Below are 48,987 nucleotides of genomic sequence, written 5' to 3'. Positions count from 1 at the left end.
CCACCTGTTGCACCTGAATACAACGGCGTAGACCGTAATGCATTTTTGTTCGGTTTTACTCCCCAAGCCGAAATTTGGAATGGTCGCTTGGCAGCCATTGGATTTCTTGCCTATTTACTTTGGGATTTAGCTGGTTATAGCGTCCTGCGCGACGTTTTACATTTGATTGGCTATTAGAAATTAAACACTTAAAAAGCTACTAGATTTTGGAGAAAAAAAATGGCAATTAAAGAAACTCGTTCTTCTACTGATTTACCACCTGTTGCACCTGAATACAACGGCGTAGACCGTAATGCATTTTTGTTCGGTTTTACTCCCCAAGCCGAAATTTGGAATGGTCGCTTGGCAGCTATTGGATTTCTTGCCTATTTACTTTGGGATTTAGCTGGTTACAGCGTCTTGCGTGATGTATTGCACCTAATTGGCTACTAGTAGGTAGTCTGCCAATACAGTTCGGTTAAGCATCCCCTCGCCTACGGCGACCCCCTTTTTAAGGGGGTAAATAGGAGGAAAAGCCCTCCTTAAAAAAGGGAGGTTGGTGGGATCTGCGAGAGCCAAATATACTAACCGAACTGTATTGGGTACTCTGCTACAAGCATTATGACAGGTTAAAATAGTTTGTAGTAAGCACTTAAGTGCTTGCTACGACCCGATCAAAAATTTGAACAACTTGCTCTTTTACTGATTTACCAACTATTGCACCAGAATACAGTTTAATTGGTTGTATAGTAGTAAAAAAAGCCACCTAAAACTAGGTGGCTTTTCTATGATAAAAATTACTGAAATTTCCAACAGCGATTATTCATCAATACAACTGGGAATACCCAAAACAGCACAGGGAAAATTAAAACCTAAAGCTTCAATCATCGGATGATTGACAGAGTTGCAACCTAGAAATAAAATATCAGCAGCTTCTGATTTAACAACTTTGTTAAGTTCTGTGGCAATGGAGCCAAACCGCAGGTGAGATTTGAAGGAACCTTGCCATTCTTCAGCCAGACTTCGGGCTTGCCAAAGAATTATATCTGCTTGTTGTAGGGGAGTTATCACTGTCTGTAATTTGGGTTGAGTTAATACCTGGGTGACAGACTTTGATACTTCACTGACTTGACATTCCAATGAAGGCTGTTGTTGGGGAAAGCTTAAAATATTTGGATACTGACTGCTTTGATTATCTTCTACCACATAAACGGCTTGAACTGTAACTTCCGCATTAGTGGCTAAACGCGTTTGATGGGCAATCCAAAAAGCAATATCTAATGCCGTATGACTGTTAGGAGATGCGTCATAAGCAACAATTAGATTAACTGCTTTTGCTTTTTGAGGTTTTTTATAAAAAGGTTTGTTTGGTTCTGGCAGCAGTACCATTTGTTCAATTAAGTCATCTCGGCCTGTGGCACTTTGCAGACGTGCTAACATTGGCTTGATTTGCACAGCTTTACTTCTCCTAATGAAATGAATTAGCAATGAGAAGCAGGGCGACCAATTTAAGATTTTGGACTTGGGCTACGCTCAGTCGAACGATTTTGGATTTTAGATTGAGTGACGATAACCAAAATCTCAAATCTTAAATCAGTCAAGGAAACCCCAATAATAACTGTATTACAGCCAAAGTCTTGGGGGTTCCTTCCATTGCCTACGGAGTTAGCTGACGGGCTAAGACTGGAAGGTGTCTCTCTCTTAGGAGTGCTGAGTGGTGAGTGGTGAGTTAAAACTTTTTACTCTTAAATTGCAGCTCTCTGCAAGATTAGCCCCAAACATTGGTTCCTCCGTTCCAAATCCAGCTTTCATGAATTTGAATTAGGCTACCCACTAAAAAAATGATAATCTAATTTACTCGTCTTGAGCAAAATATCGATCAAGGAAATTTAAGGCATGGTTGCGGAGTTCAAAATACTCTTTTGAGTTTTGCATGGCGGCGCGATCGCGTGGACGCTCAAAAGGAACTTCTAAAATCTCCCCGATACTAGCAGCTGGGCCATTGGTCATCAAGACGATGCGATCGGACATATAAATTGCTTCGTCTACATCATGGGTAATCATCATCACTGCTTGACGATTATTTTCCCAAATATCCAATACCTGCTGCTCTAATTTGCCACGAGTTAGTGCATCTAATGCCCCAAAAGGCTCATCCATCAGCAACATTTTGGGACGAATTGCTAAGGCTCTGGCAATACCTACTCGTTGTTTCATACCTCCAGAAATTTCATTGGGATATTTGTCAGCCGCCGCCGTCAAGTTTACCATTGCCAAGTGTTGATTTACAATGCTAATTTTTTCAGCCCTCTTAGCATTGTTTAACACTTCGTCCACGGCTAAACGGATATTTTCTCGCACTGTTAACCAGGGTAACAGCGAATAGTTCTGAAATACCATCATCCTTTCTGCTCCCGGCTGACGAATTTCTTGCCCATCTAGCCTGACTGAGCCGGAAGTTGCTTTTTCTAAACCAGCTACTATTTTTATTAGAGTTGATTTCCCACAACCTGAGTGACCAATTACAGAAATATATTCATCTTCACCAATCGTAAGATTAACCCCATCTAAAACCACAAAGTTATCTTTATCAGGTGTCGGATAAGACTTGACTAAATTTTCAATTTCTAAAAATCCAGGGCGGGGCATAACTTCGGTCTGGGTATTAATAGGTAATGAGGTATATTCCATCATCAAATGCTCTGCAAATAGTTTAGTCAATCAAAATTTAAACTTGGGATTTAAGACATGAAAAAGCGAGTGGGAGCGTTAGCCCTGATGGCAAAACTATTCAGATAACCCACAGGATCACTGGGGTCGAAGCCTTTCTTATCTATAAATACTTCTGGTGGTTCGACCTTATAATCATCCTTGGGACATTCGATGCCCATTTCTGATGCTATCTCCCGATATAAATCTGTTCTCCAACCAAGTTCTGCAAGTTTATCGGCATTTTTGGGGAATTTATGAATTTGTCCCCACCGCGCTGCTTGTGTCATCAACCAGATACTTCTCGATCTCCATAAAAATGTTGAGTGTTCTCCTGGCTGTTTGGGAAGGTTGTCAGGAATATCGAAGAAAATCGTGGTGTCAGCGGCTTTGATGGTGCGGTCTTTGCCGTCAAAGCCGCCATAGTTATAGTTACCGAGAATTCCGGGACTTGTAAATTTTGCAATTGGAGCATTTTTCTTTTTGGGTCTAGCACCTGTAAAGGAACGTTCTGTAAGCAGTTCGGCTACTTCTTGACGATTTTCTACTTTGCTGCAATACTGGCAAGCTTCAATCATCGCTTTCACGAGGGAACGATAGGTTTTGGGATATTTGTCAATGAAAGATTCCATCACTCCCAATAAACGATCTGGGTGTCCTAGCCAGACTTCTTTGCCTTGTGCGAAGGTAAAGCCGATGTTTTCGTTACCTGTTATTGCTCGTGTATTCCAGGGTTCTGCAACCATATAAGCTTGCATAGCACCAATTCGCACGTTTGTTACCATTTGGGGAGGCGGAACGATGATGATCCGAAACTCTTTAAGTGGATCGACACCAGCGGCAGCAGATATGTAGCGAACAAAGTATTCGTAAATAGCGGAACTTAATACTACCGCCCAAACTTTGCCTTCTGGCGGCTGCTTATCAAAGTAGCCTCGGAAATCGCGCCCAAAGGCTTCTAAAGCGCCATCACCATATTGTTCTTGATACTCGTACCACGGGCGCAGCCCAAAATCCCACATGGCTTTGTTCATCGTCATGGCGTTACCGTGGCGATGAATGGTCATGGCTGCACACAAGGGGGCATGGCGTGCGCCTTCGGCACCAATTCTGGCGTTGGTAACTGCACCGGATACTACGGGTGAAGCATCCAAACGACCAAATATCAAACCGTCGCGGGAGGTAGCCCAACTGGCTTCACGGTTAAGTGTGACGTTCAAACCATATTTGCGGAAGAAGCCTTTTTTCCAGGCGATCGCAAATGGCGCACAATCATTAACGGGAACGTAACCAATGGTAAGGTCGGATTTTTCTAGGTCTTGGGATCTAACTACTGGTTGTACAGCTAAGGCTTCTTCAGTTAGTCCTTTGGCGGATCTATCTCCTGAAATCGCACAGGAAGATAACGCTATTCCGGTTGTGGTTGCTCCGATTCCTTTGATAAAGTCTCGTCGAGTCCAGTTATGATCACCCATTCTTGTAGCTCCATTGGTGATTAATTGCTCATTCTCCAGGCGCAGAGTTAATGAGTATATGGTGTCTTGGCAAGAAAAAGTTTAATCAATTAGAAGCTGTAGGACGGCGAGTTACTAATTCTTGGATTTTGCCCACGGCATAATCTAAAATTAACCCAGTTAAGCCAATTATGAACACAGCTAAAAAGACTGAACTTAGGTTTAAGCGACTCCATTCATCCCAGACAAAAAAGCCGATACCAATACCGCCTGTGAGCATTTCCACAGCGACAATTACTAGCCAAGCTATCCCTAAACTAATTCGTAAACCTGTAAAAATATACGGCAAGCTTGCAGGCCAAATTATTTTTGTAATTCGTCGCCAACGTGGCATTTCCAATACTTTTGCTACATCTAAATAATCTTGGGGAACGCTAGAAACTCCTAAGGCGGTATTAATAATTGTTGGCCATAAGGAAGTAATAAAGATGACGAAAATGGCGGAGGGATCTGCTAAGTTGAAAATTGCTAAGGCTATGGGTAGCCAAGCTAGAGGCGATACTGGTTTAAAAATTTGAATGATCGGATTAAGCGCTAGCATTGCCTGTCTGGACATGCCAATTACAAACCCTAGAGGAATCGCTACTACCGCACCTAATAAAAAGCCCAGTAATACTCGACGCAGACTTGCTATCAATAACCAACCAATTCCTAAGTTGCCTGGGCCTCTTTGGTAGAAGGGATTTAAGATGTAGTCTAGATTAGCGATTAACGCTTCTGGTGGGGTAGGCATCAATTCATGGTTGGCAAGTGCAATAATCCACCACAACACAATTATTCCCAAGAAACCCAATATAGGTAGAATAAAGACATCTTTGAGGATGACAGGTTTCGCTTTTTTCCAAGTTGCTTTTCCAGCGATCGCGGCGATCGCTGCTAAATTTAGTTGAAATATCATCTACGACCTCAACAGATTTAAGTGCAGGTACAAAAAAATCGAGCAGTACCAGCCTTGGACACCGATGAGATCGGAACATTATAAAAATGCCGTCTCTTCAGTCTCCTCTCAATGCCTACGAAGTTAGCTGACGGGCTAGGGCTGAGAGATGCCCTTCTAAAAAAAGTTATGATTTTTGAGTTGAATATTTACTAAAGTAACTTCTAACTCCTAACTTTCTCTGAGATACGCCCCACAATTTGGTTCCTCCGCTCCAACATCACGCCCTGCGAGCTGTTAGATTAGGCTGACTTACTCTAAGTAAATACTTAAGTTCTGTACATTCTAACATTGATATAAACAATATAACATAGATGGTACTTCAGTGAAAGTATCTGTCTGCTGATAGTTGTTGTTTCTTTTGTTATTTCAGTCGCCTGGCTAACCTAACTTTTCGCTAATCCAGAAAATTGATAATTTTAATTATCTTGTGAATCAAATCCTTACACAGTGGACTAGATAATTTTGTTAAGTCAAGTCACAAGGCTGTTAATTGCTAGACTTATACTGGTAAAATCAAGATATATATTATACTTCTTGATTTTTATGTGTGAGTATTAATGCCCATAAACAACCAAATCCTGTTAAATCTATTTATTTTGGTAGATGAAAAATATTACTAATTGTGGTAAAGCGCCACTATAGTCGCTAAACTATTTGGATATGGAAGTTTACTCATCTATCTTCTAGCTGAATTTAACATAATGGATTTTAGTCAAGTACTGGCTGAAAAAACGGATACCATCCTTGATAAATGGATTTTAGCGGTTCGTAGGGATAGACGGATTGAAAGTGCCGATGACTTATCTTATACAGCGGTAAAAGATCACATTCCTGATGTTTTGAAAGCTATGGTGACAGTGCTTTCAAAATCTCAAGAGAATGATATTCAATCAATGGTAACTGCCAGTTTTCAACATGGAGCGATTCGAGCCGAACAAGGTTTTGATCCAGCAGAAATTGCCAGAGAATATCATCTGTTGCGAACAGTAATATTTGATGCTCTACAACCAGATTTATTACAGGGAATCCCCTCAGAGATAATTCGTTCCATGCGTTTGATTGACGCTATTATAGACGAAGCGATCGCTCGATGTTTCAAGAGTTATGTTGAGGAACGCTTACGAGAATTACAACAGTTGCAAGCATCACTAACGCTTCATAATGAGGAACTCACGCGGCTAATTAGCGCTAATCAAGAGTATCTTTCCCAACTAGCCCACGAATTGAAACATCCTCTAACTTCCATTATTGGTTATTCGGATCTGTTTTTACGCCAACAACGACGAAAGACTGAGATTAAAGACAACTTTTCCAATTTAGAGCATATTGAGCGGGTACTACGTAATGGTAAACAGTTACTCCATCTAATCAATGATGTACTAGAACTTTCGCGCTATGAGGCTGGGCAGATAAAACTCCAATCAGCACCTACCGATGTGCGTGAATTAATTGATAATGTGTGTGAAATGTTGGAACCTTTAGCTACGGGAAAAAATTTACAAATCGTAGTCGATTGCGATCGCATACCTGAAAAATTAATCACAGATTCTTTTCAATTACAACAAATTGTTACAAATCTTATTAGTAATGCGATTCGTTATACAGAGTTGGGGACTATTATTATCATGTGTCAGGTGTTGGAGAACCAGAGATGGGCGATCGCAGTTTCTGACACTGGAGTTGGCATTACATCCGAAAACCAAGCCCAGATATTTGAACCTTACTTTCGTGTGAGTTATAGCGATCGTCCTTATCTTCCTGATAGTACCGGATTGGGGTTAGCGATCGTCTCGCGTTTAGTAAAACTATTGCAAGGTCAAATTAACCTAGCCTCACAGGTAGGCGTTGGTTCTACTTTTACTGTAATTTTTCCTTTAGAAGTGGGATTTTAAAAGCGACTGGAAGTCGCGGCTACACAAAGCTTAGTCCACCTTTCCTGCAGAACGCTACGCGAACGTGGACTAATACAAAATCAAGGGTTTTAAACCCACGCAGGTGAATTTTGTCTGTATAGCCGCGATTTCCAATCGCCGGGGCTTTACAAACATCCTCTTAGGGATGATGTCTACCATCCCCATTTTCTATCTTTCTATTTCATCTACTGCTTTGGGAACCCCCGCAGTTAACACCTCATGTCCCCCAGGTGTAACTAACACATCATCCTCAATCCGAATACCAATGCCAATCCATCGAGGATCAGTCTCTGGCTGGTCTTCTGCTAGTTTGGTATTTGGCACAATATATAGTCCTGGTTCCACTGTCAAAATTTGACCTGGTTGTAAAATCTGTGGTTTGTCTTCACCATGCTGGTAAACACCGACATCATGGACATCTAAACCTAACCAATGACTGGTGCGATGCATATAATATGGTTTATATTTCTCTTCTTCAATTAACTTATCAATTTCACCTTTGAGAATGCCAAGTTCGACTAAACCTTCTGTGAGAACGCGCACTGCTGTATCATGAACTAATTTGAAGGGATTACCTGGTTGTATTTGAGCGATCGCTTGTTTTTGTGCCTCCAAAACAATCTCATACAGCGTCTTTTGTTCTGGCGTAAATTTACCCCCCACAGGAAATGTCCGGGTAATATCGGAGTTGTAATAACCGTAAGCACAACCGGCATCAATTAACAGTAATTCTCCATCCTGCATTTGACGATTATTTTCAATGTAGTGCAGTACGCAAGCATTTACACCAGAAGCCACAATCGAAGGATAAGCAGGCCCTAAGCCACCCCGGACTCGAAAGATGCGTTCCATCTCCGCTTGTATTTCGTACTCATAACGTCCCGGTGCGGCGATTTCTTGGGCATAATTGTGTGCTTCAGTTGCGATCGCAGCTGCTTGACGCATCAATTCCAACTCAGCTTCGCTTTTAATTAATCTCATGCTGTTGAGGACAGGGCCAGTATCTTCAATAGCGATCGGCCCAGTACCGCGCTTCGGATAAGTCCGCAGTAAACTTTGGTAATGTCTCAGGATTTGGTCGTTAAAATTGCGATCGCGTCCTAAGTGATAATAAATCCGCCTGGCTTTTTCTAAATATTGCGGCAACTTTTCATCTAACTCGCTAATCGGGTACGCTTCATCAGCACCATAAATTTCCTTGGCTGCATCTACCCCACAAAGATAACCAGTCCATACTTCCTTTTCGCGATCCTTCGGTTGCACAAACAGCACAAACCGATGTTCTGAATGATGCGGCGCTAACACTGCTACTGCTCGTGGTTCATTAAAACCAGTTAAGTAAAAAAAATCACTATCTTGCCGATAAACATACTCGACATCATTGTGCATCACTGCCATTGGCGCACTGCGAAAAATGGCTGTACCATCACCAATTTTTGCCATTAACTGCTCGCGACGCTGCCGATATTCTGCTTGCATAGTTGATGTACTTCTAAAAGTATTGTGTTATTTGACACTTTTGGCAACTAGCAGATGCACAGATTATGCCTCTTAATAGTTGCTAATCTAAGTTATTCTAACCAATATTTGTTTCCACTCAAGTTAGAAATTATTGGAGAAAAATCAATTATCTCGAAAGACTCAGATCCCCGACTTCTTAAAGAAGTCGGGGATCTTGTTGTGATCGAATAATTTAGGATATTCCTGAAATAAAATAATTTTTAAAGGTTTATCTTATATAAATTCTGGTATTTCATAAATCTAACAACACACAGTATAAAAAATATGTCCACTCAACCCATAATAAAAAAAGCGATCGCTTACATAACCAAGAAAGATGAATTAATGGTATTTACACATACTGATTTTCCTGAAGCTGGTGTGCAAGTACCTGCTGGTACAGTTGAAGAAAGTGAGCAGCCATCTGATGCTGTACTGCGAGAAATTTATGAAGAATCTGGTGTTAAGGGAGTTCGTATTATTGAGTTATTGGGTATTTATCAATACAATATGACTCCCTATCGGAATGAAATTCAAGAACGTTATGTTTATCATCTCGAATTAACTCAGTCTACACCATCTACTTGGCGGCATTGGGAAACACATCCAAGTACCAGCAAAAACCCTATAGCCTTTGATTTTTATTGGGTTAAATTGGATAGCTCAAATTTAGGTCTAGCTGGTGGTCAAGGTTACTTTTTATCTAAGCTTGTTCACAAAATAAAAAATAGTGGATCTTCAGCCAATACTTAAGAAAGTGCCAATAAAATAAAGGCAAGATTATACAAATTTATTAGGAATAATCTAGCGATCGCTTCTATCTTAAGTAAATTGGTATAATTAAATATAAAATAAAATTCTAGTTTTTAGTTAAAGATTTATCGCTCAAAACAAAGATTATCAGGACTATCTAAGTTTAGAAAAAATATATGGCTATTGTGGATATTTTTATCTGACTGATTACCATTTAAAAATACCATTAGATTTTTGATACAACATTTAAATGTCAAAAAACCTAGATACAAATTATTTTTTATCTACAGATAATTATATATAAATTACAAAAAACATTTTGTAATTGCTTGTCTAGAACTTGAAAATTTTAGAATAATAGTTTATAACAAACAGATATTTATCTTCAATTAGTGACATTAATAAATAAAAAATAGTTATAAAGAAATATTGAAACCCAGGTAAATGTTATTTCGTTACAGAAAGAGATTGCTAAAAAAAGTTAAAAAAATATGACAGCCAATAATAAAAATTCACCATGCCTGCAAATTCAAATTCCTCACCCTTAGCTTTGAATACATCTCGATTGGTATCAGATTCTTTTGCAAAATCAGAAATCTTGACAACTTCTCTTAAGAGTTTAAATTATGATTTGGGGTTTGGAAATAAGAGTTCTTCACTAGCACTAGAAAGTGAACCAGTGACTGCACCTGTTAAAACGTCAGCAAATCCCAATCCTAATCCTTACTTAACTAGTGCAGCGATTACTCCTGACTTTAACGGTGATGGTAAAACAGACAAAGTTTGGGTCAATTCTTCAACTGGTGAGATTATCATTCGGTTGATGGATGGAACAAAAGTTGTCGAACAGGGTTCTTTGGGTCAATTTGACCTATCCGCCTATGATTACAAAATTGCTGACTTCAATGCTGATGGCAAAACCGACTTCTTATTACGCAATAAGACAACCGGTGAGAATAGCGTCGTCCTGATGGATGGAACCAAAGTTGGTAGTGCGGCTGCTCTAAGTAGCGTTGATCCAGCCTGGACTCCTCAGATTGGAGATTTCAACGGCGATCGCAAAACCGATATTTTCTGGCATAATGGCACAACTGGCGAGAATGCTATCTGGGAGATGGATGGTAGTACAGTTCTGAATGCAACTGTTCTAGACACTACAAACACAGCACTAACTCCTACCATTGTTGATTTCGACGGCAATGGTAAGAGTGACATCTTCTGGCGCGATCAGACAACAGGCGATAACACAGCTTGGTTTATGGATGGTACGCAAAAGACTGAATTGGCGCTGCAATCACAAGATCCCGCCTGGACTCCTACCCTTGGTGATTTCAACGGCGACTATAAGACTGATATTTTGTGGAGAAACGCTCAAACCGGTGAGAACAAGGTTTGGACGATAAATGGTATCTTAGTCACAGAGGGTGCTTTGGGCACACTTGACTCATCCTGGACTTCCAAAATTGGTGACTTCAACGGTGATGGCAAGACTGATATCTTCTGGCACAATGGAACTACAGGTGCGAACACCGCTTGGTTGATGGATGGCACAACAGTTGCGACTGAAGCTTTCTTACCAGCTAATAACGCGGCCTTGACACCATCCCTTGGCGATTTCAACGGCGATGGCAAAACTGATATCTACTGGCGCGATCAGACAGCAGGTACAGACAACATTTGGACTATAAATGAAACGACAGCAGTTGAGACTCCTATCAGCGACGCAGATAAGCTGACCGGAGAATGGTATACGTTCTAAAATCAGAATTTAGAAAGTGGAGGCAGGAGTCATTATTCTCCCCCTGCTTCCCCTGCTTCTTTCCCAGTCCCCTTTATTCAAAATTTGTAACTCAAAACCTGAATTTCCCCCTTTTCCGGCAATTTACCAGGGCTAATGGAAATACTATCTCCATTGCTACGCTGCACTGTCATACCTTGCATCAAGGTCAGAAAATTATCCAGTGGCGAAAGATCGCACTTAGCAGCATCAGCCGCTTGTGTACGGTAATGAGTCGGAATCACCAACTTAGGATTTAATATTTGAACAGCCTGCTTTGCTTCCTCAGCATTGTAGGCTTTTGCACTGCCTCCCACTGGAATAAATGCCACATCGGGACGCCCCATCAAGATTTTTTGCTCAATGGAAATGGGTGCAGCGGCTCCACCTAAGTGTAAGATATTAATTCCGCCTTGCTTCCAACTCCAAGCAGTATTTGATCCAAACTGCTTACCACCTTTGCGATCGTGGTCTATGGCAACTCCTTGGAATTTAATGCCTTTAAACTCATAAACTCCTGGTTCATAGATGAGTTTTGCATTTCCCGGTAGTACATCCACAGCACCTTCATCTAGTAGTTGGCTGCTAATCAGTACCAAATCTGCTGCAACTTTTGGGGGACGATACCCAGCAGTACAGCCGACCGTCCGAAACGGATTGACGAGAACTTTCGCACCACCACCAGTAAAAAGAAAGCAAGTATGACCCAACCACTTAACTGATAAACCGCTAGATTGTGCGTCAGCTTGAGATTCAGAACCCAAGGTAGTAACCAAAGCTGTTACCAACCCCGCCCCAGCATAGCCCATCAACTGTCGTCGTTTCATTAATTATGCTCTTGACTGTAACTGTTCCAGAAAATTTCGCAATAACTGTTTTCCTGAAGATGTCAGGACACTCTCTGGGTGAAACTGGACGCCCTGAATGTGAGGATAGTTCCGGTGTCGCACTCCCATAATGGTGTTATCATCAACCCAAGCGGTGACTTCTAACACATCGGGGCAAGTTTCACGTTCGATTACCAAACTATGATACCTGGTGGCGGTTAGAGGACTTTTTAATCCCCGGAAAACCCCCACTCCAGTGTGAGACACCTGAGAAGTTTTGCCATGCATCAACTCTGGAGCAGGAATTATTTTACCACCGAACACTTGACCAATGCTTTGATGTCCCAAACAAACACCCAAAATTGGTAACTCTTGTCCTAGTTGTTCAATCAATTCTAAAGAAATGCCGGCATCTTCCGGGCGACCAGGCCCAGGAGAAATAACCACAGCTTCCGGCTTTAATGCCCGAATCTCATCTATGGATATCTTGTCGTTACGGAAAACTTTAATATCATCTGCGACTGGGAATTCTGCTGCCAATTCTCCCAGATACTGCACTAAGTTATATGTAAAACTGTCGTAATTGTCGATAACTATAATCAAAGATTATCACTCCTGGTTTTACCACTCATCAGTTGCAAAAAGCATAGATAAGTATCTCATGCTATTTGTTCGCTAGGTGTAAAAATAACGCTAACGTGGACGCGTAAGTATAAAGCGGCTACTCTGCGGCTACTTCCTAAAGATTAGCAAGTGATCCTTTAGCCAGGATGCTTGGCACGTAGGCGTAGCCCGTTGTAGACATCGCACTACTTAAATTTTGAATATATTTTGCAAAGGGGATTCGGACAGAGTGTGATTCTCTTAATGAGTTACTTAGTGATGCCTGCGGTAAATGCTCGCCTACGCAAATCACCTCTACAAAGCCGATATAATTAACGTTACCAGAGGAGGGAGCAATAGCGTACCTGCTACTAACATCGCTACGAAAGCAGAGACAAGCACTGCACCAGCCGCACAATCTTTAGCAATTTTTGCCAACTCATGGTATGTCTGCTTAACGGTTAAGTCCACAACGGACTCGATCGCTGTATTTAGTAACTCTAATGCCAAAACTAAACCACTAGTTATACCAATTACCGCTATTTCCACCGCTTGCAGATGCAAAAAAACGCTTAAAGCGATCGCTAAAGCACAAACACTTACGTGGATGCGAAAATTACGTTGAGTTTGAAAACTATAGCTGATTCCAGCCCAGGCATATTTAAAACTAACAAATAAATTAGAGGCTACTTTCCAGGAGAATTCCCGTTCGTTAGACACTAGTGTTTGTAACGAGGTAGGCGTTGGTGATGAAGAAATTTTTTGGGACATAGACTTAAAAACACAAGAACAGAGTTGCTACAGTGGGAACATTCGCCGATCTTAATGGCAGAATTAACTTTGAGGCAATCTTTAGGCAATTTTCCACAGAAGTATTATAAAAGTATTACCCAAAATTGACATTAAGAGATACATCAGCTACCGCTATTCCATGTCAATAGCAATACCTATTGCATTCAGCAATCTCACTTGCTGTTTTAACATTCGCTCCAAACTTTTTTCATCAGGATGATCCCAGCCCAACAGATGCAATAAACCGTGAGCAGTTAACCAGGCTAGCTCAGTTGGTAAGCTATGTTCCTGTTGTTGAGCTTGGCGTTGTGCTGTATCTACAGACACAATAATGTCACCTAAGTATAATGGTACAGAGGCAAGCATTTCTTTGCTTTGAGGAAAGTCCACCTCTAAAGCAGCAAAGGCTAAAACGTCTGTCGGCTTATTTTGCTGACGATATTGAGCATTCAGTTCTTGAATTTGTAAGTCATCTGTCAAACGCAGCCCGATTTCATAACTTGGCGCTGGTGGAATCTGAGGCTGAAGAATTTCCAGCCAGTGATTAAACCAGTTTTCCCAAGTTTCAGGAGTAATTCGGGCATTAATTTCGTCAATCTTTACAGATGTTGTCCAGGACAACTCATAAAAATACTCCTCCACATATAGTTCAACTCTCAGGGGCACACAGTCTCCTTATCTGAGGTTTACAATTTATCGTTAGTGAGTGAGGTAAGCAAGACCAACAAGCAGAGCTAAAAGCCCTACAGCAGTCAATGCAAAATGCTTTAGGGAAGTTCCACCCTTCCGCACCATGTTTCGCATGGCGAGTTTGACGTAGCTAGGTTGAGGTTCTGTTGAAGGAGAGTTACTCATAGTTATTTATCTACAGACTCTTTTATAACTGTAACAGTTGGTCTGGGATAGAATTGTGATCGCCCATATATTGCTAAGGCGTTTCTCAGTAAAACGCCTTAGCAATCGGGATGTTATGTAATGAATGCCTCTATGCCGGAGTGTTTTCTACTAGTTTATTTTCTTGACGCAGATAAGCTTGGATGAATGTATCAAGTTCGCCATTCATCACATCACCAATTGCTGTTGTTTCCGTGTTTGTACGCAAATCTTTCACCATTTGATAAGGGTGAAACACATAGTTACGGATTTGGTTTCCCCAAGAAGCTTCCACCATATCGCCACGAATTTCGGCAATTTCTTGGGCACGTTGCTCTTTAGCGATGACCAACAGCTTTGCTTTGAGACGATTTAGGGCTTTTTCTTTATTTTGCAGCTGTGATCGCTCCTCTGTACAGCGCACGGCAAGACCCGTGGGAAGGTGAACAATCCGTACCGCAGTTTCTACTTTGTTGACATTCTGCCCACCTTTACCACCAGAGCGAGTTGTGGTGATTTCCAAATCCTTGTCTGGAATATCCAATTGCACAGAGTTATCAATCTGTGGCATCACTTCTATCCCGGCAAAACTGGTTTGTCGCTTACCGTTAGCATTAAAAGGTGAAATCCGCACTAAGCGATGTGTACCCATTTCTGAACGCAAGTAACCATAAGCATAGCGACCGGTAATTTCTAGGGTTGCCGATTTAATTCCGGCTTCATCACCCTCCGACTCTTCAGCTAAAGTTACCTTATAGCCGTGAGCTTCGCCCCAACGGGTGTACATCCGCATCAGCATAAATGCCCAGTCTTGAGCATCTGTGCCACCAGCACCAGCACTAATCGTCAGTACAGCACCTTCCGCATCATAGGGACCAGAAAGTAACTGTTGTAACTCCCACTGGTCAAGGTCACGATTCATCTTGGTGATGGTAGATTCTGCTTCTTGGAGTAGTGCCTCATCGGTTTCTAACTCCAATAATTCAACAACTGCCTTAGTATCTTCCAGATTGGCGTGCCAGCGATCATATTGCTGAAGATGGGCTTTCAGGTCGTTGAGTTCTTGCAGGGTTTGTTGGGCCTGGGTTTGGTCATTCCAGAATTCTGGCTGTGATGATATTTTTTCGAGGTCTTGAATTTTGGCTGTCAGTGCAGGTACGTCAAAGATAGTCCTGGGTTTTACCCAGGCGGCCAGACAACGTTTCGATTTCGCGTTTGAGTTCTAAGACTTCCATAGTGCTTGCTGAATGATAGATAGAGCGCTTTAGATTGGAAAATCGCTCTTTATTTCTACTTATGTTTATTAATTTTAGCTGTAGTTGAGCAATTTATCTATCTCCGCACTACTTAATATAAGTTACAAAAATTACTTGAAATTATCAAGCGCTTCTTTGTCCACTGAAGTAGTGTAATTTAGCTGTTGCCGGGTTCGGGCAGTAATTTTTGTATTTCAAATGTTTCAAGTTCTTGCTGGAGCTGGGTAAGGTTGGTTTGCGTCTCTGACAACAATTCCTCATCAGCAGATAATTATGGAATTGCATCAGAAATCCGGTTATTTAAAGATGTAGAACATTTTGTCAGCATAAAACTTGCAAAATCGTGAAGCGAAAATTATTTAATGTAATTACTCTCTTGGCAACATCTACAAATCCTATGAAATCTGCAAAAATAGCACTGTTTATCGTTATATCAGTTCTCGTTAGTGGGTTTTTTGCCTGGATAGCTCGAGGTGAGTACGATAAGCACTTCATGATGGATGGATACTTCCACGTAGTGAGCAATGCTAATCAGGATCATGAAGTAATTCTCGGATTTCCTTCCCAGAAACAGATTAACTTTAGCCTGAAAAAAGGTGGCTCATTGGACTTCAAGCTAGATGACACCGGAGAGGGATCTATTACTGTTTCTATTGATGGCAAAGTCAGGGATCAAATCGGATATGTTACATCCATGAATAATATTATGCTTCTTGTGGTTGGCGATGAACAAACAGAATTTTCTCAGATATTCCCATCACTTGTCACCGAACAAGGCATCACAGCGAATGCGGACAAGCCGCGCCGATGAGATTTCTAAAGTTTAGACTAAGCAATGCAAAACGACCCAGCACTCCTGAGTTAATCAGAGACTGGCTGAAAGTACAGGGCGACCGCATAATTTCAACAAAAGGATTTTATTCTCAATAAATTTAAAAATAGTCGCATTAATAGCTTCTTATTGACACTGGATTAGCGTAGGTGTAGCCCGTCGTAGACATCACTTTAAGTTTGGTAAACTAAACCAAACGAGAAATGCTGATTTTTTCGTTGGTTCTTAACGTTGGTTGTGATCAAGAGTAATTTAGATGCGTTTAAAGCGATGAAAAAAACCGTGGTTGCTGAAATTTAACCACGGTTTTTACTTAATGAAACTTTACTTTTGTTAGTGCCTACAGGCAATTAATCGCGGCCATTGATGGCAATTAGCAACCGCAAGATAAAGACAAACAAGTTGATGTAAGTAAGGTACATCGACAAAGCAGCAGGCAGATATTGGTCATCGCTGTAAGTGCGGGGCAAGATGTAGAAATCAACAACAGAAACCCCAACAAACAGAAACACCCCCAAACCAGAAATGGCAATTTCTAACCAATTTGGCGTGTAAATACCAAACATGGCAAAGCCGAATTGGGCTAAACACACAACCACTAAGGCAATGACACCGAGATTGATGGTTTTCGTCAAAGCCATGCCGTCTTGTTCAGAAAGATTTGAACCAATTTGACGGGCAGCAATAAAGGTGACACCACAACCAAGCGCAGCCAACCCAATGCCCTGAATACCAACACCTTGGGATCTCAAGGCGACAAATACCAAGCCACTGAGGGTATATCCAGACAAGAGGCTGTAGGTTGCCAACAGGGGTAATGCAAGACCCTTATTACCTTTTTGAGCAACATTTTGGGCAACAAAGAACAAAATTAACTCCAAAATTACCGCACCAATGAAGGTAGGAAAGAATATTTCGGGGTTAGTACGGATAACTCCCAAACCGCCGTAGGTTCCTAATGCCGTTAGCACTAATCCACCACCGACGTAGGGGAGGGCATTGGCAATCACGTTTGGGCCAACCAGGGCGTGAGATTTAGCCTCACGGATAGCTTCACGAAAATTACTGGTATTGCTCATATTGAAAAACTGTTTTTTAGGAAAACGTTCTGCTTATTCCTATTCTTACCAATCTTTGGGGCTAACAGCCAAGGATTAAATAGGTTTGCCAAATCTGAAGGGGGGGTTTGTTGTTAAAAATTAGAGTCCTCAGTCTCTGAAGATTTTAGAGGATCTTTAGTACTGACAGCATACTCTTTAGCCTTGATTGCAAAGGGAAAAGGCCAGCGATTCCTTAGAGAATGAACAAACTGGGGTAGCTTGTCGCCTGCAATCTATGCAAGATGTCTATTGAATGGAAATGTTTATCAATGCCCAATTAAGTACAAATCTCCATAAAAATGAATCGAAATTCTGTTTTTTGTAGCTTGGGTTTTATTCTTAAATCCAACTGCCAATTTGGATTTTTGACCTTTGTTAATGACAGTGCGTAGTCAGAGATAAAATTGTCCAGTCTCTTTTGCGATTAATTCAGTACTGATCTACTTGCACTCAGTATAACTGATAGGTATTAGGTCAATTATGCATTTTTCGGCATAAATAGCTAGTTTTTGTTGCAAAAGCTCAAGATTATTTACCATTCAACAGTTATATAAAAAGCAAAAATAAACTGTAACAGAGAATTCACAAAATCATGCGTACAAATACTGAACTGTGGAGTTCGACCCCTGATAAGTTCAGTGAAACGACGATGGCTTATTCTGACTTGACTAACGAAAATAATTACAGCTTAGAAGAAAATATACGCAGCTCCATTTGCTCAAAATAGGAGTTACAACAAAGGAATGTATATGGCAACAAGTGAGTCCTCTTTACGAACTGATGGTATAGAATTATTACACTTATACCACCAGAATCCTTCTATTAAACTTCGTAATAAACTTGTACAGTTACATACTGGCTTAGTACGGAAAATGGCTCATAAATTCAGCCATCAATGTAATGAACCTTATGAAGATTTAGAACAAATCGGTTATTTTGGTTTAATTAGGGCAATTGAGCGCTTTGACCCTAGCCAAGGATATGCTTTTAGTTCCTTTGCTGTGCCATATATTCGCGGTGAGATGCTGCACTTTTTGCGCGATCGCAGTACTCTATTAAAAATTCCCCGTCGTTGGCAAGAATTATATAATGAAGGACAAAAGATTCGCAAGGACTTGTCAATCTCTTTAGGTCGCCCGCCCAAGGATGCTGAAATTGCCAGCCAACTTCGGGTATCTGTACAAGAGTGGCAAGAAACCAAGTTAGCTGCTCAAAACCGGATGCCCTTGAGTTTAGATGCAACCGCAGTTAACTATGTTGATTGCCAAATAACCTTGGGTGAGGCACTTCCTTGTCCTCGTTCTCATGTGCTTCTCCAACAAGAAGAAGAACGCCAACAACTCCAAGGCGCAATAAATATGTTGGAAGAAAAGCCCCGCATGGCAGTTGAAATGGTATTTTTGAAGGAACTTTCTCGCAAGGATGCTGCTAAAAACATTGGTACTAGTCCAATGACAGTAACGCGCTATCTCCAAAAGGGAATTCAAGATTTGATTTGTTATTTGCAACCACAGGTAATGCCCACTGGCTCGTAGTCATTAGTCAATGGTCAGTGGTTAGTAGAAAAGCAACTGACAAATGACAAATAACTAATTATCTAGATTTTAAATCAGCGATCGCACCTTTGGTCATAGCGGCAATAGCTTGATCTGTGGCTTTTGGCAAATGATAATATTTACCGCCTGCTGTTTGCGATAATTCTTTAGCAAAGCCAGTAGACACAAATTTACTTTCTGTATCAATTACTAATAGTTGCATTCCCAAAGCACGGATTCTGGCAGCAATTTCTAATAGTTCTCCTTTGATATCTGGTTTTTCTCCTGGTTCTAGCTGTTCACCCAAAGAACGCGCTAAGGGAATATTACCCCGCCCATCGGTGATTGCAACAAGGACAACTTGCCCAATATCTCCACTCATCTGAGCATTTAAGCCGACGCGCACAGCTTGGGTTAAACCATGCGCTAAGGGCGAACCCCCACCACAGGGCAACCTTTCCAAACGGTTACGCGCCAAAGCAATAGAACGTGTTGGAGGCAATAATACTTCTGCCTGTTCTCCTCGGAAGGGAATTAATGCTATTTGGTCGCGGTTTTGATAAGCTTCTGTCAACAGTTGCATCACCGCACCTTTAGCCGATTGCATTCGATTCAAGGCCATTGAGCCAGAAGCATCTACCACAAACACTACCAACGCCCCTGCTTTACGTACCAGGCGTTTCGAGCGAATATCAGCCTGTTCGACAATAACTTTTCTATCTGGGTGTCTTTCTCTTCGTGCTTTTTGATAAGGAGCCGCAGCTCTCAAGGTGGCATCTACTGCAATGCGTCGGGCTTTCCCCTTGGGCAACATTGGCTTAATGTAGCGTCCCCTGTCGTCGGAAAAGATAACACTCCGACTACCAGATTTACCTTGCCGCTTCGCCATTTGAGTAAAGTAAAGCACGTTGTCATCAAGGATTACCCCTTCTGGATCAAAGATAAATTCTTCCGGGATGCTAGGGGGTTCTTGCTCTTGATTTTCTTCCTGTTCTTCTTGTTCTTCCTCTTCTGATTCGTCTGGAGGTTCTTCTTGATTCTCTGGTGGAGGCGGAGGCGGAGGTGGTGCTTGTTGTTCTGGTGGTGGTGTCTGCACAATTGTGGCGCGTGGTACAATCACCAATTCCACAGCACGGCGCAAATCTTCGGCATTCACTGTTGTTCGTCCCTCCAAAGCCGCCGCCGCCTTGGCAACCCTCGTGGCAAATAACTCGGCGCGATGTCCCTGAACTCCGCCGCGAATTGCCTCGTCTACCAGATAAACAATTTGTTCGTGGGTGATGGTTACTTCTTTCAACCATTCCCGCGCCAAGATGATTTGGGTTTTGAGCGAGTCTAAATCTTCGTTGTACTGTTGGAGGAAGTCTTGGGGAGATTTAGAATAAGCGATCGCAACTTCAACTGCTTCTACTCTTTGATCTAAGCCTAGTACACCGTCAGCAGAAAGTGCGATCGCAATTCTATCTAGTAAATGTTCTCGTAAGCCGCCTTCTTCTGGATTGTAGGTGGCAATAAATAAGGATTTGCACGGATGCTGAAAACTAATCCCTTCCCGTTCAATCTGGTTGCGTCCCTCAGATAATACTGTTAGAAGTTGATTTGATATTTGGTCATCTAATAAATTAATTTCGTCTACGTACAGTACACCTCGGTTTGCTGTAGCGAGTAAACCGGGCTGAAAAATGGTATCACCTTGCTTTACCGACTTTTCAACATCTACTGAACCTAATAGTCGGTCTTCTGTAATACCTAGAGGAATTTGCAAAAAAGGTGCAGGGATGATTTCGACAGGCACATCTTGAATGTCTTTGTCTGCGTACTCCGCCAACAGTTGATCGTCCCATTCATCTGGGTAGTTGGGATCACAATTACTGATTGAGCCTTTGACAACTTCAATCGGCGGTAGTAAAGCGTGGATAGCACGAGCCATTACAGATTTTGCTGTACCGCGACGACCTGCGATCGCTACTCCTCCCAAACCAGGATCAACTGCGGCTAACAGTAAGGCTAATTTAATTGCTTCTTGACCGACTACGGCTGTCAAGGGAAAAGCAGTGATTGTGGGATTGATAGTAGGCGCAGGCATTGTTTGCTTTCTTAGCGAGTCTCGGCCTTTAGCATACCAATTTCTGACACATTTAGAATATAAGTGCGATCGCCTGCTGTGGGCGGTTACACCATCACATTTCCCTTGAGAGGAAGATTTATCAGTATTGCCCAGGCTAAATGCTTCACACTAGCTGAATACCACAGGCTTGGAGAATTAGGCTTTTTCCATGAAGATGACCACATTGAATTAATCAACGGGCAAATTATTGAAATGGCATCCAAAGGTACAGCCCATGAAACATTTGTCTCTTGATTTAGCTCGGTGTTTCCGCCAAAGCTGAATTTTTAAACTTTGTTATAGGATTCAGTCATAAGACAAAGGAGTAAGTTTTATGGCTTATAGTGATTTTAAACTTATTGAAGTTATTGATTCTTTTGGGTTAGTTATCTACGAATCATCTGGACTATTCGCAAATGTGCAGGAGCAATAATGTAGTGATTTATTATCTACTATTATTATGGTAAATATTGATTTAGCAGTAGCGATAAATTTGAAAAAATCTCAAAGGAAAATGATAACAAGTCCAATTTTATTAGAAGCTAGATGTAAATTTAATTATGAAATAAGCTTTTTTCTGGTATGGATTTTACTGTTGATAGTCAACGAGGATTAAATGGTTTTCGTGATTTTATTTTGAGTCTTCCTTCGGAGCAGTTACTTATACGTAGTCCAGTGTTTGTCCTAGTAGAAAGCAAAAATGAAAATTTGAGGTCTGTTTAGCACAATGTATTGCTGAAATGGTAGCTGCTCAGTTATTTAATTAAAGAGAGAGAAATCAAATTCAAGCTATATATAGCGCTGTTACTATCGATACAATCTGGCAATTTATCAAGCTTGAAAGTAATGTAGTTTCGATTGATTTGAGTGAATATTATATTAAGGATATTAAGAAAATTTTAGGTATTCTGTATAGTGCGATCGCACAAAGTAAACTGTAAATTATTTATTAACTAAAAAAATGGTGGTTGTGAAAGAATACCACAGATAATTTTTAAAGTTGATGGATAACAGGCAATGTTTTACGATAAGCCGCCATACGTTTATGCTTTTACGAAATCTTCATAAGTAACTATATTGACAAGGCGGCATCAGATATGAAATTATGTACTTAAGACAGCAAAATAACCCCACTCTAAAGCGCAGGTTTTTGGTGTTGTCTCAGCAGCAGAATTCCTAGTTTCCTGCCAAGCTTCGCGTCATCCCTTCCCCTGAGTATTCAGTCCAATGTCAGGTCAACTGATTGACTAGACTTTCAACGGGAAGACAAGATGTTTGGATTAATGTTCAGGGGAAAGGATGATGCGAAACTTGGTAGGAAGCCAGGAGTTCTACGGCTGAGACTTGAACCAAACGAAAGCGACGGTAGAAAGCTTTATTACAGGGTAGTACTTTTTGAGTATAAGTTCCTCGTATAAAGCTCTACTGCTGATTGATGTATGATTTTTTAATGCTGCCGAGCAAAAATCACAATTTTTCAGGTAAAGATATGGCTCGACAAATAAGCTTGCAACAAGATTTAGTTTCAATGTATTGGGACTATCAAAATATCTCAAATACAAAAATAGCTAAGAATTTGTTACTATATGCTAGTTCATTAGGCTTTATTGCTAAACGAAAAGTTTATAGTAATTGGTGTGAAGGAAGTAAAGCTAAATCAGTTCTAGCAACCCTGGATTTTGACTGTATCGATGTATGTCATAAATTCAAAAATGCTGTAGATTTTAAACTTGTTATGGACTGTGGTAGCGACAGTTCAGATATAGTTATCCTTATTTCTGGAGATAGCTACTGTGAAATTTTAATTGATGATTTACGTTGCAATGGTAAAAAAGTGATAGTTTTTGCTCGTCAGAAAAGTGCAAAACTTAGCTTGAATAATCTCGCTGATATGTTCTACTTTTTAGATGATTTGCCTAAGTTAGTTGAAAATAAGACTCAGTTTCAAACCATTTCATCGGATGGAAATATTAATTGCAATAAGGCTATAGAGTACTTGCTTAAAACTATCAATACTGCGTTAGATCAAAAAAAGTGTACAGAATTAGGCTATATTAATAACTTGATGATGCAGTTATTCACTAAGTATCAGGGAGTCTCCTCAATATATGAACCTGATGGCAATAAATTTAAGAGTTTTAGCCAGTTTATTGATGCTGCTGTCAGGGATGGTAAAGTTCAAAAACAAGGTCAGGAATTATTTTTAGTTGAGTTAGACAAACTAGCTGCTTAAAAAACTTTTAAAAACCCAGTTGAGTAAAAGCTGGGTTTTCCCAATACACCGCGTTTGCGGTTTTTTCATGTCTGAACAAAACAACACTTGTAAACTTTCCCAACAGTGAATTTCTGCAACAAAATATAAGATAAAATGCACAAACTTCTAATATTCCATAATGAAAAACTTTTACGCCGTGCGCTTACGCATCGTTCTTATGTCCATGAAAACCCCGGAGAAGGCGAACATAATGAACGCCTAGAATTCCTCGGTGATGCTTTACTAAATTTCTTAAGTGGCGAATATCTCTATGGTCGTCATGCAGAAATGGGAGAAGATGAATTAACCCGGCGGCGTTCGGCGCTGGTAGATGAAAAGCAATTGGCAAAGTTTGCTGAAGAGGTAGGTTTAGACTTTAGGATGCGGTTAGGAAAAGGTGCAATTCGAGATGGAGGCTACCAAAATCCTAATTTACTCAGTAGTACCTTTGAAGCGGTTCTTGGTGCTTACTATTTGGATAATGATTCCAATATTGAAACAGTTCGCGCAATTGTACAACCACTATTTGATTCTGTAGATCCTAAACATATCATTGTATCTCGTTCCAATGTAGACTCAAAAAATCGCTTTCAAGAATGGGTGCAACGCAATGTTACTCCAAATCCCCCCAAATATTTCACAGACCAAATAGGAGGCCCTTCTCATGCACCAGAATTTATAGCCAAAGTATTAGTAGATGAAAAAATTTACGGAGAAGGTAAGGGACGCAATAAAAAAGAGGCTGAAAAAGATGCTGCTGAGGATGCGCTAGCTAAGTTGAAAAAACAAGGTTTGTTGTAGAGTTTATGCGTTTAGAAATTTTGATAATTTTAAAATTAGAAGCTTCTTTACATGGAATAATAAGCAATTCACGAATTGTCTCTGCTTATTATAATTTTTATCAAAAAAATAGAGATGGCATATACCATCCCCATTTTATTTTTTGTTACTTTACTTATTTCCAGATGTGGCCAGAAAAGAGTCAACTATTATAGTTGCGGTACGTACTGTTGCTTCTCAGGTACTTCGGTGTACTCAGCCACAATCTGGCGGAATTCTTCGCCGTCGATGGTTTCCTTTTCGATCAGCAAATCGACTAAGCGATCGGTGACAGTGCGATGGTCACGGATGATCTTCTTAGCATTGTCGTAGCACTGCTCAACAATTTCCCTAACTTGTCCATCAATGCGGGAAGCAATAGATTCAGAATACTCAGATCGGGTTGTCCAGTCACGACCCAAGAATACTTCTCCCTGCTGGCTTTCTAACGACAGTGGTCCTAAGTCGGACATTCCGAACCGAGTCACCATTTGCCGGGCCATTCCCGATAGCTGCTGCAAGTCTCCACCAGCGCCAGTTGTGACTTCCGCAGCACCAAAAATCACTTCCTCAGCGGCGCGACCACCTAAAGCACCAGTAATTCTGGCTTTCAACTGAGAACGGGAAATTAACCCCTGTTCTTCGTTGGGAGTGAACCAGGTCAAACCTTGCGCTTGTCCCCGTGGAATCAGGGTGACTTTCTGCACTGGGTCATGGTCTTTTAACAAAGTCCCAACTAAGGCGTGTCCAATTTCGTGGTAAGCAATCAAGCGCTTGCTCTTGCTATCTACCAAGGGAGTACCTTCCATCCCAGCTACTACCCGATCCACTGCATCATCAATTTCGCGGAGGGTGATGGCTTCTTTACGTCTTCTAGCAGTGAGAATTGCTGCTTCGTTGAGTAAGTTGGCTAAGTCAGCACCAGTAAATCCAGGAGTGCGGCGAGCGATCGCATCTAAAGATACGCTAGGGTCAAGTTTCTTATTCCGCGCATGGACTTGCAAGATTTCCAAACGCCCTTTGATATCGGGTGCATCAACTGTTACTTGGCGGTCAAAGCGACCAGGACGCAACAAGGCTGAGTCTAGTACGTCGGGACGGTTGGTAGCAGCAATAATAATGATGCCTGTATTACCTTCAAACCCGTCCATTTCAGTGAGCAACTGGTTGAGGGTTTGCTCTCTCTCATCGTTACCGCCACCGATACCAGCGCCCCGTTGGCGTCCAACAGCGTCAATTTCATCAATGAAGATGATACAAGGGGCGTTGTCTTTGGCTTTCTTGAACAAATCGCGGACGCGGGATGCACCTACACCAACGAACATTTCCACAAATTCTGAACCGGAAATACTGAAGAAAGGTACGCCTGCTTCGCCTGCGATCGCTTTTGCTAATAAAGTTTTACCAGTTCCAGGAGGCCCAACTAACAGCACTCCCTTGGGAATTCGTGCGCCCACAGCCGTAAATCTTTCTGGCTGCTTCAGGAAGGTGACGACTTCTTGCAGTTCTTCCTTAGCTTCTTCGATGCCGGCTACGTCGTCAAATTTGACACCGGTTTTTGCCTCCATTTGGAAACGCGCTTTGGATTTGCCGAAGTTCATTGCTTGACCTGGACCGCCGGGGAGGTTGCTAGAACGCCGGAACAAAAAGAACAACCCAGTAATCAATAAAACTGGAAAGATGAGATTGCCCAACAATCCCCAAATTGCGCCATCATTCCGCATGGGGTGAGCATCAAAACTAATGGCTTTTTCTTTGAGCTTGCTAATTAACTCAGGAGCGTTAACAGGCAAATCCACACGCCACCTTTGGACACGATTTTCAATGTCCGGATCGCGGGCTTCTATAATTGCTGTCCTACCGCCTTCGTACAGATCCACACTGCTGACGCGATCGCTGTTCAAGTATTCTAGAAAGCGACCGTAAGTCATGCGGGTATTGGCTGCATTCTTACTCATGTCGGCAGGTGCGCCTGCAAACGCCCCTTGCCAGAAGAAAAAGCCAATTACCAAAGCTGGCAACGTCCAGAGTGCTACGACTTTCCAAGAGAATTTCATTTTAATTTGCCTCTAGATGCCTATACAACTTGTTAGCTCTAGTAACCGAATGTTCATCACTCTGTCACTTTAAGCTGTTAAACGGATGTTTATAAATCCATTTTGTTTAATTTGATCTCTTACATGCACTGCCATAAGGCGATTAGAGCATTATGGCGATGCCAACAAGAATCTTAATCAAAGTTAACTTAATTTTAATACAATATCGCACGAGAAAAGGGAGTGCAACTGGATAGCAAAGACAGAGAGAATTTCTCCAGAATGCTCCTTGTATCGTTTAAGCCGCTCTCAATAATGATTCTGGGGAGTGGAAAGTGAGGGAGATGAGGAAGCAGGGGGAGCAGAGGAGAAGTTGTAGTAAGTTTTTCCTCTCTGCAACTCTCCTTCTTGTGCCCCATGCCCAATGCCCAATGCCCTACTTTACTTCTGTAATTTTTAGAGTGTAAGGAAGATATTTGCCTTTTTCGTAGGAACCAACCCAAATTTGGTAACTTCCAGGTAGCCATTCACCAACAAGGCCAGCATTTTTGCCATCAAAATCGTCATTGCACCAAGTACCACCGGGCCCTTTGATAATCATGGTGGTGTCTTCAGGACTTTGCACTTGCAACTTCAGGTAATCAAATTTACTTGTTAACGTTAATGTGTGGTCTGGTGTTTCATCAACAAATCCCGTACAAGGGCCAGTGGCTGTTTCGCTTCTCCCACCTACTTGACTCCCAGATATTGAACCACCACTCATCCCACGAACTGTCAGGGGGTCTGGTGAAAACTGAGGGCTAATGGTGACATCTCCAAATATCGTTGGCGCTTCCTGAGCATCAGTCGCAGCATTAACTGTCGATGTGATGAAGAGCGTAACTATCATGAACGATAATCTCATTCCTCTATTGAGCGCTTTTGTCGGCATTGTAATTACGTTCACTTCTAAGTGTTTTTGAAGACATGAATTTTACACACCAAGTTCCCAACATGAGGAAAATTGACTAACTATTTTAGATGTGAAATTAAGGATAATTCATTAGTAATTGGTCAATGATTTCCTGTTCCCATAGTTGCTTTACCTTATGGATAGGGGCACACGTTTGTGCGCCCCCAAAATCTAAAATATTTCTAAAATCTGGAAATAATCGCTACTTAGCTTCCGTTATAACCCGACTCAAGCGCGGCTTATCTAAACCAATCTGATTTAGTAGTAACCAAGATTGAATCAGGTCGGGGCCATGAACATCTCCAGTTAAAGCTGCTCGGAGCGATCGCATCACTAAGCCTTTTTTGACTTTCTGCTCTTTGACCACTTGTTTAATAATCTCCTGGGCGGTGGCTTCGGACAGTTGTGGCTGATTTTCTAAAGCTGTAACAATCGCTCCCAGAATAGCAGTAGAACCTTCTTGCTTCAGTTGTGTACTGCCTTCATCGCTAAATTCAACTGTATCGCTAAAAAACAGTTTGCTTTGAGGTACTGCATCTAGCAAGCGAGTCAAACTCTGGCTAATTAAAGTTGCTAGCTGTTCTAACCAGGGGCGATCTCTGACGAGAAGCCGCTCCGCGTCTACGCGTCCACCATCAAATTTATAGCCAGCCGCTTCCCAAAAGGGGATGAGTAAATCTGTAAGTTTATCAACTGGCGTCTTGTGGATATACTGACTGTTCAACCAATCCAGCTTGTCCCAGTCAAACTTTGCACCTGCTTTATTGACGCGCTCAAAGGTAAATTCTTTGGCTGCTGTTTCTAAGGTAAATATTTCTTGCGTTGAGTCTGGTGGCGACCAACCCAGCAATGTCATGTAATTTACCAAGCCTTCAGCAGTAAAGCCCATTTGCTTAAACTCAGAAATGGAAGTGACGCCATCTCGCTTAGAAAGCTTGCGCCCTTCCATATTCAAAATCAATGGCGTGTGAGAAAACTCTGGAATTTTTGCACCCATTGCTTCATACAGCAGAATTTGCTTGGCAGTGTTGGCGATGTGGTCTTCTCCCCGGATGACATGGCTGATTTGCATATCGATGTCATCCACTACAACCACAAAGTTGTATAAAGGTTGACCGCTACCCTCTTCTGAGGCGCGGGCGATGACCATATCACCACCTAAATCGCTACCTCGCCAAGACATCTTTCCCCTTACTAGGTCATTCCAGACAATTTCCCGCCCATCTTCGATTTTGAAGCGAATTACAGAAGAACGACCTTCTGCTTCAAAGGCGGCGCGTTGTTCTGGGGTCAGGTTGCGGTGACGGTTGTCATAGCGGGGTGCTTCGCCTCTGGCTTTTTGGGCTTCTCGGAGCGCTTCTAGTTCTTCAGAAGTGGTGTAGCAGCGATAGGCTAATCCTTGGTCTAGCAGTTTTTGTACTGCTTCTTTATAAAGATCCAAGCGTTGGGATTGGAAAAATGGCCCTTCATCCCAGTTAAGTCCTAGCCAGCGCAGTCCTTCAAGAATATTGTCGGTGTATTCGGGACGCGATCGCTCTAAATCTGTATCTTCTATTCGCAGTATAAACTTGCCGTCGTGGTGACGGGCAAATAACCAGTTGAATACAGCCGTTCTAGCTGTACCAATATGTAAATTTCCGGTTGGACTCGGCGCAATACGGACTCTAACAGTCACAGTTAATTCTCTCTTTCGCAAAGCATGATAAATGTAGCTTATATTTAAATCCTGAATCAGCCTGTTTGGGAAATTCAAAATCCAAAATCACCTAAGTTCAGTGATTTGCTACTCATAAATTTATAACGGGACTGACGGGGCTCGAACCCGCAACTTCCGCCGTGACAGGGCGGTGCTCTAACCAATTGAACTACAGTCCCTTGTTTGGCAACTTTGCTATTATCACTATTTTTTTTCTACTTGTCAAGTGTTTTGGAGTTGGGAATTAGGAATTATTCTTGTCCCGTCTCTTTGAGGTGCAAATTATTCGTTAAAGAGACCGTGATAATACAACCTGTGGCTCTGATTCCAGATGCTGCAATATTCGGGATTGAATTTGTTTATACTGCTGTTTCAATAGCTGTTTGCTCAATTGGGGTTGAAAAGCGGGTGGTAGACTATGGCTCTGTTGCACCCAGGTTTTCAACATTTGCCGCTGAGTTGACTCAATGCGACTGCTGAGAACCTTGATACAGGAATGTGGTGCTTCCAGAATAAAGAAAATTAAAGGATATTGTTCATTTTCAGCCAGGAAACTTACCATCCTCAGATTTTGGGGATTTTGCATATCTAAGTAGCACGGTAGCCATTTAGGAGCGAATTGCCGATTATAGAGTACAGTTACCCACAACAACATTGGGTGAGGGGATGTCACAAAGACAAACTGGTTATAACGGGTAGAAACCCCATAGTTTTTGATTTCTTGTTTAGACAACATTAACCATAGAGCTGTTATAGATCCTTGTGGAGTATCTAGAAGCTGGGGAAAAACAATTTCTTGAATTGGTTTATTTTGAGGCCACAGAAGTTGCCGATAGCTTTGTTCTACAGTGATTGGTAATACAAAATTTAAGGGACTGCCAAGGATGGAGTTAGAGGCAAAATTTGTAGGCGTAGTGGGACAACTAGACTGTTCTAGACTGTTTAAAACTTGTAAAATTTCAGTGATATTTTGAGGGCGATCGCTTGCTTTTTTAGCCAGACAAGCCATAATTAAATTATTTAGTTTTTGAGGTATTCTAATAGTAGGTTTAACATCTGCGATCGTTTTTGGTGCTTCAAAGTGATGTGCTTTATACCAAGCACCAAAGTAATCAGTTTCTGGTTGCCAAGGTTTTTTGCCTGTGAGCATCTCAAACATCATTACACCCAGGCTATAAATATCAGAGCGACTATCTAGTTTTTCCCCATCTAGCTGTTCTGGAGAACAGTAGGGTAAAGTGCCATTAAATCCACTACTTGTACTAGCTGTTGATGCATAATTTAAAAATCTAGCAATACCAAAATCGAGAATTTTAACTAACTGACCCAATATCGGATCGGGAATAACTAATATATTGGCAGGCTTGATATCTCGATGAACCAACGGACAAATTTTACCATCAATGTTAATACCTTGATGGGCAGAATGTAAGCCCAAACAAATTTGGCGAGAGAGAGTCAAAAACATGGGTAGAGGTAGCGGAATCAAATCCTTTAAACTCTTGCCACATAGATATTCCATGACGTAGTATGGTTTTTCTTTCTCATTCACACCATAATCATACGCCCGCACTATATGTACACTCTTTTGACTCAAGGCTGCACTCATTAAAGCTTCACGAGCAAAGTCTTGTTGCATCTTGGTATTAACAACAGTTTGAGTCAAAAACTTGATAGCAACTGGTATACCTCCTAACAAAACATCATTTGCTAAAAAAACTTCACCCATGCCACCGCTGCCAATTAATTGCTTGAGTTGATAACGATTGGCAAGCAAGCCCGTACTACTTGGAGATGTAAATAGGCTTTGATTCACTTTATTCACCTCTGATGCTGAATCCATTTCAAGTTAGCAATAAATACATAAAAATATTATTAGGTGATGGTGGCAAGCATTTTGATTTTGATAGCAGACTTTCAACGACGTAATAGCAGTTTCAAAAATATTTCCAAGAATTTAGTCATCCAAGTTTTTAAACCGTCTGTCTCAGATTTTTGATGTGTGGCTAAGTTTCGTAATATATCTAACTTCAGTTTTTCGTACTCTGTTTTTAGAATATTTTTGGCTTGACTAGGCAAAATTAATTCATTTGACTGTTGACTCATATCTAACCAATCTACAAGTTGTTGGCGCTGTTTAGCCGTGAGGTTTAAAGTTGTTACATGAGAGCAGTGAGTTGAATCTTCTAGGGGAAAAAATAGTAGATGATAGTAACCTACTTCTGCTAAACTACGTGCTATCTTTTGACCTTTATTATCTTTTAGATCCAGAAAATAAGGTAGCCACTTAGTTGTAGAAGCTTGAGCATCATATAGTACTGTTACCCACACTAGCATCGGGTATACACTCATTTTACTAATAAATTCAGTACCATGTATTTCATCTAAAAATTTTGCAATCTCTTGTTTGGGCAACATTGCCCAAAAAGTTGGTATAGGTCTTTGAGGAGTCTGTAGTAAATGAGGAAACCCAATTGGCGCAATTGGTTTATTTTTAGGCCAATTTTTCTGCAAACACTCTTTTTCTGATAGTAAAGTTGCGGGTACTAATTGAACTGGAAGCGAAACTTTAATAATGTCAGTGCTATTGCTAGGAATAACATCATTAACTTGAGCATTAACTTTTTCTAAATCTTCTAATATTTGATTAATATTCTGAGGGCGATCGCTTACTTCTTTAGCTAAACAATTCATCAATATTTTTGATAATATTTCTGGGATTTTAACTTGCGGATTTACTTCTTCAACTGTAGGTGGCATTTGAAAGCGATGGGCTTGATACCAAGTACCAAAGGAGTTACTTTTTGTTTGAAATGGATGTTTCCCTGTCAACATCTCAAACATTAGTACTCCCAAACTATAAATATCAGAGCGGACATCCAGCAATTTACGTCCTTCCATGTGTTCTGGAGAACAGTAAGGTAAACTGCCAATAAAAGAATCTGTTAGGGTCATCCCACTTCGCTCTGTTAAAAACTTGGCAATCCCAAAATCTAGTATTTTAACAATTTCACCTTTTTTACTATCTTCAGCAATAAATATATTTTCTGGTTTAATATCTCTGTGAACAATAGGATAAATCTCCCCTTTAAGGCTGATACCTTGGTGGGCACATTGTAAGCCTAAACAAATTTGATTACAAATTTCTAAAAACTTCAATATTGTTAAAGGCTGAATTTTCAAAATTTGTTTGAGATTTTTTCCTTGGAGGTATTCCATTACATAAAATGGAGTTTTATCCTCAGTAACTCCATAACTTAAAATGCGAACAATATGTTTACTTTTACGACCCAATTGAGCGCCAATAAAAATCTCTCTGGCAAAACGTTGGGACATTTGTTGGTTTGACAAACTAAGTGATAAGATTTTGATTGCGATCGGCATACCGCCTTTAGCAGTATCTTCTGCTAGATAAACTCTACCCATCCCCCCTTTACCAATCAAATCTCTGATTAAATAGCGATTGTTTAAAAATTGTCCGATGTAATCGTCTAATTCTGCTTTTTGCCCTACCATACTCTCAATTTTATTTTCTGGCATAAAAATCATTTATAAAAAATGTTATTGGCAAAATACTTTAATAAGTTTAGCTAATTATTAAATTTAAATCTAAGAAATATCCGAATTTTGAGAAAATTAATTATATGCTGTAAATATGCTTAAGCTCTCTATAAAAGCTACTAAACATTGTGTAACATATTTATTAAGGAGTACGGTTGAGAAATTACACGGAAACTATAAATAAGCTAGATAAAGTTACTTAGTAGATTCCGTGAATACACAGGAATAATCAGAAATAACTAAATAGCAGTCAAGCTACGATGTCTATGACAGGCTACCCCTACGCACTTTTACCTCTATACAGTTAAAGGTTAATATTCGGGAATAAACGGCGTAACAATCTAATTAGCGGAGTTTCAATTTTAATTTTAAAGGCTAGTATCTGGGTACGTTGCAGGGAGTTAAAATTATTATCACTGATGAGAATTAATGATTGTTGACCATCAGGTAGTTTTGGGCCAAGAGTTAAGCCTTCGATGTTGTCTAGCAGTACATCTAGCTTTCTCAAATCTAACAGCAGTTTCTTCTTAACTGGTTTAATATTTTTGGAGTCAACTGCTAAAAGGCTATCAATATTATGAATATCATCGGCTCCTTCTAAAGAAACCTGAAACAGGGAAATAGCAAATCCTAAACCAGTAAAAGACCTTTCTAAACTTAAGAAGTGTCCTTGATTATCAAGAGCAAGTAAATCGGGTAATCCACTAATGAATTTGCCAATTAGATTCAAAAATGGTGTAACTGGTTCAGTTTGGTAAAGAAATTCTTTTTCTGGCTGATTGTTGAGCAAGTTGTATTGTAAAATTCGGCAAGGACTACTGATATTAGGTTTAGCTGCGACACCATCTTGAATTAAAGCATTTTCGGTGGCTGTAAATAGATGCTTGTTGTCGGGTGTGATGGCGAGGCTTTCAAAAGCCAAATTGTTGCGGATACCTTTTTGATTAGTTTTAGCTGGTAAAAATTTGCTTGGGATGGGGAGTGTGAAAATTTCTCTCCCAGAAGATAGTGAGAACTCTTTAATAAAAGGATTAATTAATTTTGCATCGCCTTCAGAAGAAATCAATACAATTCCTTTATTAGTTAATACAATACCTTCTGTATCAGTTTCACCCGGCTGAAATATTTGACCATTTTCATTTAATAATCTGGTAACGCTGACTGGAATAATTCCATCTTTTTTTAGTAAACCTTTGCTCAAGTCGATTTTCAAGGTGTAGAAACGAACGGGAGCTTTTTGACCACGATCGTCGGAAATAGCGTAATAAATGTTATTTCTTGAATTATATGTAATTCCAGATAAACCTCCGACTTCAGTTTTTTGAAAGATTAAACCTTTCGGGAGGGTGGCTTCCCCGATAAATTTTATGCTACTGATCTCAACACCATTTGACGGAAAGTTTGTGAATACAAGGCTAATAATTATAATTGGAATCAAAAAGTAAATAATTCGTGGAAATACAAAGATTTTTTTAATTATCTGCATAGTTTTTTATTAAATCAATATTTGTAGAGACAAACACTTATACGTCCCTAAAAATAATATCAATTAAATAAGGAATTTAACAGATACAAGCCTGGAAAACCTGATAAATCATGCTTTTTAACTTTGTGGTAAGCCTGAGCAGATGTTTCCTTTACTTAGACTTTCCAAGACGTATTTTTAATTTGAAAACCTTTAAAAAATAATAAATTATTTAAGCTAATTGTAAATCATATTCATTTTGGAAAAAGTTGACAAGCCAATCTTTGACTTTATGAGTGGCGCGGCAGTCATCTTCGTTGTAGTGTTGGATAATTTCTAGTAAGGTGCGATCGCCTGTTTCTAACCATTGATCGTACCAGTAAATACACTTGGCACCACTGGCTTCTTTATCACGCCACTCAAATCCTATCCAACGAGCGATCGCTTTCAAGGCATAGCTTTCTACGGGCAATGCTACACTTTGGGTTAATTGTTCATACACATCGACAAACCGATTCAGTACAGGACGCACTAAGGAGTGTGGAGTGCCGTAAAGTTTTGCCAATCGTTTGACTGTATCAAACTCGTAGACACAAAAATGATAAATTGGCGCTTCGGGATATTGCCAAACCAAATCCAAAAATTGCTGCCAAACTAATTCTTCGTCTTCTGGTTTGTCTGCTAAAAAGGAATAAAATTGTTCTGTATTAGCTTGTCTATTAACGACCAAAACCCCTAAGAGATAATCTAAATCTAAGTCTGGCTGGGCTTCAATATCAAAATAAAGCTCTATAGGCGCTGTGAATGTAATATCTTTTGTTGGTAGCGGGTAGGGTAAAGTTAACGGTCGTTTTTCTAGTGAAGATTGAGCTTGTACTACCAATTTGGGCGCTACTTCGCTGTCAAAACCAAGTAGATTTTCTAAGCTGCTGGGACTGGTATTAGCGAGAGATTCCAGCGTGTTAATGTCTAAGGCTTGGAGTTGAGTGTAGCGCAGGGGTGTTACACCTGGTAGCAGTGAGAGATGTTTTTCAGATTGAGCGATCGCATAACATTCACTATACCAATGGCAAAAATTACACTTTTGGCGAGAGATAAACACCTCTGGCGGATTCGTTAACTCTAAAACTTGAATAAACTCATCCAAAATCTGCTGCATTCGTGGTGTCCATTTGCACAGATCCACTGCATAATTTGTATTTTTGGTGCGCAAGATGAGCGAAGCTGTTTCAGGTGCAACTCCCTGCACTGTTGCCAACACTTGGGCATGAAATGCAGCGACAACCTGATATTCTTGCTTAGGGCGCTTACCCAGTTCAATACTAGCTGGGACATAGATCCAATCTCCAAAATGGGATTGTCCTGGTTGTTTCACGAGTAAATCTGGACGACTTAGCAGGGTGTCTGCTTCAGAATAATTTGCTAACAGTACTCCTTTATAGATGTATTCAACCCCACGCTGCATCAATTCTAAAGTTGCTTTCTCTCCCTTTTCCCAGTTTCCATAAGAATAATCTGGTTGGTGATAAGTCATCTGTGCTAAAGCACTCAACTGATGAGCGATTTTATCCTGTTGCAGTTTCCGTAGCAACTCATTGGGGGCATCGCGCTGACTTTTGTCACCGTGGATATCTAGAAAAGGTCGGCGTTTACAGCGTTGGTATTGCAGTAGGAGTTCAGCATTAATTAGCATCCTTTTAAGTTAACAAGAATTAGCAGAATCTGGGAGTAACTCTGACAATTAAAATCTGGAAGTGGCAATCGCGTCCACGCTTAATTTGCCGTTTATTTTATACTGTCAACAGCTAGCTATTGGCGTAAACAGCACAAGCATTTGCTTTTGCCCCAAATTACAACTAAAAGAGAGTGATAAAAAACCACAGTTTGTCCATTATTACAAGGTTACATGACAAAACAACATCAGCCGTGTCTTATCTGTAAGTGTGTCACACTCTGAAGAAAGGGTTAGAATCCCTACTTTATCTACGAATTCGAGCATTCAATCATTGTGATTGGGATCGTCTGAATATCAATAGCCTGTAAACAGCAGATATCTCTTGTGAATTATGACTAGTATTTCTGCATCACCAATCAAGCTGCATCACCATCGAGAGCAATTTCCGGCTTTAGGGAATAAGGCTTATTTTAACTATGGGGGACAAGGGCCGATGCCCCAAAGGGCAATGGATGTGATCGCCCAAACTCAAGCTTATGTTCAGCAAATAGGCCCCTTTGGTAATGAGGCGTTTAGCTGGATAGCACCTCAAACTCAAGCTGCTAGAGTTGCGATCGCTTCTGAGTTCCATGCAACATCTGAAACAATTACTCTCACCCAAAATGTCACTGTTGGCTGTAATATCGCCATCTGGGGCATCGAATGGCGTGCTGGCGACCATCTGCTACTCTCAGACTGCGAACACCCAGGCGTAATTGCCACAGCACGAGAAATCTCGCGGAGATTTGCTGTGGAAGTTACCACTTGTCCCCTAAAAGCAACTTTAAATGAGGGCGACCCTGTAACCATCATTGCCCGGCACTTACGCCCCAATACCCGTCTTGTGATCTTGAGTCATGTTTTCTGGAATACTGGTCAAGTTTTACCTCTGGACAAAATTGCCGAAGTATGTAGGAATAATCATTCTGCACTATTAATAGATGCTGCTCAATCTGCTGGTTTATTGCCTTTAAACTTAACTGAATTGGGAGTAGATTTTTATGCTTTCACTGGTCACAAATGGTTATGTGGCCCAGCGGGTGCTGGTGGTTTGTATATTCGACCAGAAGCACGAGAAAGCCTCAAGCCTACGTTTATTGGCTTGAATGGCATTGTTGTAGATAGTCAATCTCAGCCTGTGGATTGGCTTCCAGATGGGCGACGATACGAAGTATCTACATTAGCTTATCCGTTGTATCTTGGGTTAAAGGAAGCGATCGCAATTCATCAGCAATGGGGAACGTCACAGGAACGTTATGAGCAAATTTGTCATAACAGTGAGTACCTCTGGCGACAATTGATAGCGTTATCCGATATTAAATGTTTGCGAACTTCCCCACCAGAAAGCGGTATAGTCTCCTTCAAACTTGCAAATAATCAGCCTCAAGCTCATTTGAAGTTAGTACAATTTTTAGACTCACAAAGGATATTAACTCGGACAATTGCCGATCCTAGCTGTATACGCGCTAGCGTCCATTACTTTACTTTAGAATCGGAAATTGACTTATTGGTTGAAACGATTCAAAGTTTTTGCAAAATTAATTAAAAACTAGGAATTGTAAGTTATAAATGTGAGTGAAAATTATAATTTTCACTCATTAATCTGTCAATTTGAGATTTTTCCGTCAATCTAAAGTCTCAAATCCAAAATTGAATGACTCCTAACTTAAAAATGGAACGCCCAATCTTATACTTAGCAATAACTAACCACGGCTTTGGTCATGCTACCCGCACGGCTTCTGTAGCTGCAACAATTCAAAAGTTATGTCCAGAAGTTCTGCTAATTGTGGTGAGTACTGCCCCACGCTGGTTGCTAGAGTGCTATATAGAAGGCGATTTTATCTATCGTCCTCGTGCATTTGATTTGGGTGTGGTGCAAACAGATAGTTTGACAATGGATAAAGCAGCGACTTTAGAAAAGTTGTTGGATATTAAGAAGCATCAAAATTCGCTGATTGCCTCAGAAGTGAATTTTATCCGCCAAAATCGCGTTAATCTTATTTTGGCAGATATTCCCTTCCTCGCTCCTGGGTTTGCTAAAGCTGCAAATATTCCCTGCTGGATGATAAGTAACTTTGGCTGGGACTTTATCTACCGAGATTGGGGAGGCGAGTTTACCGCAGTTGCAGATTGGATTAGTGATTGGTATTCAAAGTGCGATCGCCTATTTCGTCTCCCTTTCCACGAAGCAATGCCAGCTTTTAACAATATCACAGATGTCGGCTTAACAGGCGGTTCCCCCCGTCACTCTGCTGATGATTTACGTTCTCTTTGGAGAATAACTGCACCAGTCGAAAAAACTATTTTGTTGACCTTTGGTGGCTTGGGTTTACAGCAAATTCCTTATAATAACCTACAACGATTTCCAGATTGGCAATTTATCGTATTCGATCAATCTGCCCCTGATTTACCTAATTTAGTGAAAATTAATGACCACAAATACCGCCCTGTAGATTTTATGCCTATTTGTGGGCGAGTCATCTCTAAACCTGGTTATAGTACTTTTTCGGAAGCCACAATACTAGGATTACCAATTGTCACTATACCGCGTGAAGACTTTGCCGAAGCAACTTTTATAGTAAAAGGTATAACTAATTATAATCAGCATCAAATTATCACCCCATCTGAGTTTTTTCAAGGAACTTGGAATTTTCTGCATGAGTTACCCCAACCGGCAAGGCAATCTCAACCAATTGCTAAGGATGGTAATGAAGCGATCGCTCAAGCTGTTATCAATTATTGCCAGACTAAAAATAGTAGATAATATTCCTCAGAATAGATGAGATTGGCGAATTATTAACAAGACTTACCCCAGGGCAAACGCATCTTATTTACTAATAAAAACTAAAAAAGATTTCAAAATAATATAGATAATCCTAAAAGTTGCTATAATCTATATTTAGATGCGTTCGCCCTGGCTTTAACCCGAATTGCCTACTGCTCGATTCTTAACTTCAATTACCAAAACTACTGCTATATCTACTTTCTACACTTTCACTCTTTTGTTAAGAAAGATATGACTAATGCGTAGCCATTCGTCATTATTTAGATGCGTTTGCCCTGAGCGTTGAACAAACTTCACAAATTGCTGTGTTTGCAGGTTTTGGACAAAACAATTATTTGTTAACGTTTCTGGTAAACATGAAACTTTGACAGGAAAAAGTTTTTGCCAAGTTTTTTATTCCCTTCTATACCAATCTGTTCAAATCCAGACTCTTGCATCAATTGTTTTGTTTTATTGCTATCAAGAATTAAATAATCAGCAGTTGTATCGCTAATTATTTCACCATTGTTTTCCCTGATCACTGTATACTGCCTCTTAATGCCTGTATCTGTTTTTGAAACTTTGACCTGATAGATTATGTCTCCTGGCAATTTGTCTACCTTATCTATATGCATACCTTGAGCACTCAGAACCAATAGACCATTCATTTTGAGATGTTCAGCAACACGCCTTAATGCCATTACATTATTCTCAATACTATTAATATGACTACATAGTAAGTATTCATTGTCAGTATCATTGTCAGTATTTGTATCTAGAAAATACCAAACACCGCTATTTGAATAAGTTAGATCAAAACTCTCTTCCAGTTGCATATCAAGAACATCAGATTCGACTAATTTAATTTTATTTCCTAGTCACTTTTTTGCTAAATCTAACATTTCTTTAGAAATGTCAATTCCTGTAAAGTTACAATTCGGTTTCAGTTTTAAGACTCTTTCTGCTACTAGACCTGTGCCTACTCCTATCTCTAGTATGTTATTGGAGTCTCTAATTATAGGAAACAGAGATTTAACGACCTCATCGTGGTAGTCAGTGCAAATATATTGAAATAATAAATCATAATAGTTTGCTCTGTCGGCGTATATATTCATAGAAACCTCGTCAAAGTCGGCACTTGAAGCGAAGAAATCTTATAGGTAGATATTGAATTATACTGGACTTTAGGCTAAAGTCAATCACATTCAGTACAGTGCTGTCATTAAAGGATAGTAGGCAATTGACGCTGTTTTTGTAGTGCCAGAATGCAATGGCTTACTCGACTACCGGAGGCTATCACCGAAGGCTTAAGCTTCGCTTATCCATCGCTTCAACTAATTATTAACCCTTTTAAATAACTAGTTATTTAAGACTTAATTTCAGATGAGTTTAATTGACATTATGTCAAGCTAATGCAATAATTTTTGATAATTTATTGAGGATATAATAACTAGTTAGATTTTCAGTAACTAGTAACTCTAATAATTACGGTTTACTTTGCTGAAAATCATTAATTTTGATTAGAAAAATTAGTTTTTTACCAATTTAATAAATATAGTTTTGTAACATTTTTAGTAAACATTCTCGAAGGACACGATATTTGGATCAGATCCTAATTTCGATAATGGTTGAGTAGTGTGGCGATCGCAAGAACAATTTGTTTAATATGCTTATAATACCTTAATTTCAGTATTCCACATGACTCACTACCAAAAGTTACTCAGAATTTCTACTGCTGGCAAATCTTTTCAAAACATCACCGCAAAAATTGAAGCTATAGTTGCAGAATCGGGAGTAGAAACTGGCCTTTGTACTTTATTTTTGCGCCACACTTCAGCTAGTTTAGTAATTCAAGAAAATGCTGATCCTGATGTACTTGTCGATTTAGCTAACTTTATGGCAAAACTTGTGCCAGAATCAGGCAAATACATTCATGATGCCGAAGGTTCCGATGATATGCCGGCACACATTCGTACTGTACTTACCCATACTTCTGAACATATACCTATTAATCGTGGTCATTTGGCATTAGGAACTTGGCAGGGAATTTATATTTGGGAACATCGTCAACACAGTCATTCTAGAGAACTAGTTGTCCACATTTCTGCATAGCAAATTTCTTAAATTTAGAAACCGTAGTTAAATTTTATTAGGACTTACGCAAGTGTCCTATTTTTTTGTGTAGCTTGTCCAAAGTCAATAATCAATAATCCCAAAACCTTAACTTTTGGGAGACTATACTAAGTATTTTTACACTCTTGGGATGGGAAAATTCCTTTATTGATAATTAACTAGAGATACACTGAGCATCTCATGTCAGTTTGTAAACTTAAAAGTTAAGTTTATTTATATAAGTTTAATAATTTTTTTATTTTAATATAAAATAACATTTAATGTAACCTGCTTGGGCTACTTCTATTACTATGAAGCAAAAACTAACGCCAACTCATACTTTTCAACTTATTGATGAAATCCTTGCCCAGCAGTCTGTTAATTTATTGTCACTTAATCCCCAAAAAACATTAATTACCAGCTTTGCAGAATTAGAAAATTTGATTGCAGAACAAAACACCGACATTCAAATTATCACAACCATTCAAGCAACTATCAAAAACATAGTCAGTACTCAGTTGCAAAATTTCCCAGAAAACATCTTCTGGGATTTTGATTTTCTGGTAAGTAGTATGCTTCACCAGGCTTTAAATGCTGATGAGGGCGCTATTCCTTTCTTAAAGGTTTTTAGTGAAAAGATGGTTTGTCTAACAGAGATGTTCGGAAATAAAACGGAAATACGCTTCCGTTATGTTCATGATTTTATGTATGGTTTTGAATGGGCAAGATGGGTACAAAAAGAGCCACAAAAACGCGCACATATAGAGCCTTTTAGTCTGTTGTTTTTAGATTATTTGCTCATCAAAGGTAAGGAACTTTTACAACGTATTAAGCATGGTCAGGTCGTATCTTATAAACTGTGTGAGACGGGCTACCGCAACCCCTTCACCTTTTCTCGTGAACCAGAAGATGAATACCGTCTGCTAACTTATCTTGCTGAGGAACAACTTATTCCAGTAGCAGTATGGAACTGGAATGCTAGCCCTGTATGGAACAAACCTTTTCAGGAAATGCGCCAGCAATTAGCATTAAAATTAAATATTCAACCACAGAGACGCTGATTAGCAATTAAAAATTGCTGAAGAAAATAATTATGAAAATTGTTGATTTAATTACTTGGTTTGAAGCATGGGCGAATCCCGCTTGGTGTGAAAGTTGGGATAATTGTGGCTGGCAGATTGAGCCAGCAATTTTGCAGGAAGAAACACGGGTTTTGGTGTGTTTGACACCGACTTTGGCAGTAATGCAAGAAGCGATCGCTGAAAATGCTAATCTAATATTCGCCCATCACCCCTTGATTTTTAATCCTCTCAAATCTTTACGCACTGGTGAAGCGATCGCTGAAATGGTACGGTTAGCCTTTACCCATAATATTGGCATTTACACTGCTCACACAAATTTTGACCAAGTGCAAGATGGGACTGCTGACGTTTTAGCTCAGATTTTAGAACTCAAAGAAGTTACTCCCATTGAACTTACACAAGCAGGATTAGGATATGGTCGTGTTGGTTTGCTAGAGCCATTTCTGACATTACAAGAATTACTTGCAACAATTCAAACCCGACTTGCTTCACCTAACTTGATTTTTTCCTCAACTGCTGATTTACAGCAAACAATTTCACGAGTTGCTGTTTTGGGTGGTTCGGGGGCTAGTTACATTTCAGCCGTCGCCAAAATAGGTGCCCAAGCTTATCTGACTTCTGATTGTAAATTCCATCAGTTTCAAGAAAGCCGCGATGCCTACGGCGGGTTGGGCCTACGCAATCTTATTTTAATCGATGCTGGACATTATGCTACCGAACGTCCGGCTTGCGATCGTTTGGTGCAAAAATTCCAGTCTTTAAACTTAGACTGGGTGCAATTAAGTCAAAAAGATGAAGATTTCCGCCAGTTTTTTGCTTGATTGCTGATGCTTGATTGTATTTTGTGGATGCTTGCCGAAAAAATTGATTGTTGTATTTTAATTTTGTCAAAATATCCGGCTTCTCAACATTGATGCTGAAAATTACTATGCCTTTTTTTCTCTGTATATTAATAGACGGAGTATCGAAAAATCATATTGTGATGTAAATCACTGATTGAGCGTAATACTAATCACACAGTATTAATGTTTCATATCAATTAGTAACAGAGAAAAATGTTCCACACTAGACCTAATAACTTGCTCACTCTGCCCTAATCAAGATGATTCGCACAATTATTGCATCTGCTTTCCAAACTGGATATCTTAGTGTTGAATCTGAAGGTTTACTCCAGCAGGTGCTAGCCACTAAATGCTATCAGTCAGAGGATTTGCCAGACCTTGCAGCCCTATACGATGCAGTTCGCGCTGGAAAAATTAAACGAGAAGCATCCTCGTCGAACGTGCTTATAGAATTTCCCTTACCATATAAATCCTCCTGAGACTTCTGGAGTAGAATTTTCTCATGGTCTTTCCCCTCTACCTCTTCCCTTACGCTATTGCTTTTTTTCAGCCAAAAACCTAAAAAACTCAAATAGTTTTGAGTGTTGTTGTTGAAAAGCATTAAGGTCAGCAAGAGAATGAGTTAAGATCAGATACAAGTGGGTAAAAGTAAAACCAAGTCCCCGGACTTCCCAGTAATGCCAATGATTAAAAGTAGGCAAGTTAAACAACCGCAATCAACGATTGTTTTGGAGTATTCTTTATTACATAATGGTAATAATGACTCACCAACAAATATAAACCTGGTTAGGACAGGTACCGAATTGTTTGACTTCTATAGAAGCAGACATTCCCTAGAATAAGCCGGAGGGAGATTGAGTTCATTGCTAGAGCAAGCATTGATTTATGACTCAACATTATCCTGATATTTTGATAACTAGAAGCAAATCTTGGGATTGGGTTATGAAGCGTACTTGTTCTGAACAGTGAAATTAACCTCTTAAAGGTGTAATGTAATGGGGTAGAACCCAGATTTTGACAGGTTTAACTACGTTGTTTAAAAAGGCAGAAACAGTACATGCTACACCGCAAGATTTATCAACTGTGTTGCGATGGGCGCGAGGTATGTGTTTTCTTGCGGGACCAGCAACGCTGGATTGAACGCGCCCGCATCATAGACATAGAGGGAGATTTAGTGACCCTACGCTATGAAACAGAAGAAGAGGACGAAGTTTGTTCTTGGGAAGAAATGGTTCGCCTCGAGAGCATTGGTGCTGTAACGCAAAAATTGGCTTCAGTACCACGCGGTAATGTAGAACCTCTGATGACTGAAGATTGTCCCGAAGCAGAGCGCATCCACAACCGTTACACTGACTCGAATCCAGAATAATTCAGTGCTGAGTGCTGAGTGCTGAGTAACAAATCCTAACTCAGCATTAAGCATTCAGGACTCAGGATTAGATAAGCCTTCAAAGGCAGGACAGTAACCTTCGAGAGTTACCTTAAAGTTATACAATGGGGAAGCTGGGTTCCAACACCGCTGCCCCCTTTGATGTCGGCAAGTACCACAACAGTCGACATCGGCCCATGTATAGCGATCGCTATTTTGGTTGAGCAGTTCTCGTTGAGACAATCCCCTTAATACTAGTTCTTCCCCTTGCCAACGAGCTTCGATTAAACCAGTATCGGCAAATTGCCGCCAACGCGGATCGGCAGTAATTACATTCGGTAGGGTGATTGTGATTACTGTTCCTAACTCTGTCAGTTCGCCTTCGTAGTTAGTTTCAGGTGCTGCCGGTTGTAAAAATGTATCGCCGATAGGCAGTTCTACTAAGGTATCTGCCGCAGGGGAATGTACATGGTAGCGGTTTTGCAACTCTTCTAAACTAGTCAGGTCTGCCAAGTAGGCAGGGGAACCGTGGACAAAAATGACGTGCTGGGGTCGCAAATTATGAATTAGCTGCGTAGTACCAGGGCCATCACTATGTTGAGCTAAGAGATAAGTTTCAAGAGTGGTGGGCGCTAAATATTCTTTGTTAACTTTTATATCAATTTTTTCTGGTAGAAGAATCAGCCAAGGGCCGGTGTCTAATTGGCAGTGTTCACCTAAATCAGATGTCGAGTCAGTGAGGACAATACAAGGTGACTTACCTACACTGGAACGATGTTCTGGTTGTAAACGACGCACGCGGGGACGTACCCGTTCATCCCAAAACAAGGGTTGATGGCGGGCGAAGTTCTGTACCGATGGGGGGAGATGGGATAGCAGTTCGAGGTATGCATCACATCCAGTGGCGACAGCACCATCTACCCAGATATCTAAATCTCGGCCGGTGAAGTGGTGATGTGATCGCAAGAGCATTAATAATTCTTGACCTAATCCTAAAGCCGGGGTGGGAAGAATGACAGAACAATTGTCAGCGATCGCTCGATTAATTCGCTCGGCTAATTGATTTTCTTGGTTGCGGCGATGGGGATGACGGGATGTGCCATAAGTACCTTCAATGATTAGTACATCCAAGTCTAAACCCCGCAGTTCCTCTAAACGCAAACCTTCTACTAATCGGGAGTTCGATAAGAAAAAGTCCCCTGTATACAGTAGTTTGTAAGTACGCTGCTGGGTGGTATAGGTCAGGAGAATTGCCACTGCCCCTGGTAAATGCCCTGCGGGAAATAGTTCTGCCACCAAACCATCTTGGAATTCCACAGGCGATCGCAATGGTAAGGCATGACAAAATTGGGAAATTTCCTTTGGATCTTCGTCTACCCAATTCAGCGGTAGTAACTTGCTAGTCACCTCACTACCATAAATAGGTAACTTTGGAAAAGCTTTATGCAGCGCCAGTAAGCCTTTGGCGTGATCTGGGTGGGCATGACTAATCAAAACTAAATCTGCTGGTAGGGGCGAACTAGTTTCACGTACCGACTTAGTAAGCCCCTTAGCCAGCGATGAAATATCCTCCAAACCACAGTCCAAGAGGATGCGGTGTGGGCCCATTTTCACCAGTAAACATACGCCCTCATTATCATGCTGGACACTGTAGGGCAAACATTCTAATTCAATACCCGCTTCTGCATCTACGCGAGAGGATGCCGACAGATTATCCCTCATGCTCTCCTCCCCTCAAACCTCATCATCATGGACATATCCCAAAAGCCAAAAGTTACACAAATTTTGGTTTTGTGACTTAGGGGTAAGTTTTATCGTGCGCCCCTACACCCTGAGAATACAGATTTTTGATTGGGGAGGACGCCTGCACCGAACCCGCACTGGTTCGGAAAGATGGGCTAACGAGAAGCCATCAAACTAGTAGCTCAAGCAGTTTGCCCCTGGTTTCTTTTCCCTTTACAAGTTTTGAGCGCTCTTAGCCAACTCACCCTCCGGGAAGTCGATTGAGCGTCCACAGATTTATCTCAATGTGCGGAGCCATTGCCGTGATAGTTATCTGAATCATAGAATCCGTTTTTCGTGCCAAAAAATAAGCACGAAAGCGTAAATATAACTGTTAATCCAGCTAGAATCAGCTTTACATCCATTTGTCTGCTGCCCTTTACTCAAAGACTTTCCTATACTAATTTAGTGCTTCTGCAATCAAACGGAATCACTAGAAAATCTTTACTATGCTTATATGGATTGGGCAATAGGTAAATTTACCGCAATCAGTCAGATTGTAGAACCTTTTGGTCAAGCTGTCTATCCATTTAGATGTAAAGCAATATGACAGCAGGAGCAATCCTCTACAGTCCGTAAAAATCCTCATCTGAAATCTGCTCAATCGAAAAAGGACAAACGGTGGGATACTCACTTTCTTCCGGTATCCGAATCCCAAACTTAGCTAGCTTACCTTCCTTAATCCCTAGCTTTCGAGCATCTGGGTAGGCTTTTTCCACTGCCTTTGTTAGAAAACTTTTTAGAGAAGGAGTATCTGCCAAATTATTCAGAACTCGCTGACGATGTTCCAATATTGAGCTATACCAGCTGACTTTCATGCTATCGGGTACATCATACCCAAGCCGTAATTTGAGTAAATGCGCCAGCAAAATTGTCAGATTGCTTTTGAGCGTATTTTTCTCTGCCTTACCCAAATCAACTAGCTCTTCAATCAAATGCTCAATATCCAAAGCCTCAAATTCATGATTTTTTAACTGTTGAATGGTCTGCTCAATCCATAATTGTAAATCTTGATCGTATAGCGGGTTAGGCATTTCTCAGATTAACTCCTAACTATTCAACATTCCAGCTAGCCCGGAAGTTTATTCGATCATAGCCATGAAAGGGAGATCGCACTTAGAGCCAAGGCGAATGGAATTGCTTGCGGTACACTGCGTAAACGCGATTACACAAATAAAGAAGACGCGATAAATCGCGTCTCTACATGAGGGTTTTGTTGCTCATTTGAACTGTATTGGGATTTAACTTTCTTACTTTGCTCTGAAATTACGAATTACGGATTATCTTGTTCGTAGCAACTGCACAAAGGTATTACTCACCGTGTTGTCTTTAATATCCGCCGCGTATTGAATCAATTCTTCCCGCAGTTTTTTGGCTGCATCTATCTCAAGTAAGGTTGCTAGCAAGAAATAAACGCCACGAAATCGGGGGTCGCCCATTCTATCAACTAATAGTCCTTCGGCGGCATCAGTTTCGCCCAGAAAGTTTTGCACCAAAAAGAAATCCATGATTTTATCGTGGCGGAAACACCATTCTTTCTGGGCTTCGCCTTTTTTATCTTGCCACTGACGGCTGACTACCATTTTGTATTTCTCGTCTGACAAAGATATGGCAACTTGGAAAAATTCGTCTGCGGGTAAAGCTTCTTTATCTTCAAGTCGCATTTGGTAGACGGCGGCTGAAAATTTCTTCAAGGGAAATTCTTGATTCCATTCTTTCAGGTATTCTGCCGCCATTAAATTGTATTGCTGTTCTTGCAGGCGAAACAAGTTTGGATGTTTGCCTTGTGATAACATCAGCGCTACCACAGTTAGATCCATTGGATTGGAAAGAGTTCGGCAAACAGCATCTAACTCTTCTTTGGCTTGTTGTTGGAAGACTTCTGTTAAATAATCGGTGCAGGCTTTGGCGTAATCAGCACCTTGAACTTGGGCATCTTGGGGGAGTCGCGGCTGACGGGATATCAAAAACTCTTGAATTTGTTGTTGTTCAAGGGGCTGCAATTTATATTTCTTGGCTGTTGAGGGGGGTGTCCACTCTAGGGGCTGGGTAGTCATAATAATGTTGCCCCGGAAATAGCTTTCGACAAACTGGCAGATTTTGGCGCGTGTTTCGGCGGTGACTTCGTTGAGTCCGTCGATGCAGATGTCAATTGCACCACTGTAAATTAGGTTTTTTAGGAAGTCGGCATCTTGGGCTTGGCCGTGTAGCTTGTCTTGGATGGCTTCAATTACGCCTTTATGACACTTTTGGGCGGGGAGATAAACGACTATGCGCTGGGAGTTTTTCAACAGATGACGCAGAAACATCGACTTGCCTAAGCCGGAATCTCCTTCTAAGATAATTTGTCCTTGAATACTGGGTAATGCTTTGGTAATTGGCAGGATGTCTCCTGAAGTGGGAACTTTGACTTGAGATTCTGGGAAGTATGATTGGTCATAAAAATTATCTAAGCCGGCATCGGCTAATAGGGAAGGTTTGAATGGTTCAAATAATTTGCGTCGGAAGGGGGGAAACCAGGTGAGGAGAAAGCCGACGTAGCCGACGCCTAAGATTCGGCGTACCCAAGGGTTCCAGAAGAAGATGGCTTGGACTTGGGGAAATTTGGGGTAGGCAAAGATCAGGGCAAGCCAAAAGGCAATGTGAATGATGATAATGTTTCTGGCTTTGAAAAACCACTGCCAATATTCCAGATTATTAATTACTAACTGCACCGCATTCGCATCAGTGGGGTAGACTTTTTTAAGGTTGCTGTAATGGCTTTGCAGTAAATTAATATCTTGCCATTTCCAAAAAACGTTTTTGTTAGCGGCAACTTCGGAAATTTGCTTGGCTAAGTCGCTGCGTAAGCGTTCTAGTCCTTGGCTATTATTCCAAGTTTGCAAAAATAGATTGAGGGTTTTGATGCCTTCATTATGTGTGAGTTTGTCAGGAGTTGCTTGAGGAGAGCCGAGCCATTTCAATAAAGTTTTCACTTCCTCAGTGCCACCGCCCAGGAAATAGGTTAGAAAACGCCAATTTAAGTATTCTGAATTCCCAGGCTCATAAATATTATTTAGAATTACAACAACCTCCTTTAACTCCAGTTTTTTGATATTCGCTAATGCCACTGCCGCACTGCCACGAACATTTGAGTCAACCTTTTCATCCTTGAGGAATTTGAGGATTTCCGGGATGTATTGAGCCGCCGCTTGCCCGAAGTTGCTCAATGCCTCTGCCGCACTGCGACGAACATACTTGTCAACCTTTTCATCCTTGAGGAATTTGAGGATTTCCGGGATGTATTGAGCCGCCGCTTGCCCGAACTTGCTCAATGCCTCTGCCACACCGCCACGAACAGATGAGTTAACCTTTTCATCCTTGAGGATATTGGCGATGTCAGGGATGTATTGAGCCGCCGCTTGCCCGAAGTTGCTCAATGCCACTGCTGCACTGCCACGAACAGATGAGTTAACCTTTTCATCCTTGAGGATATTGGCGATGTCAGGGATGTATTGAGCCGCCGCTTGCCCGAAGTTGCTCAATGCCA

Annotated in this window: 41 protein-coding genes, 1 tRNA gene, 1 pseudogene and 2 riboswitches; of the genes and pseudogenes, 17 read left to right on the top strand and 26 right to left on the bottom strand. The window is 40.7% G+C overall.

The features are described 5' to 3' along the window. A partial coding sequence (locus V7K60_RS12450; protein ID WP_334925893.1) for a high light inducible protein occupies nucleotides 1-177 on the top strand: 177 nt, incomplete at its 5' end. Nucleotides 178-219: 42 nt separating this feature from the next. Continuing rightward, nucleotides 220-432 carry a high light inducible protein gene (locus V7K60_RS12445; RefSeq protein WP_292778499.1) on the top strand — a complete coding sequence of 71 codons (213 nt, stop codon included), beginning with the start codon at nucleotides 220-222 and terminating at the stop codon, nucleotides 430-432. Nucleotides 433-798: 366 nt separating this feature from the next. On the opposite strand, the gene V7K60_RS12440 is transcribed toward V7K60_RS12445, so the two are convergent. The 4 genes from V7K60_RS12440 to ntrB form a co-directional block, all read right to left on the bottom strand. Then, nucleotides 799-1,419, bottom strand: coding sequence for a universal stress protein (locus tag V7K60_RS12440; protein WP_334925892.1), 621 nt, complete (start codon nucleotides 1,417-1,419; stop codon nucleotides 799-801). Between the two features lie 199 nt (nucleotides 1,420-1,618). Then, a riboswitch (cyclic di-AMP (ydaO/yuaA leader) is annotated at nucleotides 1,619-1,817 on the bottom strand. 16 nt (nucleotides 1,818-1,833) lie between these two features. Then, complete coding sequence (locus V7K60_RS12435) at nucleotides 1,834-2,670, bottom strand: ABC transporter ATP-binding protein (protein WP_334925890.1); 837 nt, start codon at nucleotides 2,668-2,670, stop codon at nucleotides 1,834-1,836. A 50-nt stretch (nucleotides 2,671-2,720) separates the two neighbouring features. After that, nucleotides 2,721-4,163 (bottom strand): ABC transporter substrate-binding protein, encoded by a 1,443-nt coding sequence (locus V7K60_RS12430; RefSeq protein WP_334925887.1) that lies wholly within the window; start codon nucleotides 4,161-4,163, stop codon nucleotides 2,721-2,723. An 85-nt stretch (nucleotides 4,164-4,248) separates the two neighbouring features. Continuing rightward, nucleotides 4,249-5,100: a nitrate ABC transporter permease gene (gene ntrB / locus V7K60_RS12425; protein WP_334925885.1), complete on the bottom strand. Its 852-nt coding sequence runs from the start codon at nucleotides 5,098-5,100 to the stop codon at nucleotides 4,249-4,251. 97 nt (nucleotides 5,101-5,197) lie between these two features. Continuing rightward, nucleotides 5,198-5,398, bottom strand: a riboswitch (cyclic di-AMP (ydaO/yuaA leader). Nucleotides 5,399-5,843: 445 nt separating this feature from the next. Between ntrB and V7K60_RS12420 the strand changes: the two genes are divergently transcribed. Beyond that, nucleotides 5,844-7,034, top strand: coding sequence for a sensor histidine kinase (locus tag V7K60_RS12420; RefSeq protein WP_334925883.1), 1,191 nt, complete (start codon nucleotides 5,844-5,846; stop codon nucleotides 7,032-7,034). A gap of 189 nt (nucleotides 7,035-7,223) precedes the next feature. On the opposite strand, the gene V7K60_RS12415 is transcribed toward V7K60_RS12420, so the two are convergent. Further along, entirely contained in the window at nucleotides 7,224-8,534 is a 1,311-nt protein-coding gene (locus V7K60_RS12415) for an aminopeptidase P N-terminal domain-containing protein (RefSeq protein ID WP_334925881.1), read from the bottom strand. A 306-nt stretch (nucleotides 8,535-8,840) separates the two neighbouring features. Between V7K60_RS12415 and V7K60_RS12410 the strand changes: the two genes are divergently transcribed. Both V7K60_RS12410 and V7K60_RS12405 read left to right on the top strand, forming a co-directional pair. Continuing rightward, nucleotides 8,841-9,308 carry an NUDIX hydrolase gene (locus V7K60_RS12410; RefSeq protein ID WP_334925880.1) on the top strand — a complete coding sequence of 156 codons (468 nt, stop codon included), beginning with the start codon at nucleotides 8,841-8,843 and terminating at the stop codon, nucleotides 9,306-9,308. Between the two features lie 517 nt (nucleotides 9,309-9,825). After that, a complete protein-coding gene (locus V7K60_RS12405; protein ID WP_334925878.1) occupies nucleotides 9,826-11,067 on the top strand; it encodes an FG-GAP repeat domain-containing protein in 1,242 nt (413 codons plus the stop codon). 77 nt (nucleotides 11,068-11,144) lie between these two features. Here V7K60_RS12405 and V7K60_RS12400 read toward each other — a convergent pair whose 3' ends face one another. The 6 genes from V7K60_RS12400 to prfB all read right to left on the bottom strand — a co-directional run bounded on the left by V7K60_RS12400 (nucleotide 11,145) and on the right by prfB (nucleotide 15,415). Beyond that, the gene (locus V7K60_RS12400) at nucleotides 11,145-11,912 is read right to left on the bottom strand and encodes an MBL fold metallo-hydrolase (RefSeq protein WP_334925876.1); all 768 of its coding nucleotides are present in this window, start codon (nucleotides 11,910-11,912) and stop codon (nucleotides 11,145-11,147) included. A 3-nt stretch (nucleotides 11,913-11,915) separates the two neighbouring features. Further along, entirely contained in the window at nucleotides 11,916-12,515 is a 600-nt protein-coding gene (locus V7K60_RS12395) for an anthranilate synthase component II (protein WP_334925874.1), read from the bottom strand. A gap of 315 nt (nucleotides 12,516-12,830) precedes the next feature. After that, nucleotides 12,831-13,286: a diacylglycerol kinase family protein gene (locus V7K60_RS12390; RefSeq protein WP_334925872.1), complete on the bottom strand. Its 456-nt coding sequence runs from the start codon at nucleotides 13,284-13,286 to the stop codon at nucleotides 12,831-12,833. 153 nt (nucleotides 13,287-13,439) lie between these two features. Then, a complete protein-coding gene (gene ybeY / locus V7K60_RS12385; protein ID WP_334925889.1) occupies nucleotides 13,440-13,967 on the bottom strand; it encodes an rRNA maturation RNase YbeY in 528 nt (175 codons plus the stop codon). Between the two features lie 39 nt (nucleotides 13,968-14,006). Further along, nucleotides 14,007-14,162: a DUF3285 domain-containing protein gene (locus V7K60_RS12380; protein ID WP_104904774.1), complete on the bottom strand. Its 156-nt coding sequence runs from the start codon at nucleotides 14,160-14,162 to the stop codon at nucleotides 14,007-14,009. Nucleotides 14,163-14,292: 130 nt separating this feature from the next. Then, nucleotides 14,293-15,415, bottom strand: a protein-coding gene (gene prfB / locus V7K60_RS12375) for a peptide chain release factor 2 (protein ID WP_334925871.1) whose coding sequence is annotated in 2 segments (ribosomal slippage) — nucleotides 14,293-15,342 and nucleotides 15,344-15,415 — 1,122 coding nt in all. Because the reading frame shifts where the segments join, the coding sequence is not laid out codon by codon here. A gap of 418 nt (nucleotides 15,416-15,833) precedes the next feature. Here prfB and V7K60_RS12370 point away from each other — a divergent pair. Further along, on the top strand, nucleotides 15,834-16,247 hold the full coding sequence (locus tag V7K60_RS12370; RefSeq protein WP_334925869.1) for a hypothetical protein: 414 nt from the start codon (nucleotides 15,834-15,836) through the stop codon (nucleotides 16,245-16,247). A gap of 371 nt (nucleotides 16,248-16,618) precedes the next feature. On the opposite strand, the gene V7K60_RS12365 is transcribed toward V7K60_RS12370, so the two are convergent. Next, nucleotides 16,619-17,347 carry a Bax inhibitor-1/YccA family protein gene (locus V7K60_RS12365; protein WP_334925867.1) on the bottom strand — a complete coding sequence of 243 codons (729 nt, stop codon included), beginning with the start codon at nucleotides 17,345-17,347 and terminating at the stop codon, nucleotides 16,619-16,621. Between the two features lie 770 nt (nucleotides 17,348-18,117). Here V7K60_RS12365 and V7K60_RS12360 point away from each other — a divergent pair. Beyond that, the gene (locus V7K60_RS12360) at nucleotides 18,118-18,903 is read left to right on the top strand and encodes an RNA polymerase sigma factor SigF (protein WP_229498888.1); all 786 of its coding nucleotides are present in this window, start codon (nucleotides 18,118-18,120) and stop codon (nucleotides 18,901-18,903) included. A gap of 58 nt (nucleotides 18,904-18,961) precedes the next feature. Here V7K60_RS12360 and bchD read toward each other — a convergent pair whose 3' ends face one another. Next, the gene (gene bchD / locus V7K60_RS12355) at nucleotides 18,962-20,989 is read right to left on the bottom strand and encodes a magnesium chelatase ATPase subunit D (protein WP_334925865.1); all 2,028 of its coding nucleotides are present in this window, start codon (nucleotides 20,987-20,989) and stop codon (nucleotides 18,962-18,964) included. Between the two features lie 120 nt (nucleotides 20,990-21,109). Here bchD and V7K60_RS12350 point away from each other — a divergent pair. The 3 genes and pseudogenes from V7K60_RS12350 to rnc all read left to right on the top strand — a co-directional run. Continuing rightward, nucleotides 21,110-21,253 (top strand): annotated as a pseudogene (locus V7K60_RS12350) (Uma2 family endonuclease); the annotation flags it as partial. Between the two features lie 1,246 nt (nucleotides 21,254-22,499). Continuing rightward, the gene (locus V7K60_RS12345; protein ID WP_334925863.1) at nucleotides 22,500-23,243 is read left to right on the top strand and encodes an NYN domain-containing protein; all 744 of its coding nucleotides are present in this window, start codon (nucleotides 22,500-22,502) and stop codon (nucleotides 23,241-23,243) included. 135 nt (nucleotides 23,244-23,378) lie between these two features. Next, complete coding sequence (gene rnc / locus V7K60_RS12340; RefSeq protein WP_334925861.1) at nucleotides 23,379-24,065, top strand: ribonuclease III; 687 nt, start codon at nucleotides 23,379-23,381, stop codon at nucleotides 24,063-24,065. Between the two features lie 188 nt (nucleotides 24,066-24,253). On the opposite strand, the gene ftsH2 is transcribed toward rnc, so the two are convergent. The 8 genes from ftsH2 to V7K60_RS12300 all read right to left on the bottom strand — a co-directional run bounded on the left by ftsH2 (nucleotide 24,254) and on the right by V7K60_RS12300 (nucleotide 35,486). Next, nucleotides 24,254-26,140, bottom strand: coding sequence for an ATP-dependent zinc metalloprotease FtsH2 (ftsH2, locus tag V7K60_RS12335; protein WP_334925859.1), 1,887 nt, complete (start codon nucleotides 26,138-26,140; stop codon nucleotides 24,254-24,256). A gap of 415 nt (nucleotides 26,141-26,555) precedes the next feature. Beyond that, entirely contained in the window at nucleotides 26,556-27,050 is a 495-nt protein-coding gene (locus V7K60_RS12330; RefSeq protein ID WP_334925858.1) for a hypothetical protein, read from the bottom strand. A gap of 223 nt (nucleotides 27,051-27,273) precedes the next feature. Beyond that, on the bottom strand, nucleotides 27,274-28,746 hold the full coding sequence (gltX, locus tag V7K60_RS12325) for a glutamate--tRNA ligase (RefSeq protein ID WP_334925856.1): 1,473 nt from the start codon (nucleotides 28,744-28,746) through the stop codon (nucleotides 27,274-27,276). 126 nt (nucleotides 28,747-28,872) lie between these two features. Continuing rightward, nucleotides 28,873-28,946 (bottom strand) — tRNA-Asp (locus tag V7K60_RS12320). A 110-nt stretch (nucleotides 28,947-29,056) separates the two neighbouring features. After that, a complete protein-coding gene (locus V7K60_RS12315) occupies nucleotides 29,057-30,583 on the bottom strand; it encodes a serine/threonine protein kinase (protein WP_334925854.1) in 1,527 nt (508 codons plus the stop codon). 101 nt (nucleotides 30,584-30,684) lie between these two features. Further along, nucleotides 30,685-32,307 carry a serine/threonine protein kinase gene (locus tag V7K60_RS12310; protein ID WP_334925852.1) on the bottom strand — a complete coding sequence of 541 codons (1,623 nt, stop codon included), beginning with the start codon at nucleotides 32,305-32,307 and terminating at the stop codon, nucleotides 30,685-30,687. Between the two features lie 325 nt (nucleotides 32,308-32,632). Next, a complete protein-coding gene (locus V7K60_RS12305; RefSeq protein WP_334925850.1) occupies nucleotides 32,633-33,814 on the bottom strand; it encodes an esterase-like activity of phytase family protein in 1,182 nt (393 codons plus the stop codon). Nucleotides 33,815-34,025: 211 nt separating this feature from the next. Beyond that, the gene (locus tag V7K60_RS12300) at nucleotides 34,026-35,486 is read right to left on the bottom strand and encodes a TM0106 family RecB-like putative nuclease (protein WP_334925849.1); all 1,461 of its coding nucleotides are present in this window, start codon (nucleotides 35,484-35,486) and stop codon (nucleotides 34,026-34,028) included. Between the two features lie 373 nt (nucleotides 35,487-35,859). On the opposite strand from V7K60_RS12300, the gene V7K60_RS12295 reads away from it, so the two are divergent. Continuing rightward, nucleotides 35,860-37,053 (top strand): aminotransferase class V-fold PLP-dependent enzyme, encoded by a 1,194-nt coding sequence (locus tag V7K60_RS12295; protein WP_334925847.1) that lies wholly within the window; start codon nucleotides 35,860-35,862, stop codon nucleotides 37,051-37,053. A 126-nt stretch (nucleotides 37,054-37,179) separates the two neighbouring features. Beyond that, nucleotides 37,180-38,271: a glycosyl transferase gene (locus tag V7K60_RS12290; protein WP_334925845.1), complete on the top strand. Its 1,092-nt coding sequence runs from the start codon at nucleotides 37,180-37,182 to the stop codon at nucleotides 38,269-38,271. A gap of 359 nt (nucleotides 38,272-38,630) precedes the next feature. Here the strand turns inward: V7K60_RS12290 and V7K60_RS12285 are convergent, their stop codons facing one another. Together V7K60_RS12285 and V7K60_RS35225 are read right to left on the bottom strand one after the other, a co-directional pair. Then, nucleotides 38,631-39,107: a hypothetical protein gene (locus V7K60_RS12285; RefSeq protein WP_334925843.1), complete on the bottom strand. Its 477-nt coding sequence runs from the start codon at nucleotides 39,105-39,107 to the stop codon at nucleotides 38,631-38,633. Between the two features lie 42 nt (nucleotides 39,108-39,149). Next, nucleotides 39,150-39,386, bottom strand: coding sequence for a class I SAM-dependent methyltransferase (locus tag V7K60_RS35225; protein ID WP_442944387.1), 237 nt, complete (start codon nucleotides 39,384-39,386; stop codon nucleotides 39,150-39,152). A gap of 583 nt (nucleotides 39,387-39,969) precedes the next feature. Between V7K60_RS35225 and V7K60_RS12280 the strand changes: the two genes are divergently transcribed. The 5 genes from V7K60_RS12280 (at nucleotide 39,970) to V7K60_RS12260 (ending at nucleotide 43,676) form a co-directional block, all read left to right on the top strand. Continuing rightward, nucleotides 39,970-40,383, top strand: a complete 414-nt coding sequence (locus V7K60_RS12280) for a secondary thiamine-phosphate synthase enzyme YjbQ (protein WP_334925842.1) — start codon at nucleotides 39,970-39,972, stop codon at nucleotides 40,381-40,383. 311 nt (nucleotides 40,384-40,694) lie between these two features. Further along, nucleotides 40,695-41,444 carry a hypothetical protein gene (locus tag V7K60_RS12275; protein WP_334925840.1) on the top strand — a complete coding sequence of 250 codons (750 nt, stop codon included), beginning with the start codon at nucleotides 40,695-40,697 and terminating at the stop codon, nucleotides 41,442-41,444. A 32-nt stretch (nucleotides 41,445-41,476) separates the two neighbouring features. Continuing rightward, a complete protein-coding gene (locus V7K60_RS12270; protein WP_334925838.1) occupies nucleotides 41,477-42,286 on the top strand; it encodes a Nif3-like dinuclear metal center hexameric protein in 810 nt (269 codons plus the stop codon). Between the two features lie 281 nt (nucleotides 42,287-42,567). Next, nucleotides 42,568-42,786 carry a hypothetical protein gene (locus V7K60_RS12265; protein WP_292872416.1) on the top strand — a complete coding sequence of 73 codons (219 nt, stop codon included), beginning with the start codon at nucleotides 42,568-42,570 and terminating at the stop codon, nucleotides 42,784-42,786. Nucleotides 42,787-43,364: 578 nt separating this feature from the next. Beyond that, entirely contained in the window at nucleotides 43,365-43,676 is a 312-nt protein-coding gene (locus V7K60_RS12260) for a DUF6679 family protein (protein ID WP_012408115.1), read from the top strand. 54 nt (nucleotides 43,677-43,730) lie between these two features. Here V7K60_RS12260 and V7K60_RS12255 read toward each other — a convergent pair whose 3' ends face one another. The 3 genes from V7K60_RS12255 to V7K60_RS12245 all read right to left on the bottom strand — a co-directional run. After that, nucleotides 43,731-45,398: an MBL fold metallo-hydrolase gene (locus V7K60_RS12255; protein ID WP_334925836.1), complete on the bottom strand. Its 1,668-nt coding sequence runs from the start codon at nucleotides 45,396-45,398 to the stop codon at nucleotides 43,731-43,733. Between the two features lie 626 nt (nucleotides 45,399-46,024). Beyond that, nucleotides 46,025-46,492, bottom strand: a complete 468-nt coding sequence (locus tag V7K60_RS12250; protein ID WP_334925834.1) for a DUF29 domain-containing protein — start codon at nucleotides 46,490-46,492, stop codon at nucleotides 46,025-46,027. A gap of 246 nt (nucleotides 46,493-46,738) precedes the next feature. Then, nucleotides 46,739-48,987 (bottom strand): HEAT repeat domain-containing protein (locus tag V7K60_RS12245; RefSeq protein ID WP_334925832.1); only part of this gene is annotated, 2,249 nt, incomplete at its 5' end.

Source organism: Nostoc sp. (assembly GCF_036917555.1).
GTDB lineage: Bacteria > Cyanobacteriota > Cyanobacteriia > Cyanobacteriales > Nostocaceae > Nostoc.
The sequence above is the reverse complement of the archived record's forward strand: the minus strand, read 5'-3'. Positions and strand labels throughout refer to the sequence as shown.

Coding starts and splice junctions, on each gene's coding strand:
- V7K60_RS12275 (WP_334925840.1), top strand. CDS start 40,695: ATGAAGCAAAAACTAACGCCAACTCATACTTTTCAACTTATTGATGAA.
- V7K60_RS12370 (WP_334925869.1), top strand. CDS start 15,834: ATGAAATCTGCAAAAATAGCACTGTTTATCGTTATATCAGTTCTCGTT.
- V7K60_RS12445 (WP_292778499.1), top strand. CDS start 220: ATGGCAATTAAAGAAACTCGTTCTTCTACTGATTTACCACCTGTTGCA.
- V7K60_RS12345 (WP_334925863.1), top strand. CDS start 22,500: ATGGCTCGACAAATAAGCTTGCAACAAGATTTAGTTTCAATGTATTGG.
- V7K60_RS12290 (WP_334925845.1), top strand. CDS start 37,180: ATGGAACGCCCAATCTTATACTTAGCAATAACTAACCACGGCTTTGGT.
- V7K60_RS12250 (WP_334925834.1), bottom strand. CDS start 46,492: ATGCCTAACCCGCTATACGATCAAGATTTACAATTATGGATTGAGCAG.
- V7K60_RS12380 (WP_104904774.1), bottom strand. CDS start 14,162: ATGAGTAACTCTCCTTCAACAGAACCTCAACCTAGCTACGTCAAACTC.
- V7K60_RS12400 (WP_334925876.1), bottom strand. CDS start 11,912: ATGAAACGACGACAGTTGATGGGCTATGCTGGGGCGGGGTTGGTAACA.
- V7K60_RS12410 (WP_334925880.1), top strand. CDS start 8,841: ATGTCCACTCAACCCATAATAAAAAAAGCGATCGCTTACATAACCAAG.
- V7K60_RS12415 (WP_334925881.1), bottom strand. CDS start 8,534: ATGCAAGCAGAATATCGGCAGCGTCGCGAGCAGTTAATGGCAAAAATT.
- V7K60_RS12390 (WP_334925872.1), bottom strand. CDS start 13,286: ATGTCCCAAAAAATTTCTTCATCACCAACGCCTACCTCGTTACAAACA.
- V7K60_RS12305 (WP_334925850.1), bottom strand. CDS start 33,814: ATGCAGATAATTAAAAAAATCTTTGTATTTCCACGAATTATTTACTTT.
- bchD (WP_334925865.1), bottom strand. CDS start 20,989: ATGCCTGCGCCTACTATCAATCCCACAATCACTGCTTTTCCCTTGACA.
- V7K60_RS12300 (WP_334925849.1), bottom strand. CDS start 35,486: ATGCTAATTAATGCTGAACTCCTACTGCAATACCAACGCTGTAAACGC.
- V7K60_RS12430 (WP_334925887.1), bottom strand. CDS start 4,163: ATGGGTGATCATAACTGGACTCGACGAGACTTTATCAAAGGAATCGGA.
- V7K60_RS12310 (WP_334925852.1), bottom strand. CDS start 32,307: ATGCCAGAAAATAAAATTGAGAGTATGGTAGGGCAAAAAGCAGAATTA.
- V7K60_RS12260 (WP_012408115.1), top strand. CDS start 43,365: ATGCTACACCGCAAGATTTATCAACTGTGTTGCGATGGGCGCGAGGTA.
- V7K60_RS12435 (WP_334925890.1), bottom strand. CDS start 2,670: ATGGAATATACCTCATTACCTATTAATACCCAGACCGAAGTTATGCCC.
- V7K60_RS12360 (WP_229498888.1), top strand. CDS start 18,118: ATGGCAACAAGTGAGTCCTCTTTACGAACTGATGGTATAGAATTATTA.
- ntrB (WP_334925885.1), bottom strand. CDS start 5,100: ATGATATTTCAACTAAATTTAGCAGCGATCGCCGCGATCGCTGGAAAA.
- V7K60_RS12270 (WP_334925838.1), top strand. CDS start 41,477: ATGAAAATTGTTGATTTAATTACTTGGTTTGAAGCATGGGCGAATCCC.
- V7K60_RS12365 (WP_334925867.1), bottom strand. CDS start 17,347: ATGAGCAATACCAGTAATTTTCGTGAAGCTATCCGTGAGGCTAAATCT.
- V7K60_RS12280 (WP_334925842.1), top strand. CDS start 39,970: ATGACTCACTACCAAAAGTTACTCAGAATTTCTACTGCTGGCAAATCT.
- V7K60_RS12330 (WP_334925858.1), bottom strand. CDS start 27,050: ATGCCGACAAAAGCGCTCAATAGAGGAATGAGATTATCGTTCATGATA.
- V7K60_RS12295 (WP_334925847.1), top strand. CDS start 35,860: ATGACTAGTATTTCTGCATCACCAATCAAGCTGCATCACCATCGAGAG.
- V7K60_RS35225 (WP_442944387.1), bottom strand. CDS start 39,386: ATGAATATATACGCCGACAGAGCAAACTATTATGATTTATTATTTCAA.
- V7K60_RS12285 (WP_334925843.1), bottom strand. CDS start 39,107: ATGCAACTGGAAGAGAGTTTTGATCTAACTTATTCAAATAGCGGTGTT.
- V7K60_RS12255 (WP_334925836.1), bottom strand. CDS start 45,398: ATGAGGGATAATCTGTCGGCATCCTCTCGCGTAGATGCAGAAGCGGGT.
- V7K60_RS12440 (WP_334925892.1), bottom strand. CDS start 1,419: ATGTTAGCACGTCTGCAAAGTGCCACAGGCCGAGATGACTTAATTGAA.
- V7K60_RS12420 (WP_334925883.1), top strand. CDS start 5,844: ATGGATTTTAGTCAAGTACTGGCTGAAAAAACGGATACCATCCTTGAT.
- V7K60_RS12405 (WP_334925878.1), top strand. CDS start 9,826: ATGCCTGCAAATTCAAATTCCTCACCCTTAGCTTTGAATACATCTCGA.
- ftsH2 (WP_334925859.1), bottom strand. CDS start 26,140: ATGAAATTCTCTTGGAAAGTCGTAGCACTCTGGACGTTGCCAGCTTTG.
- V7K60_RS12265 (WP_292872416.1), top strand. CDS start 42,568: ATGATTCGCACAATTATTGCATCTGCTTTCCAAACTGGATATCTTAGT.
- rnc (WP_334925861.1), top strand. CDS start 23,379: ATGCACAAACTTCTAATATTCCATAATGAAAAACTTTTACGCCGTGCG.